This is a genomic window from Nocardioides panaciterrulae (genome assembly GCF_013409645.1).
Classification (GTDB): Bacteria; Actinomycetota; Actinomycetes; order Propionibacteriales; family Nocardioidaceae; genus Nocardioides; species Nocardioides panaciterrulae.
In genome coordinates this window covers 3,190,461-3,245,139 of sequence record NZ_JACCBG010000001.1, presented here as the reverse complement: position 1 = coordinate 3,245,139, position 54,679 = coordinate 3,190,461, and the positions used below count along the sequence as shown (strand labels likewise).

57 protein-coding genes, 1 pseudogene and 1 riboswitch (1 of these 59 running past the window's edge) are annotated in these 54,679 nt (G+C 72.8%); of the genes and pseudogenes, 23 read left to right on the top strand and 35 right to left on the bottom strand.

All coding sequences use genetic code 11. The features are described from left to right. From BJZ21_RS15430 to BJZ21_RS15420, 3 genes are all read right to left on the bottom strand, one after another. A protein-coding gene (locus BJZ21_RS15430) for an FtsX-like permease family protein (protein ID WP_179664559.1) crosses the window boundary here: on the bottom strand, nt 1-1,168 show its 5' end (the start). The gene continues 1,376 nt to the left of window position 1, outside the view; the window shows 1,168 of its 2,544 coding nt (coding positions 1-1,168); the start codon lies at nt 1,166-1,168; its stop codon lies beyond the left edge, outside the window. Beyond that, nucleotides 1,161-1,952 carry an ABC transporter ATP-binding protein gene (locus tag BJZ21_RS15425; RefSeq protein ID WP_179664558.1) on the bottom strand — a complete coding sequence of 264 codons (792 nt, stop codon included), beginning with the start codon at nt 1,950-1,952 and terminating at the stop codon, nt 1,161-1,163. The genes BJZ21_RS15430 and BJZ21_RS15425 overlap by 8 nt, the downstream gene beginning before the upstream one ends. Nucleotides 1,953-2,083: 131 nt before the next feature. Then, nucleotides 2,084-2,719: a TetR/AcrR family transcriptional regulator C-terminal domain-containing protein gene (locus BJZ21_RS15420; RefSeq protein ID WP_179664557.1), complete on the bottom strand. Its 636-nt coding sequence runs from the start codon at nt 2,717-2,719 to the stop codon at nt 2,084-2,086. Between the two features lie 165 nt (nt 2,720-2,884). On the opposite strand from BJZ21_RS15420, the gene BJZ21_RS15415 reads away from it, so the two are divergent. Next, nucleotides 2,885-3,481: a phosphatase PAP2 family protein gene (locus BJZ21_RS15415; RefSeq protein ID WP_179664556.1), complete on the top strand. Its 597-nt coding sequence runs from the start codon at nt 2,885-2,887 to the stop codon at nt 3,479-3,481. Nucleotides 3,482-3,528: 47 nt separating this feature from the next. Here BJZ21_RS15415 and BJZ21_RS15410 read toward each other — a convergent pair whose 3' ends face one another. Further along, the gene (locus tag BJZ21_RS15410; RefSeq protein ID WP_179664555.1) at nt 3,529-4,323 is read right to left on the bottom strand and encodes an alpha/beta fold hydrolase; all 795 of its coding nucleotides are present in this window, start codon (nt 4,321-4,323) and stop codon (nt 3,529-3,531) included. Nucleotides 4,324-4,561: 238 nt separating this feature from the next. Then, nucleotides 4,562-4,715: riboswitch (cyclic di-AMP (ydaO/yuaA leader) on the top strand. 2 nt (nt 4,716-4,717) lie between these two features. On the opposite strand from BJZ21_RS15410, the gene BJZ21_RS15405 reads away from it, so the two are divergent. Beyond that, nucleotides 4,718-5,056: a transglycosylase family protein gene (locus tag BJZ21_RS15405; protein WP_179664554.1), complete on the top strand. Its 339-nt coding sequence runs from the start codon at nt 4,718-4,720 to the stop codon at nt 5,054-5,056. Nucleotides 5,057-5,271: 215 nt separating this feature from the next. Here the strand turns inward: BJZ21_RS15405 and BJZ21_RS15400 are convergent, their stop codons facing one another. The 6 genes from BJZ21_RS15400 to BJZ21_RS15375 form a co-directional block, all read right to left on the bottom strand. After that, on the bottom strand, nt 5,272-5,751 hold the full coding sequence (locus BJZ21_RS15400; RefSeq protein ID WP_179664553.1) for a hypothetical protein: 480 nt from the start codon (nt 5,749-5,751) through the stop codon (nt 5,272-5,274). A gap of 174 nt (nt 5,752-5,925) precedes the next feature. Beyond that, nucleotides 5,926-6,714, bottom strand: coding sequence for a UbiA family prenyltransferase (locus BJZ21_RS15395; RefSeq protein ID WP_179664552.1), 789 nt, complete (start codon nt 6,712-6,714; stop codon nt 5,926-5,928). Continuing rightward, on the bottom strand, nt 6,711-7,313 hold the full coding sequence (gene idi, locus BJZ21_RS15390) for an isopentenyl-diphosphate Delta-isomerase (protein ID WP_343052166.1): 603 nt from the start codon (nt 7,311-7,313) through the stop codon (nt 6,711-6,713). Before idi ends, BJZ21_RS15395 begins: the two co-directional genes overlap by 4 nt. Nucleotides 7,314-7,345: 32 nt before the next feature. After that, on the bottom strand, nt 7,346-8,368 hold the full coding sequence (locus tag BJZ21_RS15385; protein ID WP_179664551.1) for an FAD-dependent monooxygenase: 1,023 nt from the start codon (nt 8,366-8,368) through the stop codon (nt 7,346-7,348). Further along, nucleotides 8,361-8,912 carry an isoprenylcysteine carboxyl methyltransferase family protein gene (locus BJZ21_RS15380; RefSeq protein WP_179664550.1) on the bottom strand — a complete coding sequence of 184 codons (552 nt, stop codon included), beginning with the start codon at nt 8,910-8,912 and terminating at the stop codon, nt 8,361-8,363. The genes BJZ21_RS15385 and BJZ21_RS15380 overlap by 8 nt, the downstream gene beginning before the upstream one ends. Then, the gene (locus tag BJZ21_RS15375) at nt 8,909-10,081 is read right to left on the bottom strand and encodes a type III polyketide synthase (protein WP_179664549.1); all 1,173 of its coding nucleotides are present in this window, start codon (nt 10,079-10,081) and stop codon (nt 8,909-8,911) included. The genes BJZ21_RS15380 and BJZ21_RS15375 overlap by 4 nt, the downstream gene beginning before the upstream one ends. 99 nt (nt 10,082-10,180) lie before the next feature. Here BJZ21_RS15375 and BJZ21_RS15370 point away from each other — a divergent pair, with 99 nt between their 5' ends. Then, on the top strand, nt 10,181-11,233 hold the full coding sequence (locus BJZ21_RS15370; protein WP_179664548.1) for a YhjD/YihY/BrkB family envelope integrity protein: 1,053 nt from the start codon (nt 10,181-10,183) through the stop codon (nt 11,231-11,233). Between the two features lie 58 nt (nt 11,234-11,291). Here the strand turns inward: BJZ21_RS15370 and BJZ21_RS15365 are convergent, their stop codons facing one another. The 12 genes from BJZ21_RS15365 to BJZ21_RS15310 all read right to left on the bottom strand — a co-directional run bounded on the left by BJZ21_RS15365 (nt 11,292) and on the right by BJZ21_RS15310 (nt 20,383). Then, nucleotides 11,292-11,657 (bottom strand): DUF190 domain-containing protein, encoded by a 366-nt coding sequence (locus BJZ21_RS15365; RefSeq protein WP_179664547.1) that lies wholly within the window; start codon nt 11,655-11,657, stop codon nt 11,292-11,294. 66 nt (nt 11,658-11,723) lie between these two features. Further along, on the bottom strand, nt 11,724-12,092 hold the full coding sequence (crcB, locus tag BJZ21_RS15360) for a fluoride efflux transporter CrcB (protein WP_179664546.1): 369 nt from the start codon (nt 12,090-12,092) through the stop codon (nt 11,724-11,726). Beyond that, nucleotides 12,092-12,559 (bottom strand): fluoride efflux transporter FluC, encoded by a 468-nt coding sequence (locus tag BJZ21_RS15355; RefSeq protein ID WP_179664545.1) that lies wholly within the window; start codon nt 12,557-12,559, stop codon nt 12,092-12,094. The genes crcB and BJZ21_RS15355 overlap by 1 nt, the downstream gene beginning before the upstream one ends. Before the next feature lie 224 nt (nt 12,560-12,783). After that, the gene (locus BJZ21_RS15350; protein WP_179664544.1) at nt 12,784-13,890 is read right to left on the bottom strand and encodes an alkaline phosphatase family protein; all 1,107 of its coding nucleotides are present in this window, start codon (nt 13,888-13,890) and stop codon (nt 12,784-12,786) included. 529 nt (nt 13,891-14,419) lie between these two features. Beyond that, nucleotides 14,420-15,523, bottom strand: coding sequence for a sugar kinase (locus BJZ21_RS15345; protein WP_179664543.1), 1,104 nt, complete (start codon nt 15,521-15,523; stop codon nt 14,420-14,422). Beyond that, the gene (eda, locus tag BJZ21_RS15340) at nt 15,520-16,155 is read right to left on the bottom strand and encodes a bifunctional 4-hydroxy-2-oxoglutarate aldolase/2-dehydro-3-deoxy-phosphogluconate aldolase (RefSeq protein ID WP_179664542.1); all 636 of its coding nucleotides are present in this window, start codon (nt 16,153-16,155) and stop codon (nt 15,520-15,522) included. The genes BJZ21_RS15345 and eda overlap by 4 nt, the downstream gene beginning before the upstream one ends. After that, on the bottom strand, nt 16,152-16,904 hold the full coding sequence (locus BJZ21_RS15335; protein ID WP_343052165.1) for an amino acid ABC transporter ATP-binding protein: 753 nt from the start codon (nt 16,902-16,904) through the stop codon (nt 16,152-16,154). Before BJZ21_RS15335 ends, eda begins: the two co-directional genes overlap by 4 nt. Beyond that, a complete protein-coding gene (locus BJZ21_RS15330; RefSeq protein WP_218851512.1) occupies nt 16,901-17,560 on the bottom strand; it encodes an amino acid ABC transporter permease in 660 nt (219 codons plus the stop codon). The genes BJZ21_RS15335 and BJZ21_RS15330 overlap by 4 nt, the downstream gene beginning before the upstream one ends. Next, a complete protein-coding gene (locus tag BJZ21_RS15325; RefSeq protein WP_179664541.1) occupies nt 17,554-18,207 on the bottom strand; it encodes an amino acid ABC transporter permease in 654 nt (217 codons plus the stop codon). The genes BJZ21_RS15330 and BJZ21_RS15325 overlap by 7 nt, the downstream gene beginning before the upstream one ends. Before the next feature lie 34 nt (nt 18,208-18,241). After that, nucleotides 18,242-19,081: a transporter substrate-binding domain-containing protein gene (locus BJZ21_RS15320; RefSeq protein ID WP_179664540.1), complete on the bottom strand. Its 840-nt coding sequence runs from the start codon at nt 19,079-19,081 to the stop codon at nt 18,242-18,244. 121 nt (nt 19,082-19,202) lie between these two features. Next, nucleotides 19,203-19,757 carry a 6-phospho-3-hexuloisomerase gene (hxlB, locus tag BJZ21_RS15315; RefSeq protein WP_179664539.1) on the bottom strand — a complete coding sequence of 185 codons (555 nt, stop codon included), beginning with the start codon at nt 19,755-19,757 and terminating at the stop codon, nt 19,203-19,205. Next, nucleotides 19,757-20,383: an orotidine 5'-phosphate decarboxylase / HUMPS family protein gene (locus BJZ21_RS15310; protein WP_179664538.1), complete on the bottom strand. Its 627-nt coding sequence runs from the start codon at nt 20,381-20,383 to the stop codon at nt 19,757-19,759. The genes hxlB and BJZ21_RS15310 overlap by 1 nt, the downstream gene beginning before the upstream one ends. A gap of 119 nt (nt 20,384-20,502) precedes the next feature. Between BJZ21_RS15310 and BJZ21_RS15305 the strand changes: the two genes are divergently transcribed. Then, nucleotides 20,503-21,270, top strand: a complete 768-nt coding sequence (locus BJZ21_RS15305; RefSeq protein WP_218851511.1) for an IclR family transcriptional regulator — start codon at nt 20,503-20,505, stop codon at nt 21,268-21,270. Between the two features lie 86 nt (nt 21,271-21,356). Here the strand turns inward: BJZ21_RS15305 and BJZ21_RS15300 are convergent, their stop codons facing one another. The 3 genes from BJZ21_RS15300 to BJZ21_RS15290 form a co-directional block, all read right to left on the bottom strand. Beyond that, nucleotides 21,357-23,042 (bottom strand): RNase J family beta-CASP ribonuclease, encoded by a 1,686-nt coding sequence (locus BJZ21_RS15300; protein ID WP_179664537.1) that lies wholly within the window; start codon nt 23,040-23,042, stop codon nt 21,357-21,359. 332 nt (nt 23,043-23,374) lie between these two features. Then, nucleotides 23,375-24,496, bottom strand: coding sequence for an ArsO family NAD(P)H-dependent flavin-containing monooxygenase (locus BJZ21_RS15295; RefSeq protein ID WP_179664536.1), 1,122 nt, complete (start codon nt 24,494-24,496; stop codon nt 23,375-23,377). Continuing rightward, nucleotides 24,493-24,861: an ArsR/SmtB family transcription factor gene (locus tag BJZ21_RS15290; protein WP_179664535.1), complete on the bottom strand. Its 369-nt coding sequence runs from the start codon at nt 24,859-24,861 to the stop codon at nt 24,493-24,495. Before BJZ21_RS15290 ends, BJZ21_RS15295 begins: the two co-directional genes overlap by 4 nt. 141 nt (nt 24,862-25,002) lie before the next feature. On the opposite strand from BJZ21_RS15290, the gene BJZ21_RS15285 reads away from it, so the two are divergent. The 6 genes from BJZ21_RS15285 to BJZ21_RS15260 all read left to right on the top strand — a co-directional run bounded on the left by BJZ21_RS15285 (nt 25,003) and on the right by BJZ21_RS15260 (nt 28,649). Then, the gene (locus BJZ21_RS15285) at nt 25,003-25,440 is read left to right on the top strand and encodes an ArsI/CadI family heavy metal resistance metalloenzyme (protein ID WP_179664534.1); all 438 of its coding nucleotides are present in this window, start codon (nt 25,003-25,005) and stop codon (nt 25,438-25,440) included. 58 nt (nt 25,441-25,498) lie between these two features. After that, nucleotides 25,499-25,906, top strand: coding sequence for a metalloregulator ArsR/SmtB family transcription factor (locus BJZ21_RS15280; RefSeq protein WP_343052164.1), 408 nt, complete (start codon nt 25,499-25,501; stop codon nt 25,904-25,906). Beyond that, entirely contained in the window at nt 25,903-27,012 is a 1,110-nt protein-coding gene (gene arsB / locus BJZ21_RS15275; RefSeq protein ID WP_179664533.1) for an ACR3 family arsenite efflux transporter, read from the top strand. The genes BJZ21_RS15280 and arsB overlap by 4 nt, the downstream gene beginning before the upstream one ends. Continuing rightward, nucleotides 27,009-27,446 (top strand): arsenate reductase/protein-tyrosine-phosphatase family protein, encoded by a 438-nt coding sequence (locus BJZ21_RS15270; RefSeq protein ID WP_179664532.1) that lies wholly within the window; start codon nt 27,009-27,011, stop codon nt 27,444-27,446. The genes arsB and BJZ21_RS15270 overlap by 4 nt, the downstream gene beginning before the upstream one ends. A gap of 283 nt (nt 27,447-27,729) precedes the next feature. Continuing rightward, nucleotides 27,730-28,188, top strand: a complete 459-nt coding sequence (locus BJZ21_RS15265) for a hypothetical protein (protein ID WP_179664531.1) — start codon at nt 27,730-27,732, stop codon at nt 28,186-28,188. Further along, the gene (locus BJZ21_RS15260; RefSeq protein ID WP_179664530.1) at nt 28,185-28,649 is read left to right on the top strand and encodes a hypothetical protein; all 465 of its coding nucleotides are present in this window, start codon (nt 28,185-28,187) and stop codon (nt 28,647-28,649) included. The genes BJZ21_RS15265 and BJZ21_RS15260 overlap by 4 nt, the downstream gene beginning before the upstream one ends. A gap of 29 nt (nt 28,650-28,678) precedes the next feature. Here the strand turns inward: BJZ21_RS15260 and BJZ21_RS15255 are convergent, their stop codons facing one another. Then, nucleotides 28,679-29,134: an SRPBCC family protein gene (locus tag BJZ21_RS15255; RefSeq protein WP_218851510.1), complete on the bottom strand. Its 456-nt coding sequence runs from the start codon at nt 29,132-29,134 to the stop codon at nt 28,679-28,681. A 144-nt stretch (nt 29,135-29,278) separates the two neighbouring features. On the opposite strand from BJZ21_RS15255, the pseudogene BJZ21_RS15250 reads away from it, so the two are divergent. After that, nucleotides 29,279-29,443 (top strand): annotated as a pseudogene (locus BJZ21_RS15250) (DUF255 domain-containing protein); the annotation flags it as partial. Between the two features lie 248 nt (nt 29,444-29,691). Here the strand turns inward: BJZ21_RS15250 and BJZ21_RS15245 are convergent. From BJZ21_RS15245 to BJZ21_RS20645, 3 genes are all read right to left on the bottom strand, one after another. Next, complete coding sequence (locus tag BJZ21_RS15245) at nt 29,692-30,243, bottom strand: VapC50 family PIN domain-containing toxin (protein WP_179664527.1); 552 nt, start codon at nt 30,241-30,243, stop codon at nt 29,692-29,694. Continuing rightward, on the bottom strand, nt 30,244-30,762 hold the full coding sequence (locus BJZ21_RS15240) for an excisionase family DNA-binding protein (RefSeq protein ID WP_179664526.1): 519 nt from the start codon (nt 30,760-30,762) through the stop codon (nt 30,244-30,246). Between the two features lie 157 nt (nt 30,763-30,919). Then, complete coding sequence (locus BJZ21_RS20645; RefSeq protein ID WP_218852033.1) at nt 30,920-31,861, bottom strand: DUF2510 domain-containing protein; 942 nt, start codon at nt 31,859-31,861, stop codon at nt 30,920-30,922. Nucleotides 31,862-31,984: 123 nt separating this feature from the next. Here BJZ21_RS20645 and BJZ21_RS15225 point away from each other — a divergent pair, with 123 nt between their 5' ends. From BJZ21_RS15225 to BJZ21_RS15210, 4 genes are all read left to right on the top strand, one after another. Continuing rightward, on the top strand, nt 31,985-32,146 hold the full coding sequence (locus BJZ21_RS15225; protein WP_179664525.1) for a hypothetical protein: 162 nt from the start codon (nt 31,985-31,987) through the stop codon (nt 32,144-32,146). A gap of 41 nt (nt 32,147-32,187) precedes the next feature. After that, nucleotides 32,188-34,176 (top strand): thioredoxin domain-containing protein, encoded by a 1,989-nt coding sequence (locus tag BJZ21_RS15220; RefSeq protein ID WP_179664524.1) that lies wholly within the window; start codon nt 32,188-32,190, stop codon nt 34,174-34,176. 186 nt (nt 34,177-34,362) lie between these two features. Then, entirely contained in the window at nt 34,363-35,946 is a 1,584-nt protein-coding gene (locus BJZ21_RS15215; RefSeq protein ID WP_179664523.1) for a GMC family oxidoreductase, read from the top strand. Continuing rightward, entirely contained in the window at nt 35,943-37,505 is a 1,563-nt protein-coding gene (locus BJZ21_RS15210) for an aldehyde dehydrogenase family protein (protein WP_179664522.1), read from the top strand. Before BJZ21_RS15215 ends, BJZ21_RS15210 begins: the two co-directional genes overlap by 4 nt. Before the next feature lie 44 nt (nt 37,506-37,549). Here BJZ21_RS15210 and BJZ21_RS15205 read toward each other — a convergent pair whose 3' ends face one another. The 3 genes from BJZ21_RS15205 to BJZ21_RS15195 form a co-directional block, all read right to left on the bottom strand. Beyond that, on the bottom strand, nt 37,550-39,202 hold the full coding sequence (locus BJZ21_RS15205) for a glycerol-3-phosphate dehydrogenase/oxidase (protein ID WP_179665729.1): 1,653 nt from the start codon (nt 39,200-39,202) through the stop codon (nt 37,550-37,552). A 62-nt stretch (nt 39,203-39,264) separates the two neighbouring features. Next, complete coding sequence (gene glpK, locus BJZ21_RS15200; protein ID WP_179664521.1) at nt 39,265-40,782, bottom strand: glycerol kinase GlpK; 1,518 nt, start codon at nt 40,780-40,782, stop codon at nt 39,265-39,267. Between the two features lie 37 nt (nt 40,783-40,819). After that, complete coding sequence (locus BJZ21_RS15195; RefSeq protein ID WP_343052163.1) at nt 40,820-41,647, bottom strand: MIP/aquaporin family protein; 828 nt, start codon at nt 41,645-41,647, stop codon at nt 40,820-40,822. A gap of 191 nt (nt 41,648-41,838) precedes the next feature. Between BJZ21_RS15195 and BJZ21_RS15190 the strand changes: the two genes are divergently transcribed. Then, complete coding sequence (locus tag BJZ21_RS15190; protein WP_179664519.1) at nt 41,839-42,606, top strand: IclR family transcriptional regulator; 768 nt, start codon at nt 41,839-41,841, stop codon at nt 42,604-42,606. Continuing rightward, nucleotides 42,603-44,216, top strand: coding sequence for a glycerol kinase GlpK (gene glpK, locus BJZ21_RS15185; RefSeq protein WP_179664518.1), 1,614 nt, complete (start codon nt 42,603-42,605; stop codon nt 44,214-44,216). Before BJZ21_RS15190 ends, glpK (BJZ21_RS15185) begins: the two co-directional genes overlap by 4 nt. Here the strand turns inward: glpK (BJZ21_RS15185) and BJZ21_RS15180 are convergent. Continuing rightward, a complete protein-coding gene (locus BJZ21_RS15180) occupies nt 44,150-45,136 on the bottom strand; it encodes an ArsR/SmtB family transcription factor (protein WP_179664517.1) in 987 nt (328 codons plus the stop codon). The genes glpK (BJZ21_RS15185) and BJZ21_RS15180 overlap by 67 nt on opposite strands. A 56-nt stretch (nt 45,137-45,192) precedes the next feature. On the opposite strand from BJZ21_RS15180, the gene BJZ21_RS15175 reads away from it, so the two are divergent. Continuing rightward, nucleotides 45,193-46,476, top strand: a complete 1,284-nt coding sequence (locus tag BJZ21_RS15175) for an MFS transporter (protein ID WP_218851509.1) — start codon at nt 45,193-45,195, stop codon at nt 46,474-46,476. Nucleotides 46,477-46,484: 8 nt separating this feature from the next. On the opposite strand, the gene trhA is transcribed toward BJZ21_RS15175, so the two are convergent. Beyond that, on the bottom strand, nt 46,485-47,204 hold the full coding sequence (trhA, locus tag BJZ21_RS15170; RefSeq protein ID WP_179664516.1) for a PAQR family membrane homeostasis protein TrhA: 720 nt from the start codon (nt 47,202-47,204) through the stop codon (nt 46,485-46,487). A gap of 122 nt (nt 47,205-47,326) precedes the next feature. On the opposite strand from trhA, the gene BJZ21_RS15165 reads away from it, so the two are divergent. The 5 genes from BJZ21_RS15165 (at nt 47,327) to BJZ21_RS15145 (ending at nt 53,165) form a co-directional block, all read left to right on the top strand. Then, nucleotides 47,327-48,103, top strand: coding sequence for an isoprenyl transferase (locus BJZ21_RS15165; protein ID WP_179664515.1), 777 nt, complete (start codon nt 47,327-47,329; stop codon nt 48,101-48,103). 429 nt (nt 48,104-48,532) lie between these two features. Further along, nucleotides 48,533-49,825, top strand: a complete 1,293-nt coding sequence (phoH2, locus tag BJZ21_RS15160) for an RNA 5'-3' helicase PhoH2 (protein ID WP_179665727.1) — start codon at nt 48,533-48,535, stop codon at nt 49,823-49,825. Between the two features lie 305 nt (nt 49,826-50,130). Then, nucleotides 50,131-50,790: an aggregation-promoting factor C-terminal-like domain-containing protein gene (locus BJZ21_RS15155; protein ID WP_179664514.1), complete on the top strand. Its 660-nt coding sequence runs from the start codon at nt 50,131-50,133 to the stop codon at nt 50,788-50,790. Between the two features lie 221 nt (nt 50,791-51,011). Beyond that, nucleotides 51,012-51,548, top strand: a complete 537-nt coding sequence (locus BJZ21_RS15150; RefSeq protein ID WP_179664513.1) for an SHOCT domain-containing protein — start codon at nt 51,012-51,014, stop codon at nt 51,546-51,548. Nucleotides 51,549-51,836: 288 nt separating this feature from the next. After that, nucleotides 51,837-53,165, top strand: coding sequence for a hypothetical protein (locus tag BJZ21_RS15145; protein WP_179664512.1), 1,329 nt, complete (start codon nt 51,837-51,839; stop codon nt 53,163-53,165). 21 nt (nt 53,166-53,186) lie between these two features. Here the strand turns inward: BJZ21_RS15145 and BJZ21_RS15140 are convergent, their stop codons facing one another. Continuing rightward, on the bottom strand, nt 53,187-54,587 hold the full coding sequence (locus BJZ21_RS15140) for an aspartate ammonia-lyase (protein WP_179664511.1): 1,401 nt from the start codon (nt 54,585-54,587) through the stop codon (nt 53,187-53,189). Nucleotides 54,588-54,679: the final 92 nt, after the last annotated feature.

The window sequence follows — 54,679 nt, the reverse complement described above, 5'->3', positions numbered from 1 at the left end:
CGGCCGCGGGCGCGACCGCGGCCACGAGCGTGACGACGACCCCCACGAGCAGCGCCGCCACGACCGTGCGCGGTGCGACCGTCGCCGCCGTGGTGGGCACCTCGATGCCGATCGCGGCCAGCAGCTCGCGGATCCCCACCGCGAGCCCGACGCCGCCGAGCAGACCGAGCGCCGCGGAGACCAACCCCACCACGAGCGCCTCGAGGACGATGCCGCCGAGGACCTGGCGCCGGGTCGCGCCGACCGCCCGCAGCAGCGCGATCTCGCGGCGGCGCTGGGCGACGAGGACGTTGAAGGTGTTCCAGATGACGAAGGAGCCGACCAGCAGGGAGACCCCGGCGAAGACCAGCAGGATCCGGGTGAAGACCTGCATGCCGTCGCGCACCGCGGCCGCGCCCTCGTCGGCGACCTGGGCCCCGGTGAGCGCCTCGGTGCCGTCCGGGAGCCGTTGGGCGATCGCGTCGCGCAGCTGCGCGGCGGAGCCGCTGCCGTCGCCGACCACGTCGATCTGGTCCACCTCGCCGACCTTGTCCAGTCGCTGCTGGGCGGTGGCCAGGTCGAACGCCGCGAGCGTGGCGCCGGCCAGACTGTCGGTGTCGCCGAACCCGACGATGCCGGCCAGCGTGAAGGACGCCGGACCGCTCTCGAAGTCGACGCGGACGGTGTCCCCGAGCCGGTAGCCGGCCTTGCGGGCGGTGAGTGCGTCGAGGGCCACCTCGTGCGGGCCCGACGGGGCCCGTCCGGCGCGGTAGCTGAAGTCGCCGGCGAGCCGCCGGTCGTGGGCCACGCTGCTGGCCAGGGTCGGGGCACCGCCGGGCTGCACCGGGTCGCCGTGCCGGTCGATCACCAGCGCGTAGCCGCTCACGCCGCCCTCGGCGAGCGCGACGCCCGGCACCGCCGCGACCCGGTCGACCATCGCCTGGTCGAGCGGGCGCCGGCCGCCGGAGAAGTCGACGCCGTCGGTGTGGGAGACCGACCGGACCGTGACGTCGGTGCCCTTCGTCAGCCCGGCGTAGAGCTGGTCGAAGGCCTTGCCCATGGTGTCGGAGAGCACGAACGTGCCCGACACGAAGGCCACGCCGACGGTCACGGCGACGACGGTGAGCAGCAGCCGCAGCTTGTGGGCGAGCAGCGAGCGCAGGGAGTGCTTGACCATCGCGTCACTCACCGAGCCGCTTCATGGTCTCGAGCACCGAGTCACGGGTCGGGGCCTCCAGCCCGTCGACCACCCGGCCGTCGGCCAGGAAGACCACGCGGTCGGCGTACGACGCCGCGACCGGGTCGTGGGTGACCATCACCACGGTCTGGCCCAGGTCGTCGACCGCGGTGCGCAGGAACCGCAGCAGCTCGGTGCTGGTGCGGGAGTCCAGCGCCCCGGTGGGCTCGTCGCCGAAGACCACCTCCGGGCGGGAGGCCAGGGCCCGGGCGACCGCCACCCGCTGCTGCTGGCCGCCGGAGAGCTGGGCCGGGCGGTGGCCGAGGCGGTCGCCGAGCCGGAGCGTGGTCACCACCGTGTCGAACCAGTCGCGGTCGAGGGTGCGGCCGGCGAGGTCCGCGGGCAGGCAGATGTTCTCCTCCGCGGTGAGCGTGGGCAGCAGGTTGAAGGCCTGGAAGACGAACCCGAGCCGGTCGCGGCGCAGGATCGTGCGCTGCTTGTCCGACAGGCTCGCCAGGTCGGTGTCGCCGACGAACGCCTGGCCCGAGGTCAGCGTGTCGAGGCCGGCCACGCAGTGCATCAGCGTGGACTTGCCGGACCCGGAGGGCCCCATGATCGCGGTGAAGGCGCCGGCCGGGAAGTCCACGGTGACGTCGTCGAGGGCGTGCACGACGGCGTCCGGGCCGCCGTCGGCCCCGGCGCCGACGCTGCCGTAGGACTTGCGGGCGTGGCTCACCCGAGCGGCGGGTCGCGCGGACCGCTCGGCGGCGGGTGCGGCCAGGGCGATGTCGGTCATGTGTCTTCCTTCGGGGCGGAGTCGGGTCGGTCGGGGTGCTGTCGGGAGCGGTGCTGGAGCGGGCCCGAGACGGCGGCCGGACGGCCGGGGGAGGCGGCGGGAGGGCTGGTAGGGGTGGTGCTGACCCGCGGTCAGCCCGGACGGTGCCGGTCGAGGAAGCCGTCGAGGGTGAGGTCGAGGCCGTAGTCGAACTCCGCGACGTCGTCGAGGCCGGCCAGCAGCGGCCCGACCTCGGCGACGTGCGGATAGCGGTCGGCCAGGGCGGCGAGGTCCGGCTCGGTCGCGGCGGTGATCGGGTGGCGGGGGAAGTAGCGGCTGAGCTCGACCAGCGCGGTGCCGATCGAGTAGGCGGTCAGCGCCCGGTAGGACCGGGCGACCTCCAGCGGCGGGATGCCGGCCTCCCGCAGCGCCCGGTAGCCGCCCTCGAGGTAGGCCAGCGCCGCGGGCGTGCGCGGGGGGTGCAGGGCGATCAGAGGCACGGCGTACGGGTGGCTCAGCAGCACCCGCCGGGAGGCGCGCATCAGCTCGCGCAGGGCCGTCCGGGGCTCGGCGGCCGGGTCGGGCGGCGGGATCTCGGCGTACACGAGCTGCACCACCTCGTCGAGCAGCGCCTCGTGGCCCTCGACGTAGGTGTAGAGGGTCATCGCCGAGACCCGCAGCTCCGCCGCGACCCGGCGCATCGTGACGCCCTCGACCCCCTCGGCGTCGAGCAGGGCGAGGCCGGCGCGCGCGACGGCGTCCGTGGTCAGCCCGGTGCGCTTCGGCACTGCCCATCCCTCCCGTCGTCGGCCTGTGTGGTCGCGGAGTCGGGAATTTACGGCGTACGAAAACGTTTCCGCCAGCGACTTCCGGACCGGTGCAGACCAGTCCTCATCGTTCCTTCATCCCGGTCGGCGCACTGTGGCGGTTCAACGCAGACGAGAGGTGGCGGCATGTCCTGGGACGGCATCCAGCGTCAGGGGTTCCTGGCGGTCAACGACCTGAGCGCCGACACCCCGGCGCTGCACGGCGTGCTGCGGGGCTACGCGATGTACGGCGTGGTCCTGTTCGCGGTGCTGCTGCTGGCGGGCTGGTGGTTCGCCCGGGGCCGCGGCCCGGTCACGATGGCGTCCGCGCTCTGGGCGCCGCTGGGCATGCTGCTGGCGATCGCGGTCAACCAGCCGCTCGGCCGGCTGGTGCACGAGGCCCGGCCGTACGCCGTGCTCCCGCACGTCCTCGTCCTGGTGCCCCGCAGCCACGACTTCTCCTTCCCCAGCGACCACTCGGTGATGGCCGGCGCGGTGGCCGCCGGGGTGTGGCTGGTGAGCCGGCGGCTCGGGCTGGTGGCCCTCGCCGCCGCCCTGCTGATGGCCTTCGCCCGGGTCTACGTCGGCGCGCACTTCCCTCTCGACGTGGTCGCCGGCCTGCTCGTCGGCGCCGTCGTGGTGCTGGTCGGGCACCGGCTGCTGCTGCCGGTCCTGCGCGCACTGGTGGTGCGCCTGGAGCGGACCCCGCTGCGACCGCTGCTGGCGGCCCGGCCGACTCCCTGACCCCGGGGCGCCGCCCGCCGCCCCGCTGCCCAGGGCGCCCTGCGCCGTCAGGCGCCGAGGAAGCCGCGCACCCGCGGCACCACCTGGTCGGCGAACTCCTCGAAGAAGCCGTGCCGGCCACCGGCCACCAGCTGCAGCTCGGCGCCGGGCACGCGGGCGGCGAGCAGCTCGGCGTTGCGCACCGGCGCCATCAGGTCCGCGTCGCCGTGGGTCACCAGGACCGGTACGCCGACCTCCGGGAGCCGGTCCCAGGCGTCGTGCCGGGCGCTGGCGCGCAGGTGGCCCCGGCGGGCGGCGGCCGACATCGTCGGGTCGCCGAGCAGCGTCGAGCCGTCGTGCGTGGCCAGCCACGCCGGGGTGTACATGAGCTCCAGGAGCGCCCGGCGCACCGCGTCCGGGTCGCGCCGGCTCAGCGAGAGCCGCACCTCCACGCTGCGCTCGACCGCCTCCGGGCCGCCGGGGGAGGTGCAGGCGAGCACCAGCCGCCGGACCCGGGCCGGGTGCTCGACGACCAGCCGCTGCGCCACCCGGCCGCCCATCGAAGTGCCGTAGACCAGGACGTCGTCGTAGCCGAGGTCGTCCAGCACCGCGACCGCGTCCGCGGCGAACGACGAGGTCGTCCACGACGCCGCGTCCGTCTCGTCCGCCCGGGTGTCCCCGGTGCCGCGGTAGTCGAAGGTGACGGTGCGGAACGCGTCGGCGAAGGCCGCGCGCAGCCCGTCCCACCAGCGGTGGGAGTTCGCCTGGCCGGGCAGCAGGAGCAGTGGCGGCGCGGTGTCCGGGCCGAGGAGCTGCCAGGCGAGCTCCGCCCCGTCGTACGTCGTGGTCCGTCCGGTCTGCACGGAGCGACTGTGCCAGACGCAGGGGCCGGACGGTGTGCGGGCCGGACGCTCTGCGGGCCGAGGCGCGAGCCGGCGGTCACCGTCCCCTCCGCCTTACCCCATTCTCGGGACCTTTGTCCCGCGGGCTTGCCCCATCTGGGGGAAGCGGCCTTGGCTGGCGGTGCGGATCTTTCTAGGTTGCAGTGTCCCGTCAACCGGGATGCCCTCCCGGTCACGCCGAGTCCTGTCCGGCCGGGAGGTCCCCTGAACACCGGGACAGGAGCGGGGAACCCACCTTCGAGTCGCGCACCGCGCGGCCCTCGGGGTGAAGCCGTCCGATCTCCGGACCGGACGGCCGGGCACACCTCAGCCCGAACCCGACAGCTAACCCCGAAGGCGTGTGGAGGGTTTCCCGATGCGCTTTCGCATGCTCATGTCCATGATCGTCGCCGCCTTCGCGGCCCTGACCACCGTCGCCGTCGTCGAGACGCCGGCGCACGCGTCCAGCACCGCCACCTGGAACCGCATCGCCCAGTGCGAGTCCAGCGGCAACTGGCACATCAACACCGGCAACGGCTACTACGGCGGCCTGCAGATCAGCCGCAGCACCTGGGCCGGGTACGGCGGGAGGCGGTACGCCGCGCTGCCGAGCCAGGCCACCAAGGCCGAGCAGATCCGGGTCGCCGAGCGGATCCGGCGCGGGCAGGGCTGGGGCGCCTGGCCGGTCTGCTCCCGCCGGGCCGGCGTCCGCTGACCTGACGGCCGGCCGGACGGGTGCCGGCCGGGCGCTCCTCGACCGCCCCGCCGACCCGCGCCGCCGAGCCGCGCCGCCGAGCCGCGTCGGGGCGCGGGGACCCGTGGCACCGGGCCCCCGCGCCCCGACGCTCGTCGGACCATCCGGCCCGCCGGGCGGCCCGGCGGGCGGCTCGGCTCGGGACCTGGTCGGCCCGACCCGGACGGCGCTGCCGGTCAGGCCGCCACGGTCTCCCGGACCCGGTCGATCATCGCCTGCTCGCGCTCGCTGACCCGCACCGCGTGGAAGCCGAGGAAGCCGCCCTCGCGCGCCGCCTCGGCGGCCGCCCGAGCGGCGCCGACCAGCCACTCGCCGAACGCCGCGGACTCCTCGGGCGAGGCCTTGGCCGCGACGATGTCGTGCACCTCCCGCAGCTCGGCGAGCACCAGGTCACCGGTCGGCTGGTCCCCGGTCGGCCGGTAGCCCTTCAGCGGGTTCTGCTTGTGCTGCACCATCTCCTGCACGTCGAGCGCGACCTCGGAGAGCAATTGCTCGCGGCTCGGCGGGCTGGTGGCGCTGTGCATCGTCGCCATCGTCTCCTTGGCGGCCTCGATCGGGCCGCCGGGGTCGGCCAGCGTGATCGCCAGCCCGGCCACCATCGGGGCGCGGACGATGCGCGCCCACTCCTCGGGGTCGAAGTCGCTCTTCGTGGTCACGGCGCAGCCCTCCGTCGGGTCGGTGCGGACCGCTCCACGGTGCCCGACGTACGCCGGCCGCGCCTCACCCCGGGCGGGTGAGGCGTGCGCGGCGCGAGAGGCCGGTCCGCCCGGTCGGCACGGGCGGGGCGGCCCGGCGGTGGGTGAGCCACCGATTCCGCCGCGCGGCCCCGCTCACCCGGCGGCCAGCAGCAGCACCACGTCGGTGAGCGCGATGCCGATCGCGGCGAGGAACGGGCCGCGCCCGCCCCGGGTCAGCGCCAGCACGGCGAGCGCCGCGACCACGGCCAGCGCGACGAGCGACGAGGGCCGGCCGAGGCCGGCCCCGAGCGCGACCACGATCGTGCCGGCGACGAGCACCCCGGTGGCGACGGCGGGCAACCGCCGCGCGCCGATCCGGTGCGGCAGCCCGCGAACTCCGGTGGCTGCGTCGTCGTCGAGGTCGGGGAGCACGTTGAGCAGGTGCGCGCCCACGCCCAGCAGCGCCCCGGCCAGCGGCATCCACCACGGCGGCAGCGCCGGCGGGGCGTCGGCGAGCGAGACGAAGACGACCAGGGCGCCGAAGGCGACGGCGTACGGCGCCCACGACCACGCCGTGGCCTTGAGCCCGGCGTTGTAGAGCCAGCCCGAGCCGACGCAGACCAGGTGCACCAGCCCGGCCGCCCACCCGCAGGCCAGCGAGAGCGGCACGACCGCGACCACCGCGACCGCGCAGGCGACCCGCACCGTCCGGGTCGAGACCTCACCGGCCGCCAGCGGCTTGTCGGTGCGCGCCACCGCCCGGTCCCGGGCCTCGTCGATGAGGTCGTTGGACCAGCCGATCGAGAGCTGGCCGGCGAGCACCGCCGCGACCACGAGCGCGATCCGGGCGGGGCCCAGGCCGTCGGCCACGGCCAGCAGCCCGGCCAGCAGCACCACCGCCAGCGCCGGGCCGGCGTGCGCGGCCCGGAGCAGCGCGGTCACCGCAGGTCCCGCAGCGCCGGCGGCAGCGCCGAGACCGGCTGGGCGCCGGCCGCCAGCGGGTCCGCGGGCAGCTGCCGCACCTGGTCGCGGCACCACGGGCTGACCTCGCGGCTGCCGTCCAGGACGCCCGCGCGGAAGGCGCCCCAGTCGGTCCAGCGAGCCTCGGCGACCTCCTCGGGGTCGGGGGCGAGCGGGTCGGCGGTGGTCGCGACCAGCACCGGGCACATCTCGTTCTCGACCACGCCGTTGGCCATCACCGCGCGGTAGCGGAACCGCGGCAGCAGCAGCCGGACCCCCTCGGCCCGCGCGCCGACCTCGGCCAGCACCCGCCGTCGTACGGCGTTGTGGACGTCCTCGCCCGGGGCCGGATGGCCGCAGACGCTGTTGGTCCACGCGCCCGGCCAGGTCGGCTTGTGCAGCGCCCGCCGGGTCAGCAGCAGCCGGCCCCGGTCGTCGAAGAGGTAGCAGGAGAAGGCCAGGTGCAGCGGGGTGTCGGCGTGGTGCACCCCGGCCTTGGCCGTGCTGCCGATCGCGCGGCCGCCCTCGTCGAGCAGCACCACCAGCTCCACGCCGTCCCCGGCGTCCGGCCCTGGGCTCACCCCTGGGCTCATCCCGGGGCCCATCCCGGCGCTCACGCCGGCCTCGCGAGCTGGTCGACCGCGGCGCCGAAGATCGCCGGGGCCGCCGCGGCCAGCGGCACCAGCCGGCGGCGTACGACGGGGCGCCGGGTCGCCCGCAGCAGCGTGTGGGTGAGCAGCTCGTGGCGCCGGCCGAGCCGGCGCGCGACCGGCTCGTAGCCCCCCGGCCGGCCGGCGGCGATCGCCGCCACCGCCGCCCGGGCCTGGGCGAACCCCAGCGCGAGACCCTCGCCGGTGAGCGCGTCGACGTAGCCGCCGGCGTCGCCGACCAGCAGCACCCGCCCGGCCACCCGGCGGCGCGCCCGCTGCCGCAGCGGGCCGGCGCCACGCACGGCGGTCAGGTCCGCGCCCGCCAGCCGGTCGGCGAGTCGGCCGAAGTGGGGGAGCAGGTCCGCGACCGGCCGGCGGACGTCGCTGAGCACGGCCACGCCGACCAGGTCCGCGGCGACCGGGGTCACGTAGGCCTCGCCGACCGCGGACCAGTGCACCTCGACCATCGAGGTCCACGGCGCGGTGGCCAGGTGGCCGCGCTGGCCGTAGCGCCGCCGGCCGGGCACCGGCCGGTCGAGGCCGAGCAGCCGGCGCACGGGGGAGTGCAGCCCGTCGGCGGCGACGAGGTAGCGGGTGGGCTCGCCGTCGACGAGCAGGTGGTCGCCGCGGTCCTCGACCGCGCGCACCGCCCGGTGGGCGGTCTCGATCCCGGCCTCCGCCGCGGCCGCGACGAGCGCCGTGTGCAGGGTGGTCCGGCGTACGCCGCGCCCCGGGCCGCGGCGGAACGGCGCCTCGGCGACGTGCCCGGCGTCGAGGTAGCGGATCCCGGTCAGCGGCCAGCCGGCCGGGTCCACGCCCAGGTCGGCCAGCGCGGCGAGCGCGCCGGGCATCAGGCCCTCGCCGCAGGCCTTGTCGAGGGCGCCCGAGCGGGGTTCGACGACGGCCACATCGAGCCCCGCGCGCCGGGCGTGCAGCGCGGTGGCCAGGCCCACCGGCCCGCCGCCGGCCACCAGCAGGTCACGCACGGCCGCCGCTCCCGGCCCCCGCGCTCGCGGGGAGGGTGGCCAGCGCCGCGTCCTCGACCCGGATCCGGACGGCGAGCAGCGCGGCGTTGGCCAGCGTGAAGCCCAGCGCGGTCAGCCAGGCCGCGTGCACCAGGGGCAGCGCGATCCCCTCCGCGATCACGGCGACGTAGTTGGGGTGGCGCAGCAGCCGGTACGGGCCGCCGGTGACCGGTGGCAGGCCGGGCACCACGATGACGCGGGTGTTCCAACGCCGGCCGAGCGTGGCGATGCACCACCAGCGCAGCGCCTGGGAGGCCAGCACCACCGCGAGCATCGACCAGGCGAGCCCGGCCGGCACCGCGGGCCGGCGTACCCAGGCTTCCACGAGCATCGCGGCCAGGAAGCCGGTGTGCAGCGCGACCATCACCGGGTAGTGCCCGCGGCCGGTCTCCCGCCCGCCCCGGGCGAGGCTCCACCGGGCGTTGCGGGTCGAGACCACGAGCTCGGCCAGCCGCTCGACGCCGACCAGCGCGACCAGCACGGTGAACGCGGCCAGGCCGGTCATGCCGCCGCCTCACCGGCGTCGGCGGCGCGGACCAGCACCAGCTCGGAGCAGAAGCCGGGACCCATGGCCAGCACCATGCCGTAGGACCCGGGCCGCGGCGGCCGGTCGCGCAGCGTGTCCTCCAGGACGTGCAGCACCGAGGCCGAGGAGAGGTTGCCGATCCGGGCCAGCGACTCCCAGGTCAGCCGGACCGCCTCCCGGGGCACCTCGAGGGCCGCCTGCAGCGCCTCGATCACCTTCGGGCCGCCCGGGTGGCACACCCACCACTCCACGTCCGCGCGGGCCAGGCCGTGGTCCGCGAGGAACGCGTCGACGTCGTCGCGGATGTAGCGGCCCACCACCGCCGGCACCTGCGCGTCCAGCACGATCCGCAGGCCGCCGCTGGTCACGTCGAAGCCCATCGTGCGCTCGGAGTCCGGGTAGAGCCGGCTGCGGGTGGCGAGCACCTCCGCGGCCGCGGGCCCGCCCCGGCCGGGGTCGCCGCCGGCGCGCGCGACCACCGCGGCGGCGCCGTCGCCGAACAGGCCGCTGGCCACCAGGTTCGGCATCGACACGTCGTCGCGCTGGACGGTGAGCGAGCAGAGCTCGACCGTGACCAGCACGGCCACCCCGCCGGGGTCCCCACGCAGGTAGTCGTGCAGCCGGGCCAGCCCCGCCGCGCCCGCGACGCAGCCGAGCCCGACCAGCGGGACCCGCTTGACGTCGGGGCGCAGCCCGATGTTCGACGCGATCCGGGCGTCCAGGGTCGGCACCGCCAGCCCGGTCACGGTCGCGCAGATGATCAGGTCGACGTCGCTGGGGGTCAGGTCGGCCGCCTTGAGCGCGTCGAGCACCGCGCGCGAGCCCAGCTCGACGGCGTGCTCGATGAACAGGTCGTTGGCGCGGGTGAAGCCGCCGAGCCCGGCGTACTCCTCCAGCGGCAGCGCCAGGCTGCGGTGCTCCACGCCGGCGTTGCGGTGGAAGCGGCGCAGCACCCGCTCGTCGAGGCCGCCGCCCCGGGCGATGACGCCGGCGAACGCGTCGGTGATCTCGTGCTGGGGGTAGCGGTGCGGGGGGAGCACGCCCCGGACCGCGAGGACCTCGGTGCCGCCCGCCGGGTGGTCGGGTCGAGCCGAGCGTGCCGGTCGCGCCGACTGTCGTGCCTGGCCGCGTGCCGCTGGGTCCGCCATCTCGTCACGGTACCCGCCGCCCACGCACCGCAGCGGTCCCGGCGGGCCTCACCCGGCACGGGTGAGGCCCGCCCCACGGCCCCCGGGTCACAGTGGAGGGTGGCCTCGACGCGGACCGGACGGGACAGGGGGGCCTCGGGCGCCGCCTCGCTCCGTCTCCTCGGCCGGTACGTCGTGGGCCGGGCGCGGGGCCTGGCCCGGACGGTGCTCGACACGGTCCCGCCGGTGCGCCGGACGGTCCAGGAGCTGGTGCGGGTGGAGGTGATCGACCGGACCCTGGTCGTGGCCGCCCAGGCGCTGCTGGCGCTGGTGCCGCTGGTCGTCGTGCTGGCCGCGTTCCTGCCCGCGGACCTGACCAGCACCAGCGTGCAGCGGTTCGACGAGGTGACCGGCCTGTCGCGAGCCTCCGGCCAGCAGGTGGTCGGGCAGGTCGAGCCGCTGAAGTCAGGGGACGAGATCCGCGCCCAGACCGGGCTGGTCGGTCTGGTCGTGGCGGTGCTCTCCTCCTCCAGCTTCGCGCGGGCGCTGATGCGCGCCTACGAGCGGGTCTGGGCGCTGCCCAGCGTCCCCGGGCTCCGCGGCCGACGCCGGGCGCTGGGGTGGCTGCTCGGCTGGCTGGTCGCGCTGCAGCTGCTGGTGCTCACCGGGTGGGCCCGGTCGCAGCTCGAGGCGCGGGCGGGCGAGCCGCCGGCGCGGGCCGCGTTCGGGGTGCTCGGCGTCGTGGTGCAGGTCGTGGTCGCGGCGCTGCTGTGGTGGTGGACGCTGCACGTGCTGCTGAGCGGCCGGGTGCGCTGGCGCGCGCTGGTCGTGCCGGCGGCGGTCACCGGCGGTGCGGTGGTCGCCTACTCCGCCGGGTCGGCCCTGGTGATGCCGCAGTACGCCGCCTCCTCGGCCGCGCAGTTCGGCACCTTGGGACTGGTGCTCGCGGTGGCCACCTGGCTGGTCGGGTTCGCCGGCGTCCTGGTCGTCGTGGCGGTCGTCGGTCGGGTGCTCGCCGAGGACGAGACCAGCCGGGCGGCCGGCGCCCGGGCGGCCGCCTGGATGGCTGCCCGGGTGCGGCGGCTCGTCACGGTCCTGCACCCCGCCCGCTCCGCGGCGGATCGCAGCCAGGAGGCGGCTCGGATCCGCCGCAAACCGGATCCGGGCCGCTGAGGCACGGGCGGCGGGTCGAGCGGCGCCGGTCCAGTGCTCCCGGTCCAGTGCTTCCGGTTCAGTGCTTCCGGTCCGACTCGCGGCCCGGCTCCCGGGCGGCGTGGCGGACCACCTCGACCGGATCGAGCAGCACCAGACCCGAGGGGACCAGCTCGTCGAGCTCGGGGAGGAACCCGCGGATCCGGTCCTCGAGGTCGACGATGATGATCGAGCAGGGCAGGTCGTCGCCGAGGTCGAGGATGCGCGAGGTGTGGATCTTCTCGGACCTGCCGAAGCCCTCGATGCCGTGGAAGACGCTCGCCCCGGCCAGCCCGTGCGCGTGGGCGCGGTGCACGATCTCGGTGTAGAGCGGCCGGTGGTGCCACCGGTCGTCGGCCCTGACGAGGATGGTCAGCCGCACGGCCGGCCCGGACTCGAGTGTCATCTGCGCTCCCGCGCTCAAGATAACGTCGTCGAGCCGGCCAGGGCCAGGGATCGGGCCCGGCAGCGGTCAGAACGCCGAGCCGATCGCCAGCCCGACCAGGGCGGCGCCCAACCCCGCCATCAGCGAGATGGCGATGTTGAGGGCGGCGTAGAGGCGGGCGCCGGTCTCGTAGAGCCGGAGCGTCTCGTAGCTGAAGGTGCTGTAGGTCGTGAGCGCGCCGCAGAACCCGGTGCCCACGGCCAGCGAGACCGCGTCCGGCACGTGGTGACCCCGGCCCACCCCGGTCAGCAGCCCGAGGACCAGCGAGCCCACGACGTTGGCGGTCAGCGTGCCCCACGGGACCACGGTGTCGTGCCGGGCCTGGACCGCCCGGTCGGTGAGATAGCGCGCCGGTGCGCCCAGGGCGGCGCCCAGGCAGAGGAGGACGAAGCCCATCAGCGGGCCCGCCCCTCGAGCTCACGCCCGGGCCTGCGACGCCGCAGCGTGAGAGCGGCGCGTCCGAGGACCACGCCGGCGGCCACGGCCAGCAGCGCGGCCAGGACCGTCCCGAACAGGTAGACGAGCGCGAGGACCGGTTCGTGGCCGTCCATCAGGTCGGTCGTCTGCACGGCGTAGGTGGAGAAGGTCGTGAAGCCGCCCAGCACGCCGACGCCCACGAACGGACGCAGCAGCGGATGGCCGGCGCCCAGCTCCACGACGTACACCATCAGCAGCCCGATCAGGGCGCAGCCCGACGCGTTGGTGGCGAAGGTGGCCCACGGGAAGTCGCCCGGCGCCACCGGCCAGGCCAGCTCCAGCGCGTGCCGGGCGCTCGCCCCCACCATGCCGCCGAGCGCGATCGTCGGCAGCATCCAGCGGTGGGCGCTCCACTCCCGCCGCGTGTCGCGCGGTTCCTCGGGCATGGGGCTCCTACCTGTCTCGGGTCTCGTCGTCAGGTAGGGACTGTTGGCAGCAGGTCGCTGCGGTTGTCGGCGAGCCCCACCGCCATCGACGGCTGAGTCTAACGACGTCCCGGAGTCGGGTCCGGGAACGGTGCGGGAACGGTGCGGGAACGCCCCCCCGGGCCGGACAGCACGAAGGGGCCCGGCGCCGTGGTGGCGCCGGACCCCCGCGTGCAGGTGCCGGTTCAGCGGCTGAGGAACGAGCTCCACATCGGCTTCACGCCGTTGGCGGCGTCACCGGCGTGCCCGAGGTAGCCCAGGCCCCAGTTCTGCTCGATGGTGGTGAGCAGCGAGTAGTGGTTGTAGGCGTGGTGGTCGACGTGACCGCCCTTGGACTGGTGGCCCACGATGATGGCCGGGATCAGGCCGCCGCCGTAGGTGCCGCCGGGCCAGTCCTTGGAGATGCGCGGGTCGGCCTTCTCGACGTACGGCGAGTCGCAGCAGCCGTCGGTGCTCTCCCAGCCGCCGTTGGTCTCGTCGCCGGTGTAGTCGTTCTCGTCGGTGACGATCACGATGGCCGACTGCTTCGTCCACGCCTCGGAGTGGCGGATCGTGCGGACGGCCTGCTTCACGAACGTGTCGGCCTTCTGCTTCAGGGCGGCGTCGTTGGCGTCGTCCTTGGCGCTGCCGTAGGGGCAGGGCGTCTCCGGGTGGTCCGCGACCGTGTCGTAGACCCCGCCGTGCATGTCGTTGCACTGGTTCGGCGAGATCCAGACGAACTGCGGGGCGTCCTTGCTGTCCAGGTCGGCGCCCAGCGCGGTGTAGTCCTTGACCTTGGCCATCCGCTCGGGGTCGTTCTTCACGTCGTCGAAGAGCACGAACGGGTTGTGCTTCTTGGCGTAGAGCGAGATCAGGGTGCCGTCCGCGCGGGCGGGGCCGAAGCGGGCCTCCTTGTCGGCCGGCAGGTCCTGCATGTAGGCACCCCAGTTGATGTGGTGCGCCTCGAGCTGGTCGACGAGGTTGGGGCGGTCGAGGTTGACGATGTTCTGGTCGTTGTCGTCCTGGATGCCGAAGTTGTCGCCGGCGATCGCGGCGATGTAGTTCGGCATCGAGGGGTGGGTGACGCCGTAGTAGTTGTCGGCCATCGTGTAGTGGGTCGCGAGCTTGGTGATGTACGGCGCGTTCACGTCGCCGATCACGCTCGACTGGGAGTGGTTCTCCAGCATGATCACGAAGACGTGGTCGAGGCTGTTCTCGTTCTTCATCGCCGAGTGGCGGGCTGCGCCCGAGGCGTCCTGGGCGCCCGGGTGGGCGTGGGGGGCCGCCTGGGCGGCCGAGACTGCGGTCGCCACGACGGCGGTGGTAGCGGCTGCTGCCGCGGCGATACGACGAGGTCGCACGATGGTTCCTTTCGAGAGCTGGGCCGAGGTCGGCCCAGTGAGAGTGGCCCTGCTTGAGACGTGCCCGGTTCGGAGGTGCCCGGTTCGGACGTGCCCGGTGACGACCGTCCGCTCGGACGGCACCCGGCCTTCGTTCGCGTTCCCCGACTCACCCCCCGACGTCGACCGCCGATCGCATCGCGACCCGGACGCCAGGAACCGTCAGCCGTGGAAGGCGGGCCGGACACGGGGTCCTGGCGCGTTCCGTCGCAGGCCGGGAGTCAAGCAGAGGTGCTCGGTCGTGTCCAGGAAATCGGGACATTTTGCGCAGGCGCCTACGCCGGGGCGGCGACCTTCCTCCGGGCTGCTCGCTCGTTGACACTCAGGGGCACGCCGAGTCGGCGCTCGTTGACACCGGCAGTACGCCGAGCCGGCGCGCGGTCCACCGTCCGGGCACCCGGCCAGTTGGCGTGGCCGGGTGGCATCCCCGGGGTGGGGCCGGTCAGCGCTGCACGCGCGCGCTGCTCCCTGCGACCAGCGCCTCGACCTCGGCCAGCGTGGCCATCGAGGTGTCCCCGGGCGTCGTCATGGCGAGGGCGCCGTGCGCGGCGCCGTACTCCAGTGCCTCGGCCAAGGAGCGGCCGCCGAGCAGGCCGTAGATGAGGCCCGAGGCGAAGCTGTCGCCGCCACCGACCCGGTCGAGGATCTCGACCGACGGCCGCATCGTCGCCTCGACGAATCCGTCCTCCTGCGACCAGCCGACCGCCCCCCAGTCGTTCAGCGTGGCGGAGCGAACCGTGCGCAGGGTGGTGGCAACCACACTCAGGCCGGGGTAGGTCGTCGTGGCCTGGTCGAGCATCGTCTTGAAGCCGCTGACCTCCAGGTGGCTGAAGTCGGATGAGGTGCCGGGCACCTCGAGGCCCAGGCAGGCGGTGAAGTCCTCCTCGTTGCCCAGCATCACGTCGACCAGGGGGGCGAGGCTCTTGTTCACCTCCTGGGCCCGCGGCCGTCCCCCGATCGCGTTCCAGAGGCTGGGCCGGTAGTTGAGGTCGTAGGAGACCACGGTGCCGTGCCGGCGGGCCGCGGCCATCGCCTCGGCGGCGACCTGCGCGGTGCTCTCCGACAGGGCGGCGAAGATGCCGCCGGTGTGGAACCAGCGCACTCCCTGTTCGCCGAACAGGAAGTCCCAGTCGACCTCGCCCGGCTGCATCTGACTCGTGGCGGTGTGGCCGCGGTCGGGGACTCCGACGGCCCCGCGCAGGCTGAACCCTCGCTCGGTGAAGTTCAGCCCGTTGCGCGCGCTGCGGCCGACGCCGTCGTACGGCACCCAACGGATCCCGGAGGTGTCCACGCCGCCCTGCAGCATGAGGTCCTCGACCAACCGGCCGACCGGGTTGTCCGCGAGCGCGGTGACCACCGAGGTGCGCAGGCCGAAGCAGCGGCGCAGGCCGCGGGCGACGTTGTACTCGCCGCCGCCCTCCCACGCGGTGAAGCTGCGTGCGGTGCGCACCCGGGTCTCACCCGGGTCGAGCCGGAGCATCACCTCGCCCAGCGACACCAGGTCGTATCGGCACTCGTGCTCGGGGCGCAGGTCAAGGTCGGTCATCGGACCCTCTCTTCGTCGATTTGCTGCAAGGCTTGGCGGGTGCGGCGAGTTATCTCGTCCCAACGGCCGGCGGCGACCACGTCGCGCGGGGCGAGCCAGGACCCCCCGACAGCGAGCACGGCGGGGAGAGACAGGTAGGACGACAATTGCGCCGGTCCGATGCCGCCGGTCGGCACGAACCGCATTGCTGGGAACGGTCCCGTGAACGCCTTCACGGCGGCAGGGCCGCCGACCAGGTCCGCGGGGAACATCTTGACCGTCTCCACGCCCAGCTCGACGGCGAGCATCAGGTCGGAGGCGGTGGCGATGCCTGGCAACACGGGCACTCCGAGATCGCGGCACCGTTCGACCACCGCGGCGTGGAGGCCCGGGGAGACGACGAAGGAAGCACCGGCCTCGACGGCCCGGTCGACCTGGTCCGGGGTGACCACGGTGCCGGCCCCGACGGTCAGCTCGAGGGCGGCCATCGCGCGCAGGGCCTCGAGGGCGCCGTCGACGCGCAGCGTCACCTCTGCGAGCGGGAGTCCGGCGGTGAGCAGGGCCTCGGCCACCGCGGACCCGATGCTGGGGCCGGCCACGGTGAGCACCGGCAGCAGCCGACCTCGAGCCAGCAGTGAGTCGAGGTCGGTCACAGGATCTTGCTCAGGAACGCCTGGGTGCGTTCGTGCTGCGGCTGCTCGAAGATCTGCTTCGGCGGACCCTGCTCGACGACCACCCCGTTGTCCATGAAGAGCACCCGGTCGGCCACCTCGCGGGCGAAGCCCATCTCGTGGGTCACCACCATCATCGTCATGCCCTCCTCGGCGAGGTTCTGCATGACGCCGAGCACCTCGCCGACCGTCTCCGGGTCCAGTGCCGAGGTGGGCTCGTCGAAGAGCATCGCCTTCGGCTCCATCGCCAGCGCCCGGGCGATCGCCACGCGCTGCTGCTGGCCGCCGGAGAGCTTGCCCGGGTAGACGTGGGCCTTGTCGACCAGGCCGACCTTCTCGAGCAGGGCCATCGCGCGCTGCTTCGCCTCGGTCCTGCTGATCTTGAGCACCTTCATCGGCGCCAGGGTCAGGTTGTCGATCACCTTCATGTGCGGGAAGACGTTGAAGGACTGGAAGACCATGCCGACGTCGCGGCGTACGGCGTGCAGGCTGGTGCGCGAGCCGGTCAGGTCGTGCCCACAGATGGTGACCTGGCCCCGGTGGAAGTCCTCCAGCCGGTTCATGCAGCGCAGCAGCGTGCTCTTGCCGGAGCCGGAGGGCCCGATCAGGCAGACCACTTCGCGTTCGTTGACCTTCGCGTCGATGCCCTTGAGCACCTCGAGGTCACCGAACTTCTTGTGCAGGTCCTCGACGTTGATCATCACCGTGGGGGTCGGTGGTGGGGTGCTCATGCGAGCCTCCGTTCGTACCAGCGCCCAAACAGGGACAGGGGGTAGGAGATGACGAAGTAGAGCGCGGCCACGACCAGGAACGTCGACAGCGGCGCGTGGTTCTGGGAGGTGATGATCCGGCCGGCGCGGGTCAGGTCGGTGGCACTGATCACCGAGACCAGCGAGGACGCCTTCACCAGGGCGATGAGGAAGCCGATGCCTGGGGGCACCGCGATCTTCATCGCCTGGGGCAGGACCACGTAGCGCATCTTCTGCAGGTAGTTGAGGCCGAGCGCCTCGCCCGCCTCGAGCTGCCCACGGGGGATCGCCTGGATGCTGCCGCGGAAGATCTCCGCCATGTAGGCGCCGGCATAGACCGAGAGCCCGATCACGGCGGTGAGCGTCTGCGAGAACGTGGCGTAGGGGAACAGCAGGGGGATCTCGTAGTAGAGGAACAGCAGGATGATCAGGATCGGGATGCCGCGCAGGAAGTTGATGTAGACCGACGCGAGCCACCGGATCGGCGCCAGCGGGGCGCTGCGGGCGACCCCGAACACCAGGCCGATGATCGTCCCGGCGACACCCGCGGCGAGCACCAGGGTCACGGTCACGCCCGCGCCCCGCAGCATCGGCGGCAGGAACTGGCCGAAGTCGAAGGAGAGCAGTGGAGTCACCATCGGAAGAGGTACCTCTCTGCCAGTCGGGACGAGCCGGCGATCACGGCGGAGGTCAGGTAGTAGAGGAGCCCGCCCAGCGTGAAGATCTCCAGGGTGCGCAACGTCCGCTGGTTGAGGTCCGCCAGCGCCGAGGTCAGCTCGTTGAGCGAGATCACCGAGCCCACCGCGGAGAACAGGAACAGCACGATGAACTGGTTGGTCAGCGCGGGCAGCACGTTGCGGACGGCGGGCTTGAGGACGACGAAGCGGAAGGTCTGCATGCTGCGCATGCCGAGTGCCCCCGCGGCCTCGACCAGGCCGGCGGGCACCGACTCGATGCCCGCACGGAAGATCTCCGAGGTGTAGGCGGCATTGTTCAGCGTCATGCCGAGGAGCGTGGACCAGAACGGATCCAGGTTGATGCCGACCTGGGGGAGCCCGAAGTAGATCAGGTACAGCTGCACCAGCAGCGGGGTGTTCCGGAAGATCTCGACGAAGGCGTGGGCCAGCCAACGCAGCGGCGCCAGCTCGCTGCGCCGGCCCAGGTAGACGAAGACACCGGCCACCGAGCCGATGAAGAAGCTCAGCACGGTCACCTCGATGCTGATCCACAGGCCCTTCAGCATCACCGGAAGGTAGGGGAGGACCGCCCCGAAGTTGATGGTCATCGCGGTCCTCCCCTCTCGTCAGTCACGATCACGATCAGGCGGCGTTGCCCTGCACCGACACGATGCTGGCCAGTGGCTCGCCCAGCCACTTCTCGTGCAGCTTGTTGTCCTCGCCGGACGCGATCAGGTTGCGGATGAAGTTGTTCAGGTAGTTGATCCACACCTGGTCACCCGGAAGCACGCCCATCGACACCAGTTGCGGGTCGAGCGGCGGGTTCGAGATGGCCTCGAGCTCCGGGTCGCTCTTGGCCGCCTGGGCGACGGTGTAGGAGCTCTCGAGGGCCGCGTCGACCTTGCCGGTCTTCACGGCGGAGATGACGTCGGAGATCGCGTCGAACCGCACCGGCTTCGCCGAGGGGAAGTCATTGGTGAGGATCGTGTCGTTGGTGCTGCCGCGGGCGACGCTGACCGACTTCCCGGCGAGGTCCTGGTAGGACGTGATGTCCGCGCCCTTCTTGAAGAGCACGCCGGCGCCGTGGGCGTCGTAGGGAATCGTGAAGCCGGCCGTCTGGGCTCGCTCGTTGGTCGAAGTCCAAGCCGAGACGTTCACGTCGACGCGGTTCGACTGCAGCATCGGCAGCCGGCTGTCGCCGTCGGTCGAGACCAGCTTGAGCTTGACGCCGAGCGAGTCGGCGAGCTCGTGCGCGATGTCGATCTCGTAGCCCTCGAAGCTGCCGTCGGCCTTCTGTACCGCCCACGGCGGGAAGTCCGGCAGCACCGCGACGCGCAGCTCCCCGGCCTTGAGCACCTTGTTGAGCTGACTGTCGCCGGGATCGCTGCTGCCTCCGCCGGACGAGCCGGTGCTGCAGGCGGTGAGCGACAGCGTTCCTGTGAGCAGGGCGGCTGCGACGGCAGCCAGTTTGCGTGTGACCATCGGGCAGGACTCCTTGCAGGCGGACTCCCGCGAAGTGGGAGCCTCTCTCGTTAGATGGGAGTGTGTCTCGTCGTTGTCGCTGCCGTCAAGGGTCGCGACACGATCTTTCGGTCCGAGTTGGTCATTCGGTGTTGCTGTGGCGGGTGCCGGCGAGGTCGTTGTCGACGTCGCGCCGCCGGGCCACCTCCAGGCAGACCACGTCGAGCACGATGTGGCTCATCTGGTCGAAGAGGCTGCTGAGCGGCTGGATCGTGGGGGCCTCGTCGGCGCGGCGGTACTTCGTCGCCGCGGGGAGCACCAGGGCGCCGTCCGCGGCCTCGCCGAGCGGGGAGTGCGGGTCGGTGGTGACGGCGTGGACGCCCGCACCGGCGCTGCGGGCGCTCTGGGCGGCGCGGACGGTGCCGCCGGTCTTGCCGGACCCGGAGATCGCCACCACGAGGTCGCCCTCCCGGACCGCCGGCGTGATGGTCTCGCCGATCGCGTAGACGCTCAGGCCGAGGTGCATCAGGCGCATCGCGAAGGCCTTGCCCATCAGCCCCGAACGGCCTTCGCCGGTGACGAAGACGTGGGGGGCGTCCAGCAGTCGGTCGACGAGCGCGTCGATCCCTCCGCGGTCGGTCTTGTGGGCCACGCCCTCGATCTCGAGGAGCACGGTGCTCAGGTTGTCGGTGGTCATCAGTTGTCCTTTCCGGCTGCGCGTCGCAGCTCTTCGATGGCGACGACGGGGTCGTCGGCCTTGGTGACTGCCGAGCCGACGATGACCCGGAGCTCCGGCTCGTCGGCGAGCCCGGGCAGGTCCTGGGCGGTGAGTCCGCCGGCCAGGGCGAGGCGGCGGCCGCGCGACCAGGCGCCGAGCAGGTCCTGGGGACGCTGGCCTCCGGCCTGGGAATCCTTGCTCACGTGGGGTGCGAGCCGGACGTGGTGAGGAAGTCGCTCGGCGAGCTCCTCGATGCGCTGGGGCGTGAGCCCCATCAGGTCGACGACCAGCTCGGCGTCGTGCTCGCCGGTGACCTGGACGGCAAGGTCGATGCTCACCTGGGGGGCCAGACCGAGGACCGTCACGGAGCGGGCGCCGGCGGCGAAGGCGGTCTCGAACTCGAAGCGCACGTCGTCGGCCGTCTTGAGGTCGGCCAGCACCGGCGTGCGGCCCGCGGCGGCGACGACCTGGCGGAGGCCCTCCTGGCCGAACTGCTTGATCAGCGAGGTGCCGACCTCCACCCAGTCCGTACGCGGCGCCACCGCCGTCGTGATGCTCACCGCCCGGTCCAGCGGGATACGGTCGAGGGCGACTTGGAGGTCCATCGGCGATTCCTTCGGTCGTGGAGTTCGGTCGTGTCCGGCTCGGTACCGTCCATGGCATGATCGGAGCGATTCGCTACCGGATGATGGAATGTACTCTTGCATGATGGAAGGTATTGATCATGGCTGACCCGGCGCCGGCTCCCGACATGGTCGGCAAGGCACTCGCGCTGCTGACGCTCCTCGGGGACTACCCCGACGGGGCCCCGGCCGCGGAGCTGGCTCGGCAGGCCGGGTTCCCGCTCAGCACCGGTCACCGGCTGCTCGGGGCGCTCGTGCGCGACGGGTTCGCCACCTTCGACCAGGGCACCAAGCGTTACAAGCTCGGGCTGCGGGTCTTCCAGCTGGCGCAGCAGGTCCTCCGAGCCCGGGGCCTGACCGGTCTGGCCCGGCCGGTGCTGGAGGAGGTGTCGTCGGTGACCAAGGAGGCGACGCTCCTCGCCGTCCGTGACGGCGAGAAGCAGCTCTACCTCTACTCGATCGAGGGGCCGCAGCAGGTGCGTGTCGTCGGTGAGGCAGGCAAGCACGGGCCGCTGCACTGCACGTCACAGGGCAAGGTGCTGGTGGCCTTCGCCGAGCCGTCCGCCCGCGAGTACCTCGTCGAGAACCTGCCGCTGACGCCGGCGGGCCCCAAGGCGATCACCAGCCGCAGCCGGTTCCGTCAGGAGATCGAGGAGGTCCGCGAGCGCGGCTACGCCCTCGTCGACGAGGAGCACGAGGCCGGCATCCGCGCGATCAGTGTGCCGGTCCTCGGGCACGGGCAGGTCGCGGCGGCCGCGGTGGCCACGGCCGCGCCGGCGTTCCGGATGAGCCTCGAGGAGCTCGTCGCGCACGTCCCGACGCTGAACGAGGCGGCCAAGGCGCTCTCGGTGCTGATGGCGCTGCAGTAGTGCGTCGGCGACCGTCGCCCGGCGAGACCGTGTCGCCAGCGAGCTGGCGAGCACGGTCCGCTGCGCGGGACTGACGGCGCCGGTCGTCAGGCGTCGATGACCAGGGGGATGATCAGCGGGCTGCGACGGAAAGTCTTGTGCGACCAGCGCCCGATGTCGCGGCTGAGGATCTGCTCGAGCTGGTGGGCGTCGCCGATGCCCTCGGAAGCGGCTCGCGCGAGCGCCCGCTCGATGATCGGCTCGGCGGCGTCGAACGCGTCGGGCTCGTGCACGAAGCCGCGGACGAGGAAGTCCGGCCGGTCGGCGAGGAGGCCGGTGTCGGCGTCGACGATCACGAGCACCGTGACGACGCCCTGCTCGGCGAGGGTGCGGCGGTCCTTGAGCGTGGCCTCGGTGGCGCCACCGACGGTCTGCGCGTCGACGTAGATGTTGCCGGCGGGCACCTTGCCGGTGATGCTGGCGCGGCCGTTCACGAGGTCGACCACCACGCCGTCCTCGGCGATGACCACGTGGTCGGGGTCGACGCCGGTGCTGATGGCCAGGTCGGCGTTCGCGCGGAGGTGCCGCCACTCGCCGTGCACCGGCATGACGTTGCGGGGCTGGATGATGTTGTAGCAGTAGACCAGCTCGCCGGCGCTGGCGTGGCCGGAGACGTGCACCTTGGCGTTGCCCTTGTGGACCACGTTGGCGCCCCACCGGGTCAGGCCGTTGATGACGCCGGAGATGGCGTTCTCGTTCCCGGGGATGACCGAGCTCGCCATCAGGATGGTGTCCCCCTCGCCAACGCGGATCTTGTGGTCGCGGTTGGCCATCCGGGAGAGGGCCGCCATCGGCTCACCCTGCGACCCGGTGCAGATGAGGGTGACCTTGTTCGGCGCCATGCGCTCGAGCTCGTGCAGCGGAACGACCAGCTTCGGGGGTACGTCGAGGTAGCCGAGGTCCTGGGCGACGCCCATGTTGCGCACCATCGAGCGCCCGACGAAGGCCACCTTGCGGCCGTGGGCGTGGGCGGCGTTCAACACCTGCTGGATGCGGTGCACGTGGCTGGCGAAGCTGGAGACGATGATGCGGCGCGGGGCGTCGCGGAACACCTTCTCGATCGCCGGGGCGAGGTCACGCTCCGACGTGGTGAAGCCCGGGACCTCGGCGTTGGTGGAGTCCGTCAGGAACAGGTCCACGCCCTCGTCGCCCAGGCGCGCGAACCCGCGGAGGTCGGTGATCCGGCGGTCCAGGGGGAACTGGTCCATCTTGAAGTCGCCGGTGTGGAGCGCGAGCCCCGCGCGGGTGCGGATCGCGACGGCGAGCCCGTCGGGGATCGAGTGGTTGACGGCGAGGAACTCGCAGCCGAAGGCCCCCAGATCGACCGTGTCGCCCTCGGCGACCTCGCGCAGCTGGGGACGGATCCGGTGCTCCTTCAGTTTCTCCTTGATCAGCGCCAGGGTCAGCCGCGACCCGATGACCGGGATGTCGGGACGCTCACGCAGCAGGTAGGGCACCCCGCCGATGTGGTCCTCGTGCCCGTGGGTCAGCACCAGGCCCACGACGGAGTCCAGCCGGTCCCGGATCCAGCTGAAGTCCGGCAGGATCACGTCGATCCCCGGCTGGTGCTCCTCGGGGAAGAGCACCCCGCAGTCGACGATCAGCAGGGAGCCGTCGTGCTCGAAGACGGTCATGTTGCGGCCGATCTCGCCCAGGCCGCCCAGGCCCACGACGCGGAGTCCGCCCTTGGGTAGCCGGGGCGGCCTCTGCAGCTCGGGGTGGGGGTGACTCACGGGCGACTCCGTTCTCGGGTGATGCAGGGGGCTGAGGGCCAATCCTGCCGCAACCCCGGTCTGCGGTCGGTGCGAGGGCGGTTGCTCGGTGATTTCTGTGGAGGCCGGCCGGGTCGGGTGGTCATCGGTTTCGGCCGGCGAGCGCGCTGGGAGAGTAGGAGGTCGCGCGTGTCAGTGGCGACGAGACTGGCGTTGATCACCCAGCCGAAGGGTTCGTTGCCGGCGCGGCGGAGGTCCTTCTGGAGCGCTGCGGCCCCGGAGACCGGGGTGGTCTCGGGGGGGTGTGACGATGAGCAGGTAGCCGGTGAGCCGGTGCCACCCACCGCCGATGGTCAGGAACCGAGCCGACCGATGACCTCGCGGGCCGTGTCACGTGCGGACTGGCCGACACCGGCGAGCGTGGCGGAGGCGGGGCCGACCCAGTCGCCGTACCCGACGAGATAGAGCCGTGGCTCGCGGATCGCCCGGGTCCCGGACGGTCCGTCGACCGCGACCCGGCCGCCCCCGCCGTGCAGGTGGAGGCCCGTCAGGTGACTCAGCGCGGGCCGGAACCCGGTGCACCAGATCACGGTGTCGGCTGCCTGTTCGGTGCCGTCGGCCCAGGCGACGCCGGTCGGGGTGAGCCGGGCGAACATCGGCTGGGCCTTGAGGGCTCCGCGGTCGCGAGCGTCCCGGACCCCGGCGACCATGACGATGTCGCCGAGCCCGGCGACGCCGGCGTGGTCACGTCCCTCGCTCAGTGCCCGGATGCGTGCCCTCGCGGTGGCGAAGAGCGCCCGGCCGTCGACGTCGTCGGGCAGGTACCTCGGCGGGCGGGTCGTGACCCAGGTGGTCTCCGCGACCGTCGACACCTCGGCCAGGATCTGGGCGGCCGAGTTGCCGCCGCCCACGACGACGACCCGCTGTCCGCCGAGACCGTCGGGGGAGCGGTACTGCGAGGCGTGCAGCTGCCGCCCCGCGAAGTCGCGCATCCCCGGGTAGGTGGGCCAGAACGGCCGGTCCCAGGTCCCGGTCGCGGAGACGACGATCCGGGCCGACGCGGTCAAACCGACCGTCTCCACCAGCAGCCGCCCCTCGGGATCGTCATCCGCCCGCGCCACGCCGGTGACCCGATGGGGCCGGCGGACATGCAGGTCGTAGCGCTCCTCGTAGCGGGTCAGGTAGTCGACCACGTGGGTGCGCGGCGGGAAGCCGAGCCTGCTGTCGTCCCAGGCAGGCATCATCCAGCCCGGCAGCGAGGAGTACGTCGAGGGCGAGAACGGCCTGAGCCCGTCCCACATGTGCCGCCAGGACCCGCCGGGCGCGTCGCCGGCATCGAGCACCACGAAGTCCTCGCCGGCCGTGAGACCCGCCCGGCGCAGGTAGAAGGCGGTCGCGAGTCCGGCCTGCCCACCGCCGATGACGGTGACCTGGGTGTCGAGGTGCACGGGGCTGGCGATCGGTGGGAGCGTCACCTGGTGAAGGCGAGCGCGTCGCGGACCGCGGCGAGGCGCTCCGGCACCACCCGGTAGTAGACCCAGGTGCCGCGCTTCTCGGACGCGACCAGACCCACCTCGCGCAGGAGCTTGAGGTGGTGGCTCGTGGTGGCTGCGGTCTTCTCGATGCTCGTGCTGAAGTCGCAGGCGCAGACCTCGTCGGCGTTCAGCAGCATCGACATGATCTTCACCCGGGCCGGGTCTCCCAGGGCCTTGAACATCTTGGCCAGCTCTGTGGCCGCCGTGTCGCTGACGCTCGTCGTCGGGGTGCAGCACGCCGCCATCACCGGGAGCTCGGGGACCGGGGAGCAGGTGGGCGCCGAGGTGTCGGTGGTCGTGCTCATCGGCACAGCCTAGCGGGCGGACGTCGCTGTTTCGAGAAATGTCGAAGAATTACTTTGATCTTTGTCGAAGTTATGCTTCGATGAACATCGAATAGTTCCGCCGGCATCGCCCGGCTCGTCCGTCCCTCCGAAGGAGATGACATGTCCCGCCTGCAGCTCGCCCTGAACGTCGCCGACATCGACGCCGCGGTGGAGTTCTACTCCACGCTCTTCGACACCACCCCGGCCAAGCGCCGGCCCGGCTACGTCAACTTCGCGGTGGCCGACCCGCCGCTGAAGCTGGTGCTCTTCGAGAATGCCGCCGCCACCGGGACGCTCAACCACCTCGGCGTCGAGCGCGAGTCGATGGGGGAGGTCGAGGCCGAGGCCGACCGGCTCGAGGCGGCGGGTCTCGAGCTGCGGGTCGAGGGCGATGTCGTCTGCTGCTACGCCCGCCAGGACAAGCACTGGGTCACCGGCCCCGACGGGCAGTCCTGGGAGAACTACGTCGTGCTCGCCGACGCCCGGCCCGAGCTCGAGGGCCGGACGTACGCCGACCTCGGGCTGCGCGAGGCCGAGGGTGGCGGCTGCTGCTCCTGAGTCGAAGCGGGCCGCTCGGCACTTGGCGTCGGACATCGACGACTGTCAACATAGACGGGTGTCGAACTCCTCTGCCGGTCCGCTGCCGCGGCCGCTCGCCGACGGCCCGCTGACCTGTTGTGTCCCGCTCGCCCGCGAGCCGATGGACGCCGCGCAGGCCGTCCGGGTGGTGCCGCTGCTGAAGGCGATCGCCGACCCGGCGCGGCTCCGGTTGCTCTCCCTGGTGCTGTCCCACGAGGGCGGCGAGGCGTGCGTGTGCGACCTGGTGCCGTACTTCGATCTCACGCAGCCCACGATCAGCCACCACCTCAAGGTGCTGCACGAGAACGGCCTGCTGGACCGTGAGAAGCGGGGGACCTGGGTGTTCTACCGGGCCCGTCCCGAGGCGATGGCCGCGCTCGGCAGCCTCTTCAGCGCCGGGGCGCTCGACGCGGTCACTGATGAGCTTGCGGGGGCCGGCGCATGAGCGACACCGTGCGGGAGACCGGCGCCCACGACGACACCGTGCTCAGGCGGCTCTCGACCCTGGACCGGTTCCTGCCCGTCTGGATCATCGCGGCGATGGTGGTCGGGCTGCTGCTGGGACGCACGATCCCCGGCCTCGACGACGCGCTCGCCGCGGTCGAGATCGGCTCGGTGTCGCTGCCGATCGCGATCGGCCTGCTCGTGATGATGTACCCGGTGCTGGCCAAGGTCCGGTACGACGAGCTCGGCCACGTCACCGGCGACAAGCGCCTGCTGGTGACCTCGATCCTGCTCAACTGGGTCCTCGGCCCCGCGCTGATGTTCACCCTGGCCTGGCTGCTGTTGCCCGACCTGCCGGACTACCGAACCGGCCTGATCATCGTGGGCCTGGCTCGCTGCATCGCGATGGTGCTGATCTGGAACGACCTGGCCTGCGGTGACCGGGAGGCCGCCGCGATCCTGGTGGCGCTCAACGCGGTCTTCCAGATCCTGGCGTTCGCGTTGCTCGGCTACTTCTACCTCCAGGTGCTGCCCGGGTGGCTGGGTCTGGAGCAGAACGCGCTCGACGTCTCGATGTGGGGCATCGCCAGGTCCGTGCTGGTCTTCCTCGGCATCCCGCTGCTGGCGGGCTACCTGACGCGGACGTTCGGCGAACGCGCCAAGGGCCGGGAGTGGTACGAGTCGAGGCTGCTGCCCCGCATCGGCCCCGCCGCGCTCTACGGCCTGCTGTTCACGATCGTCATCCTGTTCGCGCTGCAGGGGCACACGATCACCAGCCAGCCGCTCGACGTGGCCCGGATCGCCGTACCCCTGCTGGTCTACTTCGCGCTGATGTGGGGTGGCTCGATGCTGCTGACCAGGGCGCTCGGGTTCGACTACCAGCGCGCCACCGCGGTCTCGTTCACCGCCGCCGGCAACAACTTCGAGCTCGCGATCGCCGTGGCCATCGGCGTCTTCGGCGTCGCGTCCGGGCAGGCCCTGGCCGGGGTCGTCGGCCCGCTGATCGAGGTCCCTGCCCTGGTCGCGCTCGTCTACGTCAGCCTCTGGGCAAGGCGCTTCTTCCCCGACCGCACCACCGTCCCCGCCGCGAGAGGAGCCCAGCCGTGACCCACACGCCCCAGGTCGTCTTCGCCTGTGTCCGCAACGGCGGTCGCTCGGTCGCCGCCCGGGTGCTCACCGAGCACTACGCCGGCGGCCGCGTGATCGCGCTCTCGGCCGGCACCCGGCCCGGAGAGCACATCCACCCCGAGGTCGCCGAGGTGCTGGAGAAGCTCGGCCTGGACGCCTCCGCCGAGCACCCCGAGCTGCTCACCCGCGAGACCGTGGCCGCCAGCGACCTGGCCATCACCCTCGGCTGCGGGGAGGAGTGCCCCTACGTCCCGGGCGTGAGGTACGTCGACTGGCCGGTCGACGACCCCGGCGGCCAGGACGAGGCGACGGTGCGTCGCATCATCGCCGACCTCGACCGGCGGGTGCGCGACCTGCTCGCCGAGCTCGTGCCCGGCCTCGCCCTCCCGCCCTCGGTGCTCGAGGGCGACTGACCCGCCCGCGGGCGATCCGGCACGGACGCCGCCGGCGAGGCCGCGGACCCGCCACGGGCTGCAACTGAGCACGTCCGAGGTCCGCGGCCTTCCGCTCCGCGCGGTCGGCGGTCGGCGGCCCGCGGATTCATGGGTTACGTTCAGGAAGCGTCAAGCCTGGCTGGCTAGCCTGAGAGCTGACCCTGGCCGTCGACCCTGCGAGCTGACGAGGCTCGGCAGGCTCGTCCGAGGTGGTGAGGCCATGCGAGGACCTGGTGGATCGGTGGGCCCGAGAGGTGCCACCGTGCTCCTCGCCGCCGCCGTCGCGGCAGGCCTGCTGGCCGTGCACGGGTGGTCGACCCGCCAGACGGGTCCACCTCCCGGGCAGCTCGGTGCCGGCGCCGCCAGCGCGAGCCCCACGACGCCGGCGGGCGGCGGCCCGGCCGGACGCCCGTCGGGGCCGGGCCCGCTGCTGGCCTCGCAGAGCTTCGCCTCGTACGCCTACCGGGTCTGGCCCGGCGCCCCGAGTGCCGCGGCGAGGACCGCGATGACCGGGCTGTCGATCTCGGTGAGCAGGGCCGGCTCGGGCCTCTCGGTGCGGGCCGGGGTGAGCGGCCAGCCCGGGACTGCCCACGCCTACCCCGGGGGTGCCCGGGTGTACGTCGTCGAGGCCTCCATGGGGGACGAGGCCGGCAGCTCGGACTACAACCTCGGGGACGACGGTGTGGTGGTCACCGACGCCCACGGCAGGATCCTGCAGTGACCCCGCGCCAGGGGGCGCCCTCCGCACGCGGCGACGTCCGCCCGGGGCGGCCGGCGCCGCCGCCGGGCCCGGGGGACTGGATCGCCGGGCAGCTGGTCGCGGAGTGGGCGCCCACCGTGGGACGCATCCTCTTCGGGCTGGTGCTGGCGTGGTTCGGCTACCACGAGCTGGTCCAGCCGTCGTTGTGGACCGGCTACGTTCCGGTGGTGTCGGGGTCGACGTTGCTCGTGCTGCTCGTCCTGGCGCACGGGTGGTTGCTGCTCGTGCTGGCCGTCGCCATGCTGGCCGGCATCGCGGTGAGGGCCGTCGCGGCAGTCGCGGTGGTCCTCCTGCTCCAGATCGTGATCTCGCTGACGATGTCGAACGGCCTCTCGGACCTGGTGCTGCGTGACGTGGGCGTGCTCGGCCTGGCTGTCTGCCTGACCGCGACCACCCGGCAGCGGCTGGTGCTCCGCCGGTAGAGCCGCCGGCTCCGCTCGCCCGGGCCCGGCTACCGCTCGGCGATGCGCTTGAGGGCGGCCAGGGTCGCGGGGATCCCGGTGCGTGCGGCCAGCGTCCGCTCGGCGATCTCGGTCGCCGCTTGCTCGCCGTACTTCCGGTGGAACATCTCAAGCCCCGCCGGCAGGAACCGCCAGGACTCGGTGAGCAGGGTTCCCGGAGCCGTGGGCTCGAACGTGTAACCCCAACGCACGAAGCCGTCGCCGACCTCGAACGCGAACTCGCGTGGGCGGTCGGCCACCACGACCTTGGATCGGGTCTCCCACGTGCGGTGGGGCAGCTCGTTCCGGCCGGTGAACCAGGAACCCTCCTGGCCGGCCTCGGCGGGGTCGTCCCACCAGCATCCGGTGCAGATGGGGCTCCACTCACCCGTGCGGCCGATGTCGGTGACCAGGTCGAACAGCGTCTCCGGCGTCGCCTCGACCACGATCGCGTCCTCATGGCTCAAGCTGGTGTCCTCACCCATGGGCCCAGGGTCTCAGGTGTGGCCGCCGCCCCGACCGCCGCCCTGCGCGGCGCCCACCGCGGCCACTGTCCGCCCGGAGCATCTCCCGGGCCGGCCGACCGGCTCGCCGGGTGACAGGGTGGAGGGGTGAACCGACTCAAGGACGCGACCTCGCCGTACCTCCTCCAGCACGCGGGCAACCCCGTCGACTGGTGGGAGTGGGGCGCCGAGCCCTTCGAGGAGGCCCGGCGCCGCAACGTGCCGGTGCTGCTGAGCGTCGGCTACGCCGCCTGCCACTGGTGCCACGTGGTGGAGCGATCGACGGCTGTTGGCGGATCTTGACGAAACCGCAGGTCAGAGGGGGTGTCGTGGGTCGCCTCGGTTCGCCGGATGTCGTCGATAGACGCCGTTTCCGGGGCTTCGTGCATCACTCGGAGTTACTCAGGCGGACACGTCGATGGCATGTTGAGCGATCTGGGCGTGTTGAGCCACCTGACCCGTCTCGAGAACGCGTGAAGAATCTCTGGAATTTCTAACATGTCCTGCGGTTTGGCGCACTCTCAGAGGTAGCGGCGAACCGCGCTAGCGAAATCAGGCACGCCCGCGTCCGCCAAGCGCACGAGGAGGTCCTCCATCTCCAAGGTCGGGCTGGAGTAGTCTGCGATCAGTTGACGCAGAACCTCCACGGTTGGCCCTGGATACAGGTCGAGCTGGTCGAGGAGGAACTTGTCCGGATGAACGATTTCGATGTCGTAGGCGTCGACGCTCTCGTCAGGGAAGTCCTTGAGGTTGAACGTGACGAGCACCTCACAGTTCGCGCGGATGCCTGCCGCGAGAACATGACGATCCTTCGGGTCGTTGGTCATCGTTCCGATCAGATCGTCGAAGCCACTGACGGTTGCATCCGGGAACGCATGCCTCATGGCATCGACGCGCCTCTTGACGCTCGCGTCTGGGATGCCGTGCTCCGCCAGGTTCGTCGACAACTCGTCGAGAATCCTTTCCGACCACAAAGGCCGGAACAGGCCGCGCTCGGCCAGTCCGAGGATGACATCGTTGAGGTGGAAGCCGAACAGGACGTTGGTGTCGAAGAGCGCTGGGAACCTGGACACTCAGCCCTCAGTTTCTGAGAGCCGCTTCAGTGAGGGCACGCCTTTCGGCAACTTGTCGTAGTGCTCGATCGAGTCCTTCGCGAGTTCAGCCAATGCCGCGCGGCGCTCACTTTGGGCGCGGGTCTGGTACGCCACCACGTCACGCAGTGTCACCCGACGATGACGGCCCACCTTCTCAAACTCGATGCCACCTGACTCCAGGATCTTGACGAACGTCGGGCGAGACATCCCGAGGAAGTCGGCAGCCTCCTGAGTGGTGAGCTTCGCCGCGTACGGCAGGATCGAGATCCCGTCGCCAAGCGCCAACACGTTGGCCGCCTCTTCAAGCACCTGGAACAGCTCAGCCGGAATCGGCACCTGCTTACCGTCAGGGCCGACGAGCATCGCGTGGCCCGACTCGCCCGCGGCGATGTTGATCCCGTTCAGCACCTGGGCGAACTGGAGCAGCTCTTCGCGCTCTTGGTCAGGCAGGTATGTCTTCGACTGCCGCAGATGAGCGGCCTTCTCTACGGTGGCCATGACGCCACCCTACTCGAAATATTCGAAAAGCGGTTGGGATCAAGGCCGCGTGTGCCTCGCGTCAGACACCCATCCAGATGTCGCGGGAAACCACCTGTAACGATGGTTCCCGGGGTCACTCGCCGTTCGTCACCCGGGCCCACGGTGAAGCCGGCGATCAGAGTCCGCTGAGCAGCTTGGCCTTGGCGCTCGCGAACTCCTCGTCAGACAGGATCCCTTCCTGGTGGAGGGTGGCGAGTTCGCGGAGCCGGTCCGCCAGGCTCGGAGGGGATGTCGGAGCCGCGACTCCTGCCTCAGGCTCGGCCGCTGGCGGAAGCGCAGCTGCGCCGGCGTCCACGCTCGAAGAGCTGTCGATGCCGAGAACGGCGTTGCCCGCGGCTTCGAGCGCCAATCCGACGTCGACGTGGCCCTTCTTAGCGGTCTTGAGCCCCACACTGTTCGGGACCTGGTTGGAGAGCGTGTAGATCTGACGGTCCGTAGCGATCGTCAGGTACGAGGTGCGAGACCCTTGGCTTGCGACGTGTGCGATCCCGGCAGCCGCCAAACCCGGTGCACTGGCCTTCATCAGATGCTTCGTGCCCTTGAGGAGACCCGCAACCGCGGGGCCGATTGCACTCTCGAGACCGGAGCCGCCCTGTGAGGCCTGATCCGAATCTGATGGCGTGAACGTGATCGACCGCAACTTCTCGTACGGCGTCCTCGCGTTGATGCCACCTCCGCTCAGATTCGCGGCCATCTGCGATCGCACATTCGCGACGCTCGGGCGCTCGGGCTCCTCGCCAGACGCAACGCGGACGTAGCCTCCCTCATAGATCTCGACAGTCGACATCCCGAAGGTTCCGCTGGTAACGAGTGCGCCGGCTGCGGCTACGTCCTCAGCCCACTTCCGCTCCTGGGCTTCCTTTGCTTCTCTCTTCTCGGCTGACCGGTCGGCGGCAGCCTTCTTGAACCTGGTGAATGCGCCGTCCTTCTTCTCGGCCGTAGGGACGGCGGCATCCGCGCCATGGTCGTGGGTGTGGTCCGTCCACGCGGCTCCGTCCCAATACCGCGTCGTGCCCTGGCTGTCCGGGTACCACCCCGCGGGGGTCTGCTGGCTCATGGCGGCATTTTGGCATCGGGACCCGACTGAACCGAGGGCTTCGATGGAAATCGTGGCCAGCGCCTGACGTGAGGGAGCGCTGCCCCGCACGTCGGCTACGGCAACAAGTCGTTAGCCGGAGTCATGAAGCTGGTGGAGGGTCACCGCCTGTGGGCGACAGCAGACCTGCCCGCCGAGGCGACGGTACGTCGCATCATCGCCGACCTCGACCGCCGCGTGCGTGACCTGCTGGTCGAGCTGGTCCCGGACCTCGAGCTCCCGCCCTCGGTGCCCGACCGGGCCTGACACCGCGGCGCGGCTCGCCGCCCGGCTGGCAGGGTGGAGGGATGCCGAACCGCCTTGCGACCGCGACCTCGCCGTACCTCCTCCAGCACGCGGGCAACCCCGTCGACTGGTGGGAGTGGGGCGCCGAGCCCTTCGAGGAGGCCCGGCGCCGCAACGTGCCGGTGCTGCTGAGCGTCGGCTACGCCGCCTGCCACTGGTGCCACGTGATGGCCCACGAGTCGTTCGAGGACGAGGCGACCGCGGCCTACCTCAACGAGCACTTCGTCGCGATCAAGGTCGACCGCGAGGAGCGGCCCGACGTGGACGCCGTCTACATGCAGGCGACCACCGCGATGACCGGGCAGGGCGGCTGGCCGATGACCGTGGTGCTCGACCACGACGGCAGCCCGTTCTTCGCCGGCACCTACTTCCCCGACCAGCCGCGGCACGGCCAGCCGTCGTTCGGGCAGGTGCTGCAGGCGCTCGTCGACGCGTGGCGCGATCGCGGCGACGACGTACGCCGGGTCGCGGGCAGCGTGCGCGAGCACCTCGCCCAGGTCTCGGCCGGCTCGAGCACCGGCGGGGGTGTCGTGGCGCGGCACCTCGACGCGGAGCTGCTCGACGGGGTGGTCGCCACCCTGGCGGGCGAGTTCGACGCGCGCAACGGCGGGTTCGGCGGGGCCCCGAAGTTCCCGCCGTCGATGGTCCTGGAGTTCCTCCACCGGCACGCGGCGCGGACCCGGGACGAGCGCGCGACGGTGATGCTCGACGCGACCTGCGAGGCGATGGCCCGCGGCGGCCTCTACGACCAGCTCGGCGGCGGCTTCGCGCGCTACTCCGTCGACGCCGGCTGGGTGGTGCCGCACTTCGAGAAGATGCTCTACGACAACGCGCAGCTGCTCGGCCTCTACGCCCGCTGGGGCGGGCCGCTGGGGGAGCGGGTGGCGCGCGAGACCGCCGACTTCCTGCTCCGCGAGCTGCGCACCCCCGAGGGCGGCTTCGCCTCGGCGCTCGACGCCGACAGCGAGGGCGTCGAGGGCCGGTTCTACTCCTGGACGCCGGCGCAGCTGGCGGAGGTGCTGACTCCCGAGGACGCGGCGTGGGCCGCGCAGGTCTTCGAGGTCACCGATGCCGGCACCTTCGAGCACGGCGCCTCGACGCTGCAGCTGCTGCGCGACCCCGAGGGGCCGGGGGAGCAGCGGCTGCGCGACGTGCGCGCGGTGCTGCTCGCCGCCCGCGAGACCCGGGTCCGGCCGGCCCGCGACGACAAGGTGGTCGCGGCGTGGAACGGGCTGGCGATCTCCGGGCTCTGCGCGGCCGGGCTGCTGCTCGAGGAGCCGTCGTACGTCGCGGCCGCGGCGACCGCGGGCGAGCTGCTCGCCTCGCTGCACACCGTCGACGGCCGGCTGCGCCGGGTCTCCCGGGACGGGGTGGCCGGCCCGCACGCGGCGGTCCTCGAGGACCTCGGCTGCGTGGCCGCCGGCTACCTCGCGCTGCTCCAGGCCACCGGGGACGCGGTCTGGCTGGAGCGCGCGCGGGTGCTGCTCGACGACGCGCTGGCGAGGTTCCGCGCGGTGGACGGCGGGTTCTTCGACACCGGCTCCGACGCCGAGGCGCTGGTCGCCCGGCCGCGCGACCCCTCGGACAACGCCAGCCCGTCCGGCCTGTCCGCGACCGTGCACGCGCTCGCCGAGTACGCCGCGCTCACCGGCTCCGGCCGGCACCGGCAGGCCGCCGAGGAGGCACTCGCGACCGTGGCGACGCTGGCCGAGCGCGCGCCCCGGTTCGCCGGCTGGTCGCTCGCCGCGGCCGAGGCGACGCTCGAGGGCCCGCTCGAGATCGCGGTCGTCGGCCCGGCCGGACCGGACCGGGACGCACTGGCCGGCCGGGCCCGGCGGGTCCCCGGCGCGGTGGTCGTGGTCGCGGACGGACCGCGCGAGGACGTGCCGCTGCTGGTCGGCCGCACGGCGGTCGACGGCCGCGCGGCGGCGTACGTCTGCCGGCGTCAGGTCTGCGAGCGCCCGGTGACCGACCCCGCCGACCTCCCCTGACCCCGGCCACCCCCCCCACCAGCGCGAGACGGCGATCCCGTCAACTCTCAGGGGGGTGAGCGGGCACTTGGTGCAGCACGAATGCCCTCTCGGTCCCCTGAGAGTTGACGCAAGTGCCGTCTCGCCATTCCGTCGGGGGCTACCGGCGGGTACGTTCGGCACCACCTCCGAGGTGAAGGACGTCACATGGCAGCCAGCGATACCTACGACTACGTGATCGTCGGCGCGGGCAGTGCCGGTGCGGTGCTCGCGGCGCGGCTCAGCGAGGATCCGCGCACGACGGTGCTGCTGCTCGAGGCCGGGGGCGAGGCCGACGCCGACGAGATCCGCATCCCGGCCGCCTTCGCGAGCCTGTTCCAGACCCGCTGGGACTGGAACTACAGCACCACCGAGCAGAAGCAGCTGCACAGCCGGCGCGCCTACTGGCCGCGGATGAAGGCTCTCGGCGGCTGCTCGTCGATGAACGCGATGATCTACATCCGCGGCAACCGCGCCGACTACGACGGCTGGCGCGACCAGTACGGCGCGACCGGCTGGGGCTACGACGACTGCCTGCCCTACTTCAAGAGGGCCGAGGACAACACCCGCCTCGGCGACCCGTACCACGGCCGCGGCGGCCCGCTGCACGTCGAGGACCGGGTCTACACCCACGAGCTCAGCGAGCTGTTCGTCGAGAGCGCGGTCGCCGCCGGCCTGAAGCGCAACGACGACTTCAACGGCGCCGAGCAGGAGGGCGCCGGGCAGTACCAGGTCACCTGCAAGGGCGGCCGCCGCTGGTCGACCAACGAGGCGTACCTCCGCCCGGCCCGCGACCGCGAGAACCTCACGATCGCCACCGGCGCCCTCGCCACCCGCCTCGACCTCGAGGGGGACCGGGCGGCCGGCGTGACCTTCCGCCAGTCCGGTGCGGTGCACACGGTCCGGGCGACCCGCGAGGTGCTGCTCTGCGGCGGCGCGGTCAACAGCCCGCAGCTGCTGCTGCTCTCCGGCGTCGGCCCGCGCAACCACCTCGCCGAGGTCGGCGTCGAGACGTACGTCGACAGCCCGGGCGTCGGCGCGAACCTGCAGGACCATCCCGTGGTGCCGCTGCTGTGGCACACCAAGGGCGTCACCGACCTCGCCCAGCTCAACAACGTGCGCAACTTCGTGCGGTGGAAGGCCCGCGGCACCGGCCCGCTCGCCTCCAACATCGGCGAGGCCGGGGCGTTCTTCACCAGTCGGGACGGACTGGACCTGCCGGACATCCAGATCCACGCGGCCCCGTCGGGCTTCTACGACAACGGCTTCCACGAGCCCACCTCGCGGATGTTCACCGCCGCGCCGACGCTGGTCTCGGTCGCCAGCCGCGGGTCGGTTCAGCTGCGTTCGACCGACCCCGCCTGGCACCCGGCCATCGACGCCGCCTACCTCGAGGACCAGACCGACCTCGACGCGCTGCTCGCCGGGGCCCGGCGTACCTGGCAGATCTGCACGCAGGGGCCGCTGGCCGCCCACCTCGACCGGCCGTGGAACCTGCCCGAGGACCCCTCCGACGAGAACCTCGTCGAGCACATCCGGACCTGGGCGCAGACGCTCTACCACCCCGTCGCCACCTGCGCGATGGGGTCGGGGGAGGACGCCGTGGTCGACCCCGAGCTGCGGGTCCGCGGCGTGGCGGGCCTGCGGGTCGTCGACGCCTCGGTGATGCCGGCGGTGCCGCGCGGCAACACCAACGCCCCCACCATCATGCTCGCCGAGAAGGCGGCCGACCTGATCAGGGAGTCACGATGACCCAGCTCGACGAGCGCACCACGCAGGCGCCCGGCGACCGCCGTACCTTCGACTCGCTCGACCCCGCGACCGGCGACGTCGTCGGCACGCACCCGGTGCACACCGAGGCCGACGTGCGCGCCGCCGTCGCCCGGGCCCGCGAGGAGGCGGCCTGGTGGGGGTCGCTGTCGTACGACGACCGCGAGCGCCACCTGCAGACCTGGAAGGGCGTGATCACCCGGCGGCTGCCCCAGCTGGCCGACCTGGTGCACCGCGAGATGGGCAAGCCGCACGCCGATGCGGTGCTCGAGTGCGGCCTGGCCGTCGAGCACATCGCCTGGGCCGCCGCGCACGCGGAGAAGGTGCTGCGCCGGCGCCGGGTCCCCTCGGGGCTGCTGATGAGCAACCAGGCGGCGAGCGTGGAGTACCGCCCGCTGGGCGTGGTCGGCGTGATCGGCCCCTGGAACTACCCGGTCTTCACGCCGATCGGCTCGCTGGCCTACGCGCTCGCGGCCGGCAACGCCGTGGTGTTCAAGCCGAGCGAGTTCACCCCCGGGCTCGGGGAGTGGCTGGCCCGCACCTTCCTGGAGGCGGTCGGCCGCCCGGTCCTGCAGGTCGTGACCGGTCTCGGCGAGACCGGCGCCGCGCTGTGCCGCGCCGGCGTGGACAAGGTCGCGTTCACCGGCTCGACCGCGACCGGCAAGCGCGTGATGGCGGCCTGCGCCGAGACGCTGACGCCGGTGGTGATCGAGGCCGGCGGCAAGGACGCGGTGATCGTGGACGAGGACGCCGACCTCGGCGCCGCCGCCGACGCCGCGCTGTGGGGGGCGTGCAGCAACGCCGGGCAGACCTGCATCGGGGTCGAGCGGGTCTACGTCCACGAGCGCGTGTACGACGAGTTCCTCGACCAGCTGACCGCCCGGGCGCGGCTGCTGCGGGCCGACGCCGACCCGGACGCGCTGATCGGGCCGATGACCATGCCCGGCCAGATCGAGGTGGTCCGCAGCCACATCCAGGACGCGCTCGACCGGGGCGGCCGCGCCGTGGTCGGCGGGCTGGACGCGGTGGGCGACCGGTTCGTCCAGCCGACCGTACTCGTCGACGTGCCCGAGGACTCCACCGCGATCCAGGAGGAGACGTTCGGCCCGGTGGTCACCGTGACCCGGGTGCGCGACATGGAGGACGCGCTCGCCCGGGTCAACGGCACCCGCTACGGCCTCGGTTCGACGGTCTTCGCCGGCAAGCGGGCCATGGAGATCGCCCGGCGGGTCCGCGCCGGGATGACCGCGGTCAACGGCGTGATCTCCTTCGCCGGGATCCCCGCGCTGCCGTTCGGTGGCGTCGGCGACTCGGGCTTCGGGCGGATCCACGGCGCCGACGGGCTGCGCGAGTTCACCTATCCGCACGCGATCGCCCGGCAGCGGTTCAAGCCGCCGCTGGCGCTGACCACCTTCGCGCGCACCGAGAAGGCCGAGCAGCAGTTCGCCCAGCTGGTCACGATGCTGCACGGGCGAGGCACCACGATCCCCAGGGCGGTGCGGGAGAAGGGGCGTCGGCTCGGGGGCCGGTCCGGGCGCTGACCGCCGCCGGCCGCGGTCAGCGCCCGCGAGCCGGCGGGCGGGGCTCAGCCCCGGTCGGCGGTCCGGACGTCCGGCGCGCCGAGACGGGCGGCGTCCGCGGTGCGGTCGTCGGGCTGCTGCTGGGAGTCCAGCTCGGCGGCGACCCGGGCGCGGTAGTGCTCGACCTCGTCCTTGACCTGTCCGTCGTCCCAGCCCAGCACCGGCGCGACCAGGGCGGCGATCTCCTCGGCGGTGGCGACCCCGCGGTCGGGGGTGTCGATGGAGATCCTGGTCCGCCGGGTCAGGATGTCGTCGAGGTGCAGCGCGCCCTCGGCGAGCGCGGCGTAGTAGGCCTCGACCCGCAGGTAGAGCGGCGCGTCGGCGAGCGGCTCGGCGAGGTCCGGCCGCTCCTCGAGCAGCGCGAGGAGCTCGCCGACCAGCGAGCCGTAGCGGCCCAGCAGGTGCTCGACGCGTCCCGGGTGCAGCCCGGACTCCGCCGCGAGCTGCTCGCGCTGGTTCCACAGGGCGGTGTACCCCTCGGCGCCGACCAGCGGGATGGTCTCGGTGCACGAGGCCGGGACCTTGCGGCTGAAGGAGTGCGACACCGCGTCGACGGCGTCCTTGGCCATCACCCGGTACGTCGTGTACTTGCCGCCGGCGACCATCACCAGGCCGGCCACCGGGCTGACGACGGCGTGCTCGCGGGAGAGCTGGCTGGTGTCGTCGGACTCCCCGGAGAGCAGCGGTCGCAGCCCGGCGTACACGCCGACGACGTCCTCGTGGGTGAGCGGGGTCTTCAGCAGCCGGTTGGCGTGCTCGAGCAGGTAGTCGACGTCCGACCGGCTGGCGGCCGGGTGCGCGAGGTCGAGCGCCCAGTCGGTGTCGGTGGTGCCGATCAGCCAGCTCTCACCCCACGGGATGATGAACAGCACGCTCTTCTCGGTCCGGGCGATGATCCCGGACTCCGCGTGGATCCGGTCGCGGGGCACCACGATGTGCACCCCCTTGGAGGCGCGCACGTTGATCTGCCCGCGGCCACCGACCATCTCCTGGATCTCGTCGGTCCACACCCCGGCGGCGTTGATGGTCTGCCGCGCCCGGATCTCGAGCCGCTCGCCGGTCTCGAGGTCCAGCACCCGGGCGCCGCTGACCCGGTCGCCCTCGCGCAGGAAGCCGGTGACCCGGGTGCTGGTCGCGCACCACGCGCCGTAGTGGGCGGCGGTCCGGGCCAGCATCATCGTGTGCCGCGCGTCGTCGACCTGGCCGTCGTAGTACTTGATCGCGCCCACCAGCGCGTCCTTGCGCAGCGACGGGAACTCCCGCAGCGCCTGCCGACGGGTCAGGTGCCGGTGGGTGGGCACGCCGTGCCGCCCGCCCATCGTGTCGTAGAGCAGCACGCCGCTCCCGACGTAGAACCGCTCCCAGACCCGGTGCTGGAGCGGGTAGAGGAACGGCACCGGCCGGGCGAGGTGGGGGGCCAGCCGGTTCAGGATCAGCGAGCGCTCGCGGAGCGCCTCGCGGACCAGCCCGAAGTCGAGCTGCTCGAGGTAGCGCAGCCCGCCGTGGACCAGCTTGCTCGAGCGGCTGGAGGTGCCCGAGGCGTAGTCGCGCGCCTCGACCAGCCCGACCCGCAGGCCCCGGGTGGCGGCGTCCAGCGCCGCGCCGGCGCCCACCACGCCGCCACCGATCACGAGCACGTCGAGGGGCTCGCGGGCCATCTCGCGCAGCGCGGCCGCGCGGCTCTCGGGCGCGAGTGGCGTCGCGCGGGTCGTCGGCCCGCTCACTTCACGTCCACCCAGTCCAGCGTGCGGGTCACGGCCTTGCGCCACCCGGCGTACCCCTCCTCCCGCTGCTCCTCCGACCACTGCGGCTCCCAGCGCTTGCTCTCGTTCCAGTTCTTGCGCAGCTCCTCGGGGTCCTTCCAGAAGCCGACGGCGAGCCCGGCGGCGTACGCCGCGCCCAGCGCCGTCGTCTCGGCGACCACCGGGCGGCTGACCGGCACGCCCAGCACGTCGGCCTGGATCTGCATGCACAGGTCGTTGGCGGTCACGTCGCCGTCGACCTTGAGCACCTCCAGCCGCACGCCGGAGTCCTTCTCCATGGCGTCCGCGACGTCCCGGCTCTGGTAGCAGATCGCCTCCAGCGTGGCCCGGGCCAGGTGGGCGTTGGTGTTGAACCGGGAGAGACCCACGATCGCGCCGCGCGCGTCGGAGCGCCAGTACGGCGCGAACAGCCCCGAGAACGCAGGCACGAAGTAGACCCCGCCGTTGTCGGGCACCTCCCGCGCCAGCGCCTCGCTCTGCGAAGCGCCGCTGATGATGCCCAGCTGGTCGCGCAGCCACTGCACCGCGGACCCGGTCACCGCGATCGATCCCTCGAGGGCGTAGACGGGCGCCTCGGTGCCGAACTGGTAGCAGACCGTGCTGAGCAGCCCGTTCTCCGAGCGCACCAGCTCCTTGCCGGTGTTGAGCAGCAGGAAGTTGCCGGTGCCGTAGGTGTTCTTGGCCTCGCCGGGCGCCAGGCACACCTGGCCGACCATCGCGGCCTGCTGGTCGCCCAGCGCGGCCGACAGCGGGACCGCCGCCCCCAGCGGGCCGTCCTCGAGCGTGTGGCCGTAGAGGGTCGGGTCGGAGGAGGGCCGGATCTCGGGGAGCATCTGGCGGGGGATGTCGAACATCTCCAGCAGCTCGTCGTCCCAGTCCAGGGTCTCGAGGTTCATCAGCATGGTCCGGCTGGCGTTGGTCACGTCGGTTACGTGCACCCCGCCGCGCGGCCCGCCGGTGAGGTTCCACAGCAGCCAGGAGTCGGTGTTGCCGAAGATCGCGTCGCCCGCCTCGGCGGCCGCGCGCACGCCGTCGACGTTCTCGAGGATCCACTGGACCTTGCCGCCCGAGAAGTACGTCGCCGGCGGCAGCCCGGCCTTGCGGCGGATCACGTCGCCCCGGCCGTCGCTGTCGAGCGCCTTGGCGATGCTGTCGGTGCGGGTGTCCTGCCAGACGATCGCGTTGTAGTAGGGGCGCCCGGTCTTGCGGTTCCACACGACCGTCGTCTCACGCTGGTTGGTGATCCCGAGCGCGGCCAGGTCGGAGCCGTTCATGCCGGCCCGCGCCAGGGTGGTCTTGAGCACCGAGCTGGTGCGCTCCCAGATCTCGTACGGGCTGTGCTCGACCCAGCCGGCCCGCGGCATGATCTGTTCGTGCTCGAGCTGGTGACGGGCGATCTCGTTGCCGCCGTGGTCGAAGATCATGAAGCGCGTGCTGGTGGTGCCCTGGTCGATGGCTCCGACGTACTCGGTCATGGTGTGCTCCTCGCGGTGGTGGGCTGTGCTGATGGTGTCAGGCGCCGGTGGACGCGGTCGGGCCGTGGTGGACGCGCGGCTCCGCGGTCGGGACCTCGCCGACCTCGTCGATCTCGTCCTCGGCGGGCATGAAGCGACCGACCAGGCGGTAGGCGCCGGCGCCGAGCGGGCCGCCGATGAGCGGGCCGACGATCGGGACCCAGAAGTAGAGCGAGCCGTGCTGGTCCTCGAAGGCGGTGCCGTAGCCGGTGAAGAACGAGGCGAGGCGCGGGCCGAAGTCGCGGGCGGGGTTGATCGCGTAGCCGGCGTTGGTGCCCCAGGCCATGCCGATCGCGACCACGATCAGGCCGACGATGAACGGCGCCATCCAGGCGACCGGGGCGTCGTTGCGGCTGTCGGTGACCGCGAGGATCAAGAAGAGCAGGATCGCGGTGCCGACCACCTGGTCCAGCAGCGCCGTGCCGGTGCTGACGTCCATGGCGCCGTTGCCGGGGAGGGTGGAGAAGATGCCCTGGGTCTTGATCGTGTGCCCGGGGTCGACCGTGCCGATCGCGTCGGCGTACACCCAGCGCACCAGCAGCGCCGCGACGAAGGCGCCCGCGGTCTGGGCCAGGGCGAACGGCAGCACCTTGCGCCACGAGAAGCCGGCGAACGCGGCCAGGGCCACGCTCACCGCGGGGTTGAGGTGGGCGCCGCTGATGCGGGCCGCGGTGTAGACGCCGAACGTGACGCCGAGGCCCCAGGCCCAGGCGATGGAGTCGTGGTCGCCGAGCGCACCGTTCCCGGTGACGACCTGCGCCACGACTCCGACTCCGAACAGGATGAGGATCATGGTGCCGGCGAACTCGGCCACGAGCTCACCCACCAACGTCCTCCTACCGAGCTGTGCCACGATTTCTCCTCGCCTCGACGTGATCGGGATGTGACGTGGGACGCTAGGCTCCAGTGACCGCCGCCACAACGCCCGGCGTTCGGCATCGCCGAACGGTCGCTCGTTCGGCATCGCCGAACCGATTCGGGCACCCCCGCCTTGTCGGCGTGGCTAGGGTCACAACCATGTCCGCCCGCGTCCAGTCCGTCGAGCGCGCGGCGGCGATCCTGCAGGTGCTCTCGGCCGAGCACCGGCCGACCAGCCTGGCGCACCTGGCGGACACGCTGGGCCTGGCCAAGGCCACCGTGCACGGTCTCGTGCAGACGCTGCGCGACGTCGGGTTCGTCGACCAGGACCCCGACTCGGGGCTGTACGCCGTCGGCGCGGGCCTGCTGCAGCTGGGGGCGACCGCGCTGGACCACAACGAGCTGCGGGCGCGCGCCCTGAACTGGACCGACGCGCTCGCCGCGCGCACCGGCCAGGCCGCCCTGCTCGGCACGTGGGACGGCGACCGGGTCGTGGTGGTGCACCACGTGTTCCGGCCGGACGGCAGCCGTCAGAGCTCGCTGACCGGGACGGTGCAGCCGCTGCACGCCGACGCGCTCGGCAAGGTGCTGCTGGCGCACGACCCCCGCGCCCTGCGCAGCCTGGCGGGCCGGGAGCTGGCGAGCTACACCTACCGGACCATCACCGACCCGGCCCGGCTGCGCCGCGAGCTCGCCGACGTCCGCGACCACGGCTGGGCCGCTGCCGTGGAGGAGGCCGAGCCCGACGCCGCCGGGCTGGCGGCGCCGGTCCGGGACCGCGCCGGCTTCGTGGTGGCGGCGGTCGGGGTGGTCGGCCGGGTCGACGGGCTGTGCGACGGCCGCCACCGCCCGAGCCCGGCGCTGGTGACCCAGGTGGTCGCGGCCGGCCGGTCCATCTCGCGCGAGCTCGGGCACGGCCGCCCGTGACCACGCGGTACGTCGCGGCCATCGACCAGGGCACCACCTCGACCCGCTGCCTGCTCTTCGACCGCGAGGGCCGCATGGTCTCGGTGGCCCAGCGCCAGCACCGGCAGTCCTACCCGCGGCCCGGCTGGGTCGAGCACGACGCCGAGGAGATCTGGCGGATCACCCGCGAGCTGGTGCCCCAGGCGCTGCAGGACGCCGGGGTCGGCCCCGAGCAGGTGGTCGGGCTGGGGGTCACCAACCAGCGCGAGACCACGGTCGTGTGGGACCGGGCCACCGGCCGCCCCGTGGCCCCGGCGATCGTGTGGCAGGACACCCGGACCGCCGGTGGGCTGGCGGGGCTCGTGGACCACCTCGACTTCGCCGAGGTGACCCGGCGGACCGGGCTGCCGGTCTCGTCCTACCCCTCGGGCCCGAAGCTGCGCTGGATCCTCGACAGCGACCCGGCGATCCGGGAGCGGGCCGAGCGGGGTGAGCTGCTGTTCGGGACCATGGACACCTGGCTGGTCTGGAAGCTATCCGGCGGGCTGCACGTCACCGACGCCACCAATGCCAGCCGCACCCTGCTGATGGACCTGGAGACCCTGGCCTGGGATCCCGAGCTGCTCGAGGCGATGCGCGTCCCCGCCTCGATGCTGCCGGAGATCCGCCCGTCGATCGGCGTGCTGGGCGTGACCCGGGACCCGGTGCCCGGGATCCCGATCAGCGCCGTGATCGGCGACCAGCAGGCCTCGCTGTTCGGCCAGACCGCCTTCGAGCGGGGCCAGGCCAAGTGCACGTTCGGCACCGGCAGCTTCCTGCTGATGAACACCGGCACCGAGGTGGTGCGGTCCCGCTCCGGGCTGATCACCACCGTCGCGCACACCGTGGAGGGGGAGCCGACCACCTACGCGCTCGAGGGGTCGGTGGCGCAGGCCGGCGCGCTGGTCGAGTGGTGCCGGACCAGCCTGGACCTGATCCGCACGCCCGCGGAGATCGAGACGCTCGCGGCGACCGTGGCGGACAACGGCGGCTGCTACGTCGTGCCCGCGTTCTCCGGGCTCTACGCGCCGTACTGGGAGAGCCAGGCCCAGGGGGTCGTGGTCGGGCTGACCTCCTACGTCACCAAGGGCCACCTCGCCCGCGCGGTGCTCGAGGCGACCGCGTGGCAGGCCCGCGACGTGGTGGACGCGATGATCCGCGACGCCCAGCTGCCGATGACGTGGCTGGCGGTCGACGGCGGGATGACCGCCGACAACCTGCTCATGCAGACCGTCGCCGACGTGCTCGACGTGCCGGTGATCCGCCCGATGATGGCTGAGAGCGTGGCGCTCGGGGCGGCGTACGCCGCCGGGCTCGCCGTCGGCTACTGGCCGGACCGGCAGGTGCTGCGGGCGCACTGGCACCGGGCCGCGGAGTGGCACTCGCGGATCACCGCCGAGCGACGGGACGCCGAGCTCGCCGCGTGGCACCACGCCGTGTCGCTGGCCATCGCCTGGGGCCGGGGGCCCGTCCCCGGCGCCCGCGGCGTGCCCGGGGCACCCGGCGCCGCCGGCGCGGAGGACGGTCAGCGGCCTGCCGCGCCGCCCGCCGGCTCGCCGACGAGCAGGTCGCCGAGCTCCGAGCGCAGGTAGAGCACCGAGCGGCCGTGCCGGGCCGAGGTGAGCAGGCCCGCCGCCCGCAGCGCGCGCAGGTGCTGGTTGACCGCGGTCGTGGTCACGCCGAGCCGGACCGCGAGCTCGGTCGACGAGGCCGGGGCGGCCAGCAGCACCAGCAGCCGCGCCCGGGCCCGGCCGACCAGGCCGGCCAGGGCGTCCGGCGTCTGCGGGCGCTCGCTCTCGAAGAGCGCGCCGAGCCCGCGGGCGGCGTACATCAGCAGCGGCGACTCGTGCGGCGAGATCGGCGCCGAGGCGCTGCGCACGAACATCGAGGGGGCCAGCGTGAGCCCGGCGCCGGCGGTCGTACGCCGGTACCGGGCGCCGCTGGACGTGCTCACCTGCACGATCTGGCCGTCCAGGCGCACCGTCGGCGCCAGCCCGGCGAACATGCCGTGCAGGCCCCGGGAGGCGATGGTCCGGGCCTGGTGCACGATGTCGGCCTCCAGCAGCGCGCGCATCCGCGGCCAGAACGGCACGAAGCAGGTCTGCCAGTAGTCCGCCAGCGCCGCCTCGATCCGGCCCAGGACCCGGTCCGCGGGCCCGCGGAGCACGCCGGGCCGGGTCACGGGGTCGGGGTGCACCTCGGCGATGTCGGCGTGCACCGCGTCGGCCGGGGTGCGCATCGCGGTCGCGAGCTCGTCCTCGAACCGGGAGAGCGGTGAGAACGGGTGGGGGGTGAGGAAGTCCAGCACCCAGAACGAGTCGTTGGTCAGCGCCCGGAGCATCGCGGTGTCCAGGGCGGCCCGGGCGGCCTCGGTGCGGCGCAGCCAGGGCAGCATCAGCGGGTAGCGGCCGGGGTCGCGGAACGTGCGCAGCGACAGCGCGGCCTCCGCGAGCGGCGAGATCGCGAACCGGACGCCGCCGAGATCGGTGCCGGCGAGGTCGTACTCGATCATGAAGCCGGACGCTACATCGTTGGCGCGACCGACACCGCGGGTGCGAGAACTGCCCGGTGACCGGTCGCGTGCGTCTCCTGCTCCTGCCCGACGAGCCCGTGCACCGGGCGCTGACGCTGGCGACCATGACCGCGGCCCTGTCGACGGGGCTGTTCTTCAGCGTGAGCGCGCTCTACTTCACCCGGGTGGTCGGGCTCTCGCCCACCACCGTGGGCCTGGGCCTGACCATCGCGGGCGGCGTCGGGGTCGCCGCGTCGTTCCTGGGCGGCTACCTCGCCGACCGGGTCGGCGCCGACCGGCTGCAGGTCGCCGCCAACGGCCTGCAGGGCCTGGCGCTGCTGGCCTACGTGTTCACCGGCTCCGCGGTGACCTTCACCGCGGTCGCCTGCTTCGCAGTCGGGGCCCGCAGCCTGCAGGGCAGCGCCAAGGCGGCGCTGCAGGCGCGCTGGTTCACCGGGCCGGAGCGGGTGCAGGTCCGCGCCCGGCTGCGGGTGGTCACCAACGTCTTCATCGGCCTCGGGACGCTGCTGGCCGCGATCGCGCTGCTGCTGGGTACCGCCGCGGCGTACCGCAGCACGATGATCGGCACCGCGGTGCTCACCGGCGCCGCCACGGTGCCGATGGCCGGGCTGCGCCGCCGGGTGCCCCGGTTGGCCGCGACGATGGCCGGGACGCGGACACCGGAGGGGGGACGCGCCCGCGGCCGGTCCCCGCTGCGGGACCGGACCTACCTGGCCTCGGTCGCGCTGAACTCGGTGATCGCGATGCAGTTCGGCATCCAGACCGTCGGCGTGCCGCTGTGGATCGCGGGCGCCACCGCCGCGCCGACCGTGATGGTCTCGGTGCTGATGGTCATCAACACCGTCTTCGTCGCGCTGTGCCAGGTCCGCGCGTCGCGGGGGACCCACGACATCCGGCACGCCGGCCGGGTGGTGCGCCGCGGCACGCTGCTGCTGGCCGCCGCCTGCCTGGTGTACGGCGTCGCCGGGCACACCGGCCCGGGCCCGGTCGGGACGGCCGTCGCCGTGCTGCTGCTGGTGGGCGCCGAGCTGCTCGGGTCCGCGGCCGAGGTGCGCACCGAGGCCGGCGGCTGGGGGCTGGCCTTCGAGCTGGCCGATCCCACGAGCGCCGGTGCCTACCAGGGCCTCTCCTCGACCGGCTACGCGCTCGGCAACATGGTGGCCCCGCTGCTCGTCACCGCGACCGCGATCCGGCACGGGCTGCCCGGCTGGGTGCTGCTGGCGGTCGTCTTCGCCGCGGCCGGCGTGGCGGTGGCCGCGCTGGCCGGGCACGCCGCGACCCGCCGTACGTCCGCGGGCGAGGTGGAGCTCGTCGCGTGATCCCCGGCTCAGCGCAGGGCGTAGATCGCGAGCGACACGCCCACGTAGTGCGAGGCGAACGCCAGGATCGTGAAGCTGTGGAACACCTCGTGGAAGCCGAACCAGCGCGGCCACGGGTCGGGGCGCTTGAAGCCGTAGACCACCCCGCCCAGCGTGTAGAGCGCGCCACCGATCACGATCATGGCGAACGTCGCGATCCCCACGCCGGCGCCGAGCTGGGTGGCACCCGCGTAGAACGACGGGATGAAGAAGACCGCGGCCCAGCCGAGCGCGAGGTAGATCGGCACGTAGAGCCAGCGCGGCGCGTCGGTCCAGAAGACCCGGAACAGCACGCCGAGGATCGCGCCGGTCCACACGGTGGCCAGCAGCGCGACCCGCTCGGTGCCGTCGAGCAGGATCAGGCTGAACGGCGTGTAGGAGCCCGCGATCAGCAGGAAGATGTTGGAGTGGTCGAAGCGGCGCAGGAACGCCCACACCCGCGGTGACCAGTTGCCGGTGTGGTAGATCGCCGACACCGAGAACAAGATGAGCGCCGACCCGGTGAACACCGCGGCGCCGATCCTGGTGGCGGTGGTGGGGGAGAGGCTGACGAGCACGATCCCGGCGACCAGGGTGAGCGGCGCGACCCCCAGGTGCAGCCAGCCGCGCAGTCGGGGCTTGACCTCGGCGATCGCGTCACCGAGCTGGTCCAGGCCGGACCGGAGTGCCCCGTTCACCGTGTTGCTCATACTCCAAGAAGGTACCGGGAGAGTCCGAGCGCCGCACGTCGTCGTACCCCACCTGAGCCGTCCGTCCTGTGGTCCGCGCCGAGGTCCTCTGGGGGAGGCCCCGACGCGGTTACCATCGGAGCGTGGCGGACTGGAAGCGTGGGATCCGGCGGGTGCTCTACCCGGCGTACGAGGCACGGATGCTGCGCCGGATGCCGACCGAGGACCTGCCCCGCCACGTCGGGGTGATGCTCGACGGCAACCGCCGCTGGGCCAGGGCCGTGGGGGCGGACACCGCCCACGGGCACCGGGCCGGCGCCGCCAACATCGAGCCGCTGCTCGGCTGGTGCGAGGAGGTCGGGATCGAGCACGTCACGCTGTGGCTGCTCTCGACCGACAACCTCAACCGCCCCGCCAAGGAGCTCGAGCCGCTGCTGCAGATCATCGAGGAGGCGGTCGCCTCGCTCGCGGACCAGCAACGGTGGCGATTGAACCCGGTCGGGGCCCTCGACCTGCTGCCCGCCGAGACCGCCGAGCGGCTCAAGGCCGCCCAGGAGGCGACCCGCGCCGTGGACGGGATCATGGTCAACGTCGCGGTCGGGTACGGCGGCCGCCGGGAGATCGCCGACGCGGTCCGGGCGCTGCTGCACGAGCAGGCCGGCAAGGGGATGACCCTCGAGGAGCTCGCCGAGGTCATCGACGTCGACCACATCGCCGAGCACCTCTACACCCGCGGCCAGCCCGACCCCGACCTGGTGATCCGCACCTCCGGCGAGCAGCGCCTCGGCGGCTTCCTGCTGTGGCAGAGCACCCACAGCGAGTTCTACTTCTGCGAGGCCTACTGGCCCGACTTCCGCCGGGTCGACTTCCTGCGCGCCCTGCGCGCCTACACCCAGCGCGAGCGGCGGTACGGCGCGTAGCCGGCCGCTGTAGGAGTCCCCGGCCCGCGCCACCCGACCGCCACGTCGTGTTCACCCGCGCGTTCGGGCGTGTCGTGTCGTCGGCACCGCATGCAGGCGTACCTTCCGGGGTATCGGGGAGTGGGGAAGCTCTCCGCATCGGGAGGCTCGTTCGTGGACGTTCACGACTGCACCGCACGGCGGGTGGACCCCTGCCGCGGGGGAGGGGGCCGGCACTCCGGTCCTCGGGCTGCCCGGTCCACCAGTGTGAACTAGGACCGGGGCGAGGAGTGCGCGCGTCGGTCCGTGAGGGGTGACATCGTGCCGTCGCAGGCTCAGCAGACCCAGACCACCCAGCAGGCCACCCAGCAGGCCACTCAGCAGAACAGCCCCGGTGGGGCCACCCGCACCCGCGCCCGGGCCCGCGCCCGGACGCCCGAGGCGCCGGCGGTGCGGACCTACGTGCTCGACACCAGCGTGCTGCTCGCCGACCCCGGCGCGCCGCGTCGGTTCGCCGAGCACGAGGTGGTGCTGCCGGTGGTGGTGATCACCGAGCTGGAGGGCAAGCGGCACCACCCCGAGCTGGGCTTCTTCGCACGCACCGCCCTGCGGCTGCTCGACGAGCTGCGCATCGTCCACGGCCGCCTCGACCAGGCCGTCCCGATCGGGGATGAGGGCGGCACGATCCGGGTCGAGCTGAACCACACCGACCCCGCGTCGCTGCCCTCCGGCTTCCGGCTCGGCGACAACGACACCCGCATCCTCGCGGTCGCCCGCAACCTGGCAAACGAGGGGCACGCGGTCACGCTGGTCTCCAAGGACCTGCCGCTGCGGATCAAGGCGTCCGCGGTCGGCCTCGACGCCCAGGAGTACCGCGCCGAGGCGATCTCCGACTCCGACACCGGCTACTCCGGCATGGCCGAGCTCGACGTGGCCGCCGCCGACCTCGACGAGCTGTACGACGACGGCGTGCTCGACCTCGCCGAGGCCCGCGACCTGCCCTGCCACCAGGGCCTGGTGCTGCTCTCCGAGCGGGGGACGGCGTTGGGCCGGGTCGGTGCGGACAAGCAGGTGCACCTGGTCCGGGGCGACCGCGAGGTGTTCGGCCTGCACGGCCGCTCGGCCGAGCAGCGGGTCGCGCTCGAGATGCTGCTCGACCCCGAGGTCGGGATCGTCTCGCTGGGCGGCCGGGCCGGCACCGGCAAGTCCGCGCTGGCGCTGTGCGCCGGGCTCGAGGCCGTCATGGAGCGCCGCCAGCACAAGAAGGTCGTGGTGTTCCGCCCGTTGTTCGCCGTCGGCGGCCAGGAGCTGGGCTACCTGCCCGGGTCGGAGTCGGAGAAGATGTCGCCCTGGGGCCAGGCGGTCTTCGACACCCTCGGCGCGATCACCTCCCCGGACGTGATCGAGGAGATCCTCGACCGCGGCATGCTCGAGGTGCTGCCGCTGACCCACATCCGCGGCCGGTCGCTGCACGACGCCTTCGTGATCGTCGACGAGGCGCAGTCGCTGGAGCGCAACGTGCTGCTGACCGTGCTGTCGCGGATCGGCGCCAACTCCAAGGTGGTGCTCACCCACGATGTCGCCCAGCGCGACAACCTCCGGGTCGGCCGCCACGACGGTGTGGTCGCGGTGATCGAGAAGCTCAAGGGGCACCCGCTGTTCGCGCACGTGACCCTGACCCGCTCCGAGCGCTCGCCGATCGCGGCGCTGGTCACCGAGATGCTCGAGCACGTGACCCTCTGACACCCGAACGGGCCGGTCCGAACGGGCCGGTCCGAACGGGGTGGCCCGTTCCCGCAACCCCGCGTCGTACCCCTTGGGGGCGGCGCGGGGTTGCTGTGTCTGTTGGGGTAGTTGTGACTGAAGGGATCTATGGGGCGAGTCCGGGGTCACATTTCCCCCAGAAGTCCCCCCAATTTGGGCCGTTCGGTTTGCAGTCCCTCGCGCGCTCGTGCAAGGTGACCCGTGATCTTTTCGTGACCTCGCGTGATCGCGTGAGGACTCGGGCGCGAAGAGGACCCCCGATGTCTACCCCGTGAGATACCCCTGTGCCGAAGCGAGCCAAGTACGCCCCGAAGCACCGCCAGCTCCCGACCCCCAACGTCGTCACCGAGGCCCCCAAGAGGGCCCTGCGCAACACCCTGATCCTCTCCTCCGTCGCGGTCGCCGCAACGGGTGCGGCGGTCTCCGCCGGAACCTTCTCCAGCAGCCCCGCGACGGTCACCAACGCCGCGCAGGACCTAGGCCAGGACTACCACCCGGCCACGACCCAGGACCTGAGCGACCGCGCGCCGGTGATCTCCCGCTCCTCCGACCGCCGGCAGGCCGCCGACCCGGCCAAGCAGGCCGAGCTCGCCGCCGAGAAGAGCCCCGCGGTGACTCACCACCACCACGAGACCCTGGCCTCGCAGGACCCGCGCGACATCGCGAAGGCGCTGATGCCGCAGTTCGGCTTCTCCAGCGACCAGTACGGCTGCCTCGACCAGCTGTGGACCGGCGAGAGCGGCTGGCGCGTCGACGCGGACAACCCGACCTCCTCGGCGTACGGCATCCCGCAGGCGCTGCCCGGCTCGAAGATGGCCTCGGCCGGCCCGGACTGGGCGACCAACGCGGCCACCCAGATCAAGTGGGGCTTGGGCTACATCCGCGACTCCTACGGCTCCCCGTGCGGCGCGATGGCGTTCAAGAACGGGCACGGCTGGTACTGACTGGGATGTGACACCGAGATGTCCCCGGAAATCCGACATCTCGTGTCCGCGGTCTCTGGCATGGATGTCCCCGTTCACTGACGCGCCGGGCCATGGTTCTGTCAGCGATGCGCGCCGGATGCGCATGGAGGGCAGGGGCGAGTCCGAGGGGTGACGCGTGCGCCTGACCTGGTGACTCCCAAAGCGGTGAACAGGCGGCGCGGCCTAGGTACCATGCCGCCATGTTGCGGCCCGGTCGAGCGTTCAGTGTGACTGGCGTCGTTCTCGCCCTGATTGTGTTCGGCCCTGCCACCGCGGCGCACGCTCGCGGCGGCCTCCAACGATGCCTCGACCGGGCAGTCAACCACGGCGGGGTGCCGCCGACGTGCACCAAGGTGAATGGAACCTGGGTCGCGTCCTGGCCCGGTGAGGGGGCTTCCGGGAGTGGCGCGACTGGTGCCATCGTGTTCTTGGCCGTGATCGGTGCCTTGGTCGGGCTGGGCGTTCTGGCCTGGAAGGTGAGCACCGCCCGGCGGCTCGCGAGTCAGTCCGGGATGGATCCCAACCTCGCCACGCAAATGACATTGCTCACCGATGACGGGTTGGAAAGCACTTATCTGGCCGCCAACCTGCGACCTGCGCCGCAGAGTGCGGCTCCCTCACCCTCGCCCCCGCCCGCGGCCGAGCGGCTGACCGAGCTCACGGCGCTCCTGGACCGAGGGATGATCACGCAGGCTGAGTACGACGAGAGTCGCAGGGCGATCATCGGATCCGTCTGAGGAGTCCGTGCCCCGACCTCGGCGTCCCAGCGCTCACCCGAGTCCCGGCAGGAACCGCGCGAGGAACCTGTCCGGATCGTCGCAGCGCACGCTGACGGTCGCGTGAAGGCCGCGCCCGGAACCGGCCGAACGGCGGACACGGGCCCGTCCCCCTGCCTACCGTGACAGGCGGGCCGGGTCGCACGACCCGGCTCCCGCCACGCGCCGCGAGGGAGGCCCGTGATGAGCTGCCGTCCGCCGACCGCGCGCGGCGCTGCGTGCGGCGCGGCGGCGCCGGACGGTCGTCCCGTGTCCGGTCGGCTCGTCCGGGCGGTCCTCGGAGTGCTCGTCGGGGCAGTCGGGCTTCCGGCGCTGGTACCGGCCGCGCTGGCGCCACCGCCGGCCGTGGCGGCCGGCGCACAGCCGCCGACTCCTCCGGCCGGCGTGACCCGGCTCGCTGTCGACGCGGTCACCCTGGGCCCGGACGGCTACCAGGTCACGACCTCCTGGCAGGCCGGCAGCGCCACGTCGTCGTTCCGGGTCAGCGCCGAGGACGTCGCCACCGGCGCCGTCCTGGACCGGGCGAGCCTCACCGGCACCCGCTGGACGGCGGCGGTCGACGAGCCCGCGGGCACGCGGGTCCAGGTCGCGGTCACGCCGTACCACGACAGGGTGCGCGGCCCGGCGAGCCGGGTCTCGGTGCGGCTGCCCGACCTGACCGCGCCGACCGGGACCTTCCGGCTCGACCGCAGGCACCGGGTGGCGACCCTGGCCTGGACCGCGCTCCAGGACGACACCTCAGCTCGCGCGGACATCGGCCGCTTCGTCAGGTGGGGGGACGGGTCGCCCCGGGAGCGTTGGACCGGCAGGAGCCTCGACCACCGCTACCCGGGCCCGGGGCTGTGGCACCCCACGGTCCGGCTGGTCGACCAGGCGGGCAACGCGGCGGTGCTGCCGGTCGGGGCGGTCGTGGTCGGCGACCACGTCGCGCCCACCGGGGTGTTCTCCGCGAGCCCGACCGCCGGCTGGGCCACATTCACCCGCGTCGGGATCACCGAGCTCGCCCTGCACGACGACCTAAGCGCCGCGGAGGACATCCGGCGCTCGGTGGTCTGGGGCGACGGCAGCCGGTCGCCCTGGCCGGTGGACGCGGAGGTCGAGCACGTGTACGCCGGGGCCGGGGTGTTCACGCCGCGGGTGGTGCTGGTCGACGAGGCGGGCAACCGCGCCCGGGTCGGGGCGAACCCGGTCACGGTCAGCCGGGACGACGTGGCCCCCTCGGTGAGCCTGCACCTGCCCACCCGGCACCCGGAGGCCGCCCGCCGCTGGCGGGTCGTGCACGGCCGGGCCGTGGACGTGGGCACCGGGGTCGCGGTCGTCCGGGTCGAGGCGGTCCAGCGGCGGGGGTCGGGCTGGTACGCCTACCGTCCCGGCCGCGGCCGCTGGGAGCCGGCGGCCAGCCGGGACCGGGCCTGGCGCAAGGCCCGCCCGGTGACGGTGCTTCCGACGTCCGCCGGGCGCTGGCTCTGCTCGCTGGGCTCGGTGCGGCAGGGCCGCCTGGCGGTGCGGGTCGTGGCGCGCGACGGCGCGCGCAACTCCTCCACCACCGTGCACCGGCAGCTGCTGACCGGCCCCTGATCCCCGCACCGGCCCCGCGGGTCAGGGGTGGGTCATGCTCTCCAGGTCGAGCGCCTCGTCCAGCTGCTCCTCGGTGAGCTCGCCCCGCTCGACGAAGCCGAGCTTCAACACGGTGTCCCGGATGGTCGCGCCGTCGGCGAGGGCCTGCTTGGCGACCTTGGCGGCGTTCTCGTAGCCGAGGTACTTGTTCAACGGGGTGACCACCGAGGGCGAGGAGGCGGCGTACTGCCGCATCCGCTCGACGTCGGCGGTGATCCCGTCAACGCAGCGGCCGGCCAGCAGCACCGTCGACGTGGACAGCAGCCGGATCGACTCCAGCAGGTTGCGGGCGATGACCGGCATCGCGACGTTGAGCTCGAAGCTGCCGCTGGCACCGGCCACGGTGACAGCGGTGTCGTTGCCGATCACCTGCGCGCACACCATCAGCGTGGCCTCGGGCAGCACCGGGTTCACCTTGCCGGGCATGATGCTCGAGCCGGGCTGCAGGTCGGGCAGGTGGATCTCGGCGAGGCCCGTCGTCGGGCCGGAGGACATCCAGCGCAGGTCGTTGCAGATCTTGGTCAGGCCCACGGCGATCGTCTTGAGCACCCCGCTGAGCTCGACCAGCGAGTCGCGGGTGCCCTGCGCCTCGAAGTGGTCGCGGGCCTCGGTGAACGGCTGGCCGGTGGTCTCGGCGAGCACCTCGATCACCCGGGCGGAGAAGCCGGGCGGGGTGTTGATGCCGGTGCCGACCGCGGTGCCGCCCAGCGGCAGCTCCCGGACCCGGGGGAGCACGGCCTCGAGCCGCTCCCCGGCGTAGCGCACGGTCGCGGCGTAGCCGCCGAACTCCTGGCCGAGCATCACCGGGGTGGCGTCCATCAGGTGGGTCCGGCCGGACTTCACCAGGCCGCCGAACTCCTCGGCCTTGGCCGCCAGGCTGCGCTCGAGGGTCGCGAGCGCGGGGAGCAGGTCCTCGACGACGGCCAGCGAGGCCGCGACGTGGATCGAGGTGGGGAACGTGTCGTTGGAGGACTGGCTGGCGTTGACGTGGTCGTTGGGGTGCACCTCCACGCCGGCGCGGGCGGCGAGGCTGGCGAGCACCTCGTTCATGTTCATGTTGGAGCTGGTGCCCGACCCCGTCTGGAACACGTCGAGCGGGAAGTGGTCGTCGACCTCGCCGGCGCGCACCCGCTCGGCCGCCGCCGTGATGGCCTGGACCTTCTCGGCGTCGAGCACACCGAGCTCGCCGTTGACCCGGGCCGCGCTCGACTTCACCAGCGCGAGCGCCTGGAGGTGCCGCGGTTCGAGGGTGACGCCGCTGATCGGGAAGTTCTCCACCGCCCGCTGCGTCTGCGCCCGCCACAGGGCGTCGCGGGGGACGCGGACCTCGCCCATGGAGTCGTGCTCGGTGCGGAACTCGCCTTCGGTGTCTGTGCTGCTCACGTCTTCGACCGTACCCACGGGGCGCGTGGGCGACACGTGGCGTCGGTCGCGCGCCCCGCAGGGTCAAGTCGACGTCGGACGACGCCGATGCA

Excerpts from the sequence above, each read along its gene's own strand:
- BJZ21_RS15425 (WP_179664558.1), bottom strand. The coding sequence starts at position 1,952 with ATGACCGACATCGCCCTGGCCGCACCCGCCGCCGAGCGGTCCGCGCGA.
- BJZ21_RS15380 (WP_179664550.1), bottom strand. The coding sequence starts at position 8,912 with ATGACCGGCCTGGCCGCGTTCACCGTGCTGGTCGCGCTGGTCGGCGTC.
- BJZ21_RS15330 (WP_218851512.1), bottom strand. The coding sequence starts at position 17,560 with ATGGTGACTCCACTGCTCTCCTTCGACTTCGGCCAGTTCCTGCCGCCG.
- BJZ21_RS15225 (WP_179664525.1), top strand. The coding sequence starts at position 31,985 with ATGAAGCTGGTGGAGGGTCACCGCCTGTGGGCGACAGCAGACCTGCCC.
- glpK (WP_179664521.1), bottom strand. The coding sequence starts at position 40,782 with ATGACCGAGTACGTCGGAGCCATCGACCAGGGCACCACCAGCACGCGC.
- BJZ21_RS15335 (WP_343052165.1), bottom strand. The coding sequence starts at position 16,904 with ATGAGCACCCCACCACCGACCCCCACGGTGATGATCAACGTCGAGGAC.
- BJZ21_RS15345 (WP_179664543.1), bottom strand. The coding sequence starts at position 15,523 with ATGACCGACCTTGACCTGCGCCCCGAGCACGAGTGCCGATACGACCTG.
- BJZ21_RS15325 (WP_179664541.1), bottom strand. The coding sequence starts at position 18,207 with ATGACCATCAACTTCGGGGCGGTCCTCCCCTACCTTCCGGTGATGCTG.
- BJZ21_RS15205 (WP_179665729.1), bottom strand. The coding sequence starts at position 39,202 with ATGGCCCGCGAGCCCCTCGACGTGCTCGTGATCGGTGGCGGCGTGGTG.
- BJZ21_RS15305 (WP_218851511.1), top strand. The coding sequence starts at position 20,503 with ATGGCTGACCCGGCGCCGGCTCCCGACATGGTCGGCAAGGCACTCGCG.
- BJZ21_RS15375 (WP_179664549.1), bottom strand. The coding sequence starts at position 10,081 with ATGGCGGACCCAGCGGCACGCGGCCAGGCACGACAGTCGGCGCGACCG.
- BJZ21_RS15190 (WP_179664519.1), top strand. The coding sequence starts at position 41,839 with ATGTCCGCCCGCGTCCAGTCCGTCGAGCGCGCGGCGGCGATCCTGCAG.
- BJZ21_RS15310 (WP_179664538.1), bottom strand. The coding sequence starts at position 20,383 with ATGGACCTCCAAGTCGCCCTCGACCGTATCCCGCTGGACCGGGCGGTG.
- BJZ21_RS15290 (WP_179664535.1), bottom strand. The coding sequence starts at position 24,861 with ATGAGCACGACCACCGACACCTCGGCGCCCACCTGCTCCCCGGTCCCC.
- trhA (WP_179664516.1), bottom strand. The coding sequence starts at position 47,204 with ATGAGCAACACGGTGAACGGGGCACTCCGGTCCGGCCTGGACCAGCTC.
- crcB (WP_179664546.1), bottom strand. The coding sequence starts at position 12,092 with ATGGGCTTCGTCCTCCTCTGCCTGGGCGCCGCCCTGGGCGCACCGGCG.
- BJZ21_RS15180 (WP_179664517.1), bottom strand. The coding sequence starts at position 45,136 with ATGATCGAGTACGACCTCGCCGGCACCGATCTCGGCGGCGTCCGGTTC.
- BJZ21_RS15240 (WP_179664526.1), bottom strand. The coding sequence starts at position 30,762 with ATGGCCACCGTAGAGAAGGCCGCTCATCTGCGGCAGTCGAAGACATAC.
- BJZ21_RS15210 (WP_179664522.1), top strand. The coding sequence starts at position 35,943 with ATGACCCAGCTCGACGAGCGCACCACGCAGGCGCCCGGCGACCGCCGT.
- BJZ21_RS15365 (WP_179664547.1), bottom strand. The coding sequence starts at position 11,657 with ATGACACTCGAGTCCGGGCCGGCCGTGCGGCTGACCATCCTCGTCAGG.
- BJZ21_RS15150 (WP_179664513.1), top strand. The coding sequence starts at position 51,012 with ATGTTGCGGCCCGGTCGAGCGTTCAGTGTGACTGGCGTCGTTCTCGCC.
- BJZ21_RS15320 (WP_179664540.1), bottom strand. The coding sequence starts at position 19,081 with ATGGTCACACGCAAACTGGCTGCCGTCGCAGCCGCCCTGCTCACAGGA.
- BJZ21_RS15405 (WP_179664554.1), top strand. The coding sequence starts at position 4,718 with ATGCGCTTTCGCATGCTCATGTCCATGATCGTCGCCGCCTTCGCGGCC.
- BJZ21_RS15285 (WP_179664534.1), top strand. The coding sequence starts at position 25,003 with ATGTCCCGCCTGCAGCTCGCCCTGAACGTCGCCGACATCGACGCCGCG.
- BJZ21_RS15415 (WP_179664556.1), top strand. The coding sequence starts at position 2,885 with ATGTCCTGGGACGGCATCCAGCGTCAGGGGTTCCTGGCGGTCAACGAC.
- BJZ21_RS15215 (WP_179664523.1), top strand. The coding sequence starts at position 34,363 with ATGGCAGCCAGCGATACCTACGACTACGTGATCGTCGGCGCGGGCAGT.
- BJZ21_RS15220 (WP_179664524.1), top strand. The coding sequence starts at position 32,188 with ATGCCGAACCGCCTTGCGACCGCGACCTCGCCGTACCTCCTCCAGCAC.
- hxlB (WP_179664539.1), bottom strand. The coding sequence starts at position 19,757 with ATGACCACCGACAACCTGAGCACCGTGCTCCTCGAGATCGAGGGCGTG.
- BJZ21_RS20645 (WP_218852033.1), bottom strand. The coding sequence starts at position 31,861 with ATGAGCCAGCAGACCCCCGCGGGGTGGTACCCGGACAGCCAGGGCACG.
- BJZ21_RS15355 (WP_179664545.1), bottom strand. The coding sequence starts at position 12,559 with ATGCCCGAGGAACCGCGCGACACGCGGCGGGAGTGGAGCGCCCACCGC.
- arsB (WP_179664533.1), top strand. The coding sequence starts at position 25,903 with ATGAGCGACACCGTGCGGGAGACCGGCGCCCACGACGACACCGTGCTC.